Source organism: Paenibacillus sp. 102 (genome assembly GCF_039549175.1).
Classification (GTDB): domain Bacteria; phylum Bacillota; class Bacilli; order Bacillales; family Bacillaceae_G; genus Bacillus_A.
Map to the genome: position 1 here is coordinate 1 of NZ_JBCGHT010000016.1, position 57,671 is coordinate 57,671.

At 36.5% G+C, this 57,671-nt stretch carries 53 protein-coding genes, 2 rRNA genes, 4 pseudogenes and 2 riboswitches (1 of these 61 running past the window's edge); of the genes and pseudogenes, 45 read left to right on the forward strand and 14 right to left on the reverse strand.

Annotation, left to right across the window (positions count from 1 at the left end):
• A 23S ribosomal RNA gene (locus tag AAIE21_RS23295) occupies nt 1–96 on the forward strand; the annotation flags it as partial.
• 50 nt (nt 97–146) lie between these two features.
• Nucleotides 147–262, forward strand: a 5S ribosomal RNA gene (gene rrf / locus AAIE21_RS23300).
• Nucleotides 263–360: 98 nt separating this feature from the next.
• On the opposite strand, the gene AAIE21_RS23305 is transcribed toward rrf, so the two are convergent.
• Nucleotides 361–570, reverse strand: a complete 210-nt coding sequence (locus tag AAIE21_RS23305) for a hypothetical protein (protein ID WP_343268945.1) — start codon at nt 568–570, stop codon at nt 361–363.
• Nucleotides 571–1,375: 805 nt separating this feature from the next.
• Nucleotides 1,376–1,477: riboswitch (purine riboswitch) on the forward strand.
• A gap of 110 nt (nt 1,478–1,587) precedes the next feature.
• Here AAIE21_RS23305 and purE point away from each other — a divergent pair.
• The 12 genes from purE to purD all read left to right on the forward strand — a co-directional run bounded on the left by purE (nt 1,588) and on the right by purD (nt 14,994).
• The gene (gene purE, locus AAIE21_RS23310; RefSeq protein ID WP_207995775.1) at nt 1,588–2,073 is read left to right on the forward strand and encodes a 5-(carboxyamino)imidazole ribonucleotide mutase; all 486 of its coding nucleotides are present in this window, start codon (nt 1,588–1,590) and stop codon (nt 2,071–2,073) included.
• Nucleotides 2,070–3,221 (forward strand): 5-(carboxyamino)imidazole ribonucleotide synthase, encoded by a 1,152-nt coding sequence (purK, locus tag AAIE21_RS23315; RefSeq protein ID WP_343268946.1) that lies wholly within the window; start codon nt 2,070–2,072, stop codon nt 3,219–3,221. Before purE ends, purK begins: the two co-directional genes overlap by 4 nt.
• Nucleotides 3,218–4,519 carry an adenylosuccinate lyase gene (purB, locus tag AAIE21_RS23320; protein WP_343268947.1) on the forward strand — a complete coding sequence of 434 codons (1,302 nt, stop codon included), beginning with the start codon at nt 3,218–3,220 and terminating at the stop codon, nt 4,517–4,519. Before purK ends, purB begins: the two co-directional genes overlap by 4 nt.
• A 94-nt stretch (nt 4,520–4,613) precedes the next feature.
• Nucleotides 4,614–5,333 (forward strand): phosphoribosylaminoimidazolesuccinocarboxamide synthase, encoded by a 720-nt coding sequence (purC, locus tag AAIE21_RS23325; RefSeq protein WP_343268948.1) that lies wholly within the window; start codon nt 4,614–4,616, stop codon nt 5,331–5,333.
• On the forward strand, nt 5,326–5,580 hold the full coding sequence (gene purS / locus AAIE21_RS23330) for a phosphoribosylformylglycinamidine synthase subunit PurS (protein WP_000278826.1): 255 nt from the start codon (nt 5,326–5,328) through the stop codon (nt 5,578–5,580). Before purC ends, purS begins: the two co-directional genes overlap by 8 nt.
• On the forward strand, nt 5,577–6,260 hold the full coding sequence (purQ, locus tag AAIE21_RS23335) for a phosphoribosylformylglycinamidine synthase subunit PurQ (protein WP_343268949.1): 684 nt from the start codon (nt 5,577–5,579) through the stop codon (nt 6,258–6,260). The genes purS and purQ overlap by 4 nt, the downstream gene beginning before the upstream one ends.
• Nucleotides 6,244–8,463 (forward strand): phosphoribosylformylglycinamidine synthase II, encoded by a 2,220-nt coding sequence (gene purL / locus AAIE21_RS23340; protein ID WP_343268950.1) that lies wholly within the window; start codon nt 6,244–6,246, stop codon nt 8,461–8,463. The genes purQ and purL overlap by 17 nt, the downstream gene beginning before the upstream one ends.
• The gene (gene purF, locus AAIE21_RS23345; protein ID WP_343268951.1) at nt 8,448–9,863 is read left to right on the forward strand and encodes an amidophosphoribosyltransferase; all 1,416 of its coding nucleotides are present in this window, start codon (nt 8,448–8,450) and stop codon (nt 9,861–9,863) included. The genes purL and purF overlap by 16 nt, the downstream gene beginning before the upstream one ends.
• Nucleotides 9,864–9,979: 116 nt before the next feature.
• Entirely contained in the window at nt 9,980–11,020 is a 1,041-nt protein-coding gene (purM, locus tag AAIE21_RS23350; RefSeq protein WP_343268952.1) for a phosphoribosylformylglycinamidine cyclo-ligase, read from the forward strand.
• A complete protein-coding gene (gene purN / locus AAIE21_RS23355) occupies nt 11,017–11,604 on the forward strand; it encodes a phosphoribosylglycinamide formyltransferase (protein WP_343268953.1) in 588 nt (195 codons plus the stop codon). Before purM ends, purN begins: the two co-directional genes overlap by 4 nt.
• A 24-nt stretch (nt 11,605–11,628) precedes the next feature.
• On the forward strand, nt 11,629–13,164 hold the full coding sequence (purH, locus tag AAIE21_RS23360; RefSeq protein WP_343268954.1) for a bifunctional phosphoribosylaminoimidazolecarboxamide formyltransferase/IMP cyclohydrolase: 1,536 nt from the start codon (nt 11,629–11,631) through the stop codon (nt 13,162–13,164).
• 564 nt (nt 13,165–13,728) lie between these two features.
• Nucleotides 13,729–14,994, forward strand: coding sequence for a phosphoribosylamine--glycine ligase (purD, locus tag AAIE21_RS23365; protein ID WP_343268955.1), 1,266 nt, complete (start codon nt 13,729–13,731; stop codon nt 14,992–14,994).
• Nucleotides 14,995–15,059: 65 nt separating this feature from the next.
• Here purD and AAIE21_RS23370 read toward each other — a convergent pair whose 3' ends face one another.
• Nucleotides 15,060–16,466 (reverse strand): sigma-54 interaction domain-containing protein, encoded by a 1,407-nt coding sequence (locus tag AAIE21_RS23370; RefSeq protein WP_343268956.1) that lies wholly within the window; start codon nt 16,464–16,466, stop codon nt 15,060–15,062.
• A gap of 187 nt (nt 16,467–16,653) precedes the next feature.
• Between AAIE21_RS23370 and AAIE21_RS23375 the strand changes: the two genes are divergently transcribed.
• The 4 genes and pseudogenes from AAIE21_RS23375 to AAIE21_RS23390 form a co-directional block, all read left to right on the forward strand.
• Entirely contained in the window at nt 16,654–17,430 is a 777-nt protein-coding gene (locus AAIE21_RS23375) for an SDR family NAD(P)-dependent oxidoreductase (RefSeq protein WP_343268957.1), read from the forward strand.
• 30 nt (nt 17,431–17,460) lie between these two features.
• Nucleotides 17,461–18,858, forward strand: a complete 1,398-nt coding sequence (gene gcvPA / locus AAIE21_RS23380; protein ID WP_343268958.1) for an aminomethyl-transferring glycine dehydrogenase subunit GcvPA — start codon at nt 17,461–17,463, stop codon at nt 18,856–18,858.
• Between the two features lie 20 nt (nt 18,859–18,878).
• Nucleotides 18,879–20,450: an aminomethyl-transferring glycine dehydrogenase subunit GcvPB gene (gcvPB, locus tag AAIE21_RS23385; protein ID WP_343268959.1), complete on the forward strand. Its 1,572-nt coding sequence runs from the start codon at nt 18,879–18,881 to the stop codon at nt 20,448–20,450.
• A 56-nt stretch (nt 20,451–20,506) separates the two neighbouring features.
• Nucleotides 20,507–20,641 (forward strand): annotated as a pseudogene (locus AAIE21_RS23390) (amino acid permease); the annotation flags it as partial.
• Nucleotides 20,642–20,716: 75 nt separating this feature from the next.
• On the opposite strand, the gene AAIE21_RS23395 reads toward AAIE21_RS23390, so the two are convergent.
• Nucleotides 20,717–21,916 carry a YbfB/YjiJ family MFS transporter gene (locus AAIE21_RS23395; RefSeq protein WP_343268960.1) on the reverse strand — a complete coding sequence of 400 codons (1,200 nt, stop codon included), beginning with the start codon at nt 21,914–21,916 and terminating at the stop codon, nt 20,717–20,719.
• A gap of 120 nt (nt 21,917–22,036) precedes the next feature.
• Here AAIE21_RS23395 and AAIE21_RS23400 point away from each other — a divergent pair, with 120 nt between their 5' ends.
• The 4 genes and pseudogenes from AAIE21_RS23400 (at nt 22,037) to AAIE21_RS23420 (ending at nt 24,590) form a co-directional block, all read left to right on the forward strand.
• Nucleotides 22,037–22,921 (forward strand): LysR family transcriptional regulator, encoded by an 885-nt coding sequence (locus AAIE21_RS23400; RefSeq protein ID WP_343268961.1) that lies wholly within the window; start codon nt 22,037–22,039, stop codon nt 22,919–22,921.
• 581 nt (nt 22,922–23,502) lie between these two features.
• A complete protein-coding gene (locus AAIE21_RS23410; RefSeq protein ID WP_343268962.1) occupies nt 23,503–23,712 on the forward strand; it encodes a hypothetical protein in 210 nt (69 codons plus the stop codon).
• Nucleotides 23,713–23,761: 49 nt separating this feature from the next.
• A pseudogene (locus AAIE21_RS23415) lies at nt 23,762–23,997 on the forward strand (DUF4176 domain-containing protein).
• A gap of 212 nt (nt 23,998–24,209) precedes the next feature.
• Nucleotides 24,210–24,590, forward strand: a complete 381-nt coding sequence (locus tag AAIE21_RS23420) for a BA_1872 family lipoprotein (protein ID WP_343268963.1) — start codon at nt 24,210–24,212, stop codon at nt 24,588–24,590.
• A gap of 197 nt (nt 24,591–24,787) precedes the next feature.
• On the opposite strand, the gene AAIE21_RS23425 is transcribed toward AAIE21_RS23420, so the two are convergent.
• The 3 genes and pseudogenes from AAIE21_RS23425 to AAIE21_RS23435 form a co-directional block, all read right to left on the reverse strand.
• Complete coding sequence (locus AAIE21_RS23425; RefSeq protein ID WP_343268964.1) at nt 24,788–25,582, reverse strand: ABC transporter ATP-binding protein; 795 nt, start codon at nt 25,580–25,582, stop codon at nt 24,788–24,790.
• Nucleotides 25,583–25,789: 207 nt separating this feature from the next.
• Nucleotides 25,790–26,218 (reverse strand): annotated as a pseudogene (locus tag AAIE21_RS23430) (tyrosine-type recombinase/integrase); the annotation flags it as partial.
• 63 nt (nt 26,219–26,281) lie between these two features.
• Nucleotides 26,282–26,988, reverse strand: a pseudogene (locus tag AAIE21_RS23435) (IS6 family transposase).
• 288 nt (nt 26,989–27,276) lie between these two features.
• Between AAIE21_RS23435 and AAIE21_RS23440 the strand changes: the two are divergent.
• The 6 genes from AAIE21_RS23440 (at nt 27,277) to AAIE21_RS23465 (ending at nt 31,084) form a co-directional block, all read left to right on the forward strand.
• The gene (locus tag AAIE21_RS23440) at nt 27,277–27,573 is read left to right on the forward strand and encodes a WXG100 family type VII secretion target (protein WP_343268965.1); all 297 of its coding nucleotides are present in this window, start codon (nt 27,277–27,279) and stop codon (nt 27,571–27,573) included.
• 186 nt (nt 27,574–27,759) lie between these two features.
• Nucleotides 27,760–28,035 carry a TIGR04197 family type VII secretion effector gene (locus AAIE21_RS23445; RefSeq protein WP_343268966.1) on the forward strand — a complete coding sequence of 92 codons (276 nt, stop codon included), beginning with the start codon at nt 27,760–27,762 and terminating at the stop codon, nt 28,033–28,035.
• 41 nt (nt 28,036–28,076) lie between these two features.
• Nucleotides 28,077–28,439 (forward strand): DUF3958 family protein, encoded by a 363-nt coding sequence (locus AAIE21_RS23450; RefSeq protein ID WP_343268967.1) that lies wholly within the window; start codon nt 28,077–28,079, stop codon nt 28,437–28,439.
• The gene (locus AAIE21_RS23455; protein WP_343268968.1) at nt 28,436–29,818 is read left to right on the forward strand and encodes a T7SS effector LXG polymorphic toxin; all 1,383 of its coding nucleotides are present in this window, start codon (nt 28,436–28,438) and stop codon (nt 29,816–29,818) included. Before AAIE21_RS23450 ends, AAIE21_RS23455 begins: the two co-directional genes overlap by 4 nt.
• A 1-nt stretch (nt 29,819) precedes the next feature.
• Nucleotides 29,820–30,491 (forward strand): hypothetical protein, encoded by a 672-nt coding sequence (locus tag AAIE21_RS23460; protein WP_343268969.1) that lies wholly within the window; start codon nt 29,820–29,822, stop codon nt 30,489–30,491.
• Nucleotides 30,492–30,820: 329 nt separating this feature from the next.
• Nucleotides 30,821–31,084, forward strand: a complete 264-nt coding sequence (locus tag AAIE21_RS23465; RefSeq protein ID WP_097786932.1) for a DUF4176 domain-containing protein — start codon at nt 30,821–30,823, stop codon at nt 31,082–31,084.
• Between the two features lie 336 nt (nt 31,085–31,420).
• On the opposite strand, the gene AAIE21_RS23470 is transcribed toward AAIE21_RS23465, so the two are convergent.
• The 4 genes from AAIE21_RS23470 to AAIE21_RS23485 form a co-directional block, all read right to left on the reverse strand.
• Nucleotides 31,421–31,993 carry a tyrosine-type recombinase/integrase gene (locus AAIE21_RS23470; RefSeq protein ID WP_343268970.1) on the reverse strand — a complete coding sequence of 191 codons (573 nt, stop codon included), beginning with the start codon at nt 31,991–31,993 and terminating at the stop codon, nt 31,421–31,423.
• A 450-nt stretch (nt 31,994–32,443) separates the two neighbouring features.
• On the reverse strand, nt 32,444–32,608 hold the full coding sequence (locus tag AAIE21_RS23475) for a type II toxin-antitoxin system antitoxin (RefSeq protein WP_003194620.1): 165 nt from the start codon (nt 32,606–32,608) through the stop codon (nt 32,444–32,446).
• Nucleotides 32,609–32,622: 14 nt separating this feature from the next.
• A complete protein-coding gene (locus AAIE21_RS23480; protein WP_343268971.1) occupies nt 32,623–33,468 on the reverse strand; it encodes an SPFH domain-containing protein in 846 nt (281 codons plus the stop codon).
• A 229-nt stretch (nt 33,469–33,697) separates the two neighbouring features.
• On the reverse strand, nt 33,698–34,078 hold the full coding sequence (locus AAIE21_RS23485) for a YgaP family membrane protein (protein ID WP_343269028.1): 381 nt from the start codon (nt 34,076–34,078) through the stop codon (nt 33,698–33,700).
• 410 nt (nt 34,079–34,488) lie between these two features.
• Between AAIE21_RS23485 and pcrB the strand changes: the two genes are divergently transcribed.
• The 7 genes from pcrB (at nt 34,489) to AAIE21_RS23520 (ending at nt 44,551) form a co-directional block, all read left to right on the forward strand.
• On the forward strand, nt 34,489–35,178 hold the full coding sequence (pcrB, locus tag AAIE21_RS23490) for a heptaprenylglyceryl phosphate synthase (RefSeq protein ID WP_343268972.1): 690 nt from the start codon (nt 34,489–34,491) through the stop codon (nt 35,176–35,178).
• Nucleotides 35,179–35,190: 12 nt separating this feature from the next.
• Nucleotides 35,191–37,425: a DNA helicase PcrA gene (gene pcrA / locus AAIE21_RS23495; RefSeq protein ID WP_343268973.1), complete on the forward strand. Its 2,235-nt coding sequence runs from the start codon at nt 35,191–35,193 to the stop codon at nt 37,423–37,425.
• A 14-nt stretch (nt 37,426–37,439) separates the two neighbouring features.
• Nucleotides 37,440–39,449 (forward strand): NAD-dependent DNA ligase LigA, encoded by a 2,010-nt coding sequence (ligA, locus tag AAIE21_RS23500; protein ID WP_343268974.1) that lies wholly within the window; start codon nt 37,440–37,442, stop codon nt 39,447–39,449.
• Nucleotides 39,450–39,465: 16 nt separating this feature from the next.
• Nucleotides 39,466–40,653: a CamS family sex pheromone protein gene (locus AAIE21_RS23505; protein ID WP_343268975.1), complete on the forward strand. Its 1,188-nt coding sequence runs from the start codon at nt 39,466–39,468 to the stop codon at nt 40,651–40,653.
• A 95-nt stretch (nt 40,654–40,748) separates the two neighbouring features.
• The gene (locus tag AAIE21_RS23510) at nt 40,749–41,519 is read left to right on the forward strand and encodes a TSUP family transporter (RefSeq protein WP_343268976.1); all 771 of its coding nucleotides are present in this window, start codon (nt 40,749–40,751) and stop codon (nt 41,517–41,519) included.
• Nucleotides 41,520–41,674: 155 nt separating this feature from the next.
• Nucleotides 41,675–43,222: an L-glutamate gamma-semialdehyde dehydrogenase gene (pruA, locus tag AAIE21_RS23515; protein ID WP_343268977.1), complete on the forward strand. Its 1,548-nt coding sequence runs from the start codon at nt 41,675–41,677 to the stop codon at nt 43,220–43,222.
• A 435-nt stretch (nt 43,223–43,657) separates the two neighbouring features.
• Nucleotides 43,658–44,551 carry a DUF4097 family beta strand repeat-containing protein gene (locus AAIE21_RS23520; RefSeq protein ID WP_343268978.1) on the forward strand — a complete coding sequence of 298 codons (894 nt, stop codon included), beginning with the start codon at nt 43,658–43,660 and terminating at the stop codon, nt 44,549–44,551.
• Nucleotides 44,552–44,610: 59 nt separating this feature from the next.
• On the opposite strand, the gene AAIE21_RS23525 is transcribed toward AAIE21_RS23520, so the two are convergent.
• Complete coding sequence (locus AAIE21_RS23525) at nt 44,611–45,168, reverse strand: cysteine hydrolase family protein (RefSeq protein ID WP_343268979.1); 558 nt, start codon at nt 45,166–45,168, stop codon at nt 44,611–44,613.
• A 310-nt stretch (nt 45,169–45,478) separates the two neighbouring features.
• Nucleotides 45,479–45,583: riboswitch (SAM riboswitch) on the forward strand.
• Between the two features lie 121 nt (nt 45,584–45,704).
• Between AAIE21_RS23525 and AAIE21_RS23530 the strand changes: the two genes are divergently transcribed.
• Genes AAIE21_RS23530 through AAIE21_RS23540 form a run of 3 tightly spaced genes read left to right on the forward strand, consistent with a single transcriptional unit; the run spans nt 45,705 to nt 48,239 of the window.
• Nucleotides 45,705–46,724 carry a methionine ABC transporter ATP-binding protein gene (locus tag AAIE21_RS23530; protein WP_343268980.1) on the forward strand — a complete coding sequence of 340 codons (1,020 nt, stop codon included), beginning with the start codon at nt 45,705–45,707 and terminating at the stop codon, nt 46,722–46,724.
• Nucleotides 46,714–47,379, forward strand: a complete 666-nt coding sequence (locus tag AAIE21_RS23535; RefSeq protein ID WP_343268981.1) for a methionine ABC transporter permease — start codon at nt 46,714–46,716, stop codon at nt 47,377–47,379. The genes AAIE21_RS23530 and AAIE21_RS23535 overlap by 11 nt, the downstream gene beginning before the upstream one ends.
• A 20-nt stretch (nt 47,380–47,399) precedes the next feature.
• The gene (locus AAIE21_RS23540; RefSeq protein WP_343268982.1) at nt 47,400–48,239 is read left to right on the forward strand and encodes a MetQ/NlpA family ABC transporter substrate-binding protein; all 840 of its coding nucleotides are present in this window, start codon (nt 47,400–47,402) and stop codon (nt 48,237–48,239) included.
• A gap of 326 nt (nt 48,240–48,565) precedes the next feature.
• Here AAIE21_RS23540 and AAIE21_RS23545 read toward each other — a convergent pair whose 3' ends face one another.
• From AAIE21_RS23545 to AAIE21_RS23555, 3 genes are all read right to left on the reverse strand, one after another.
• Nucleotides 48,566–48,760: a DUF3926 domain-containing protein gene (locus tag AAIE21_RS23545; protein WP_343268983.1), complete on the reverse strand. Its 195-nt coding sequence runs from the start codon at nt 48,758–48,760 to the stop codon at nt 48,566–48,568.
• On the reverse strand, nt 48,753–49,931 hold the full coding sequence (locus AAIE21_RS23550; protein ID WP_343268984.1) for an ArsA family ATPase: 1,179 nt from the start codon (nt 49,929–49,931) through the stop codon (nt 48,753–48,755). Before AAIE21_RS23550 ends, AAIE21_RS23545 begins: the two co-directional genes overlap by 8 nt.
• Before the next feature lie 78 nt (nt 49,932–50,009).
• Nucleotides 50,010–50,492 (reverse strand): MarR family winged helix-turn-helix transcriptional regulator, encoded by a 483-nt coding sequence (locus tag AAIE21_RS23555; RefSeq protein WP_343268985.1) that lies wholly within the window; start codon nt 50,490–50,492, stop codon nt 50,010–50,012.
• Between the two features lie 432 nt (nt 50,493–50,924).
• On the opposite strand from AAIE21_RS23555, the gene AAIE21_RS23560 reads away from it, so the two are divergent.
• From AAIE21_RS23560 to gabT, 7 genes are all read left to right on the forward strand, one after another.
• The gene (locus tag AAIE21_RS23560) at nt 50,925–51,161 is read left to right on the forward strand and encodes a YiaA/YiaB family inner membrane protein (RefSeq protein ID WP_241817398.1); all 237 of its coding nucleotides are present in this window, start codon (nt 50,925–50,927) and stop codon (nt 51,159–51,161) included.
• Between the two features lie 141 nt (nt 51,162–51,302).
• Nucleotides 51,303–51,593: an Asp-tRNA(Asn)/Glu-tRNA(Gln) amidotransferase subunit GatC gene (gatC, locus tag AAIE21_RS23565; RefSeq protein ID WP_000087000.1), complete on the forward strand. Its 291-nt coding sequence runs from the start codon at nt 51,303–51,305 to the stop codon at nt 51,591–51,593.
• Nucleotides 51,594–51,608: 15 nt separating this feature from the next.
• A complete protein-coding gene (gatA, locus tag AAIE21_RS23570) occupies nt 51,609–53,066 on the forward strand; it encodes an Asp-tRNA(Asn)/Glu-tRNA(Gln) amidotransferase subunit GatA (protein ID WP_000051433.1) in 1,458 nt (485 codons plus the stop codon).
• Nucleotides 53,067–53,080: 14 nt separating this feature from the next.
• Nucleotides 53,081–54,508, forward strand: a complete 1,428-nt coding sequence (gene gatB / locus AAIE21_RS23575) for an Asp-tRNA(Asn)/Glu-tRNA(Gln) amidotransferase subunit GatB (protein WP_343268986.1) — start codon at nt 53,081–53,083, stop codon at nt 54,506–54,508.
• A gap of 500 nt (nt 54,509–55,008) precedes the next feature.
• Complete coding sequence (locus AAIE21_RS23580; RefSeq protein WP_343268987.1) at nt 55,009–55,914, forward strand: diacylglycerol kinase; 906 nt, start codon at nt 55,009–55,011, stop codon at nt 55,912–55,914.
• A 489-nt stretch (nt 55,915–56,403) separates the two neighbouring features.
• Complete coding sequence (locus AAIE21_RS23585; protein ID WP_343268988.1) at nt 56,404–57,150, forward strand: HAD family hydrolase; 747 nt, start codon at nt 56,404–56,406, stop codon at nt 57,148–57,150.
• Nucleotides 57,151–57,307: 157 nt separating this feature from the next.
• Nucleotides 57,308–57,671: the beginning of a 4-aminobutyrate--2-oxoglutarate transaminase gene (gene gabT, locus AAIE21_RS23590; protein WP_343268989.1), read on the forward strand. Its footprint extends 998 nt past the window's final position; 364 of the gene's 1,362 nt are visible here — the first part of the coding sequence; the start codon lies at nt 57,308–57,310; its stop codon lies beyond the right edge, outside the window.

Below are 57,671 nucleotides of genomic sequence, written 5' to 3' on the forward strand. Positions count from 1 at the left end.
TAAGATCCCTGAAAGATGATCAGGTTGATAGGTTCGAGGTGGAAGCATGGTGACATGTGGAGCTGACGAATACTAATAGATCGAGGACTTAACCATATAATATGTAGCAAATGTTATCTAGTTTTGAAGGAATATACCTTCATCAGTTTGGTGATGATGGCAGAGAGGTCACACCCGTTCCCATACCGAACACGGAAGTTAAGCTCTCTAGCGCCGATGGTAGTTGGGACCTTGTCCCTGTGAGAGTAGGACGTCGCCAAGCAAAAACCTAAGTCGTTTCGACTTAGGTTTTTTATGGTTTTAAATTCTTTTTTCATACTATTATTCAGGCATAAAGGCATCCTTTAGTTCAAAAACACTTTAATCGGTAGGTTCTTCTATCTCAAAGTGAGAATGCCAGTTTTCAAAATAATCATTTTCCATTTTCTTTTCAAAAACAACTATTGGAAAACTGCAAAAAACTTCGCTTTGAACTACTTCTTGAATTAATTCTCTTGCAGATATTTCTCCATAATCCCTAATAAATACTTTTTTATCTAATGGGAACTCCCACACATTCAACTTTTCCATTTCCTCAGCACTATATCCTGCGGCATCTCTTAACCAAAAGACAGCAATATCTTTACTATTGCTAATAACAACTTCATAAAAATGATCATTACCTATTGCATAGGCTTTTAATTTTTTATACTTTTTTATTGTTATTTCCTCTTCCTAAGCTTCTTATTTTTTATTCTAAACATATAGTGTTACGCAACTACACTCTTCTTTGGTTGAAAAACGAATTCGAAATTAAACGACTTTATTATGATTGAAAGGCAATCTACCCCGTAAAATCCCGGTTGGTGAGGGCAACCATCAGGGGTGGATCAAGAAAACTCTACTGATGGAAGTTTCACTTTATTACTTCATTATCTTCGATACATATCATTGGGAATATTTTATCATTGTTCATTTTTAATTCTCCTGATACGATTGAACCGTTTAAATCCTCTGAAAAGTTCTGTGCTTTTAATTCATCAACTAGCTTATTTCTCGCATAGCAATTCTTTTCGCACACATTAGTACAAGCATAAAGCCAATAAATAAAAAATCTTGATAACTGTAAATTATTCATACGCTTCGGGAAATGCCTTATTCATCTATGTAATCTTTTTAGCTCCATTGATATAGTACTCTAATGAAACCTTGTTGTTAAAGGAAAATCCTTGTATATCTATATTTTGAATTATTATCTTAATTTCCGTTCTTACTTGCATATATTTTCATTTCTTTTTTTGAATATAACTAAAACACGAACGTTATTAATATCTAACAAAAAAACATTCGATTATTTATTGACATTACTTATGAAATATTGTTAATATAGCCATAGAAACAATATTATATTGCACCTCATATAATCGCGGGGATATGGCCTGCAAGTCTCTACCTAACGACCGTTATTCGTTAGACTATGAGGGAAAGTCACTCGGTATTTTTCTATTCACAAGGGATACGTATGCCTGAGTAGAGCGCTTTCTCTCATAGTAAAAGAGAAAATGTTCTATTTCAGGCTTTTTTTATTTGAATCGGGGGGATTCTAATATGAAATCACTAGTTGGAATCATAATGGGAAGCACGTCAGACTGGGAAACAATGAAATATGCTTGTGACATTTTAGATGAATTACACATTCCGTATGAGAAGAAAGTTGTATCCGCTCATCGGACTCCAGATTATATGTTTGAATATGCAGAAACAGCTCGTGAACGTGGATTGAAAGTTATTATTGCAGGAGCTGGAGGAGCCGCTCATTTACCAGGGATGGTTGCAGCGAAGACAAATCTTCCTGTAATCGGTGTTCCTGTTCAATCAAAAGCGTTAAATGGTTTAGATTCGTTACTGTCTATCGTTCAAATGCCAGGAGGAGTACCGGTTGCAACGGTTGCGATTGGTAAGGCTGGTTCAACAAATGCAGGACTACTTGCAGCACAAATACTTGGATCATTTCATGATGACATACATGATGCATTAGAACTGAGACGAGAAGCAATTGAGAAAAATGTGCGTGAAGGTAGTGAGCTGATATGACAAGAATCATTTTACCGGGAAAAACAATTGGAATTATTGGCGGTGGCCAGCTTGGAAGAATGATGGCGCTAGCAGCGAAAGAAATGGGTTATAAAATTGCTGTACTAGATCCAGCAAAACATTCACCATGTGCACAAGTTGCTGACGTTGAAATTGTCGCATCGTATGATGATTTGAAAGCGATTCAGCATTTAGCAGAAATAAGCGATGTTATCACATATGAATTTGAAAATATTGATTATAGATGTTTACAATGGCTTGAAAAATATGCGTATTTGCCACAAGGTAGTCAGTTGTTAAATAAAACGCAAAATCGTTTTACAGAAAAGAATGCAATCGTAAGTGTTGGCTTACCAGTCGCACCATATAGACTCGTGCAGAAGCAAGACGAACTTTTAGAAGCAATTACGGAACTTTCCTTTCCTTGTGTGTTAAAAACAACAACAGGGGGATATGACGGGAAAGGGCAAGTTGTTTTAAGAAGCGAAGCGGATGTTGCAAGAGCAATGGAACTTGTAAATCAAACTGAATGTATTCTCGAAAAATGGGTGCCATTTGAAAAAGAAGTATCAGTTATTGTAACTCGCAGTGTCAGTGGTGAAACGAAGGTATTTCCAGTAGCTGAAAATATTCATGTGAATAACATTTTACATGAATCTATCGTACCAGCTCGCATCACAGAAGCACTTTCAAAAAAAGCAATTGAATATGCACAGATACTTGCGGATGAACTTCAGCTTGTGGGAACACTAGCGGTAGAGATGTTCGCTACGGTAGATGGTGAGATTTATATTAATGAATTAGCACCAAGACCTCACAATTCAGGACATTATACAATTGATGCATGTGAAACAAGTCAATTTGGGCAACATATTCGAGCAATCTGTAATTTACCTCTTGGGGAAACAAATTTATTAAAACCAGTTGTCATGGTAAACATTTTAGGCGAACATATAGAAGGGGTCCTAAAGCAAGTGAATAGATTAACCGGGTGCTATTTACACATGTATGGAAAAGAAGAAGCAAAGGCGCAGCGTAAAATGGGGCATGTAAATATTTTAAATGAAAATATTGAAGATGCTCTAGAAAAAGCGCAAAGTTTGCATATTTGGGACCATCAAGAACAACTGTTGGAGGGAAAAAGATGATTAATCGTTATACACGCCCTGAAATGGGTGCGATTTGGACGGAAGAGAACAAATTTAAAGCGTGGTTAGAAGTTGAGATTTTAGCTTGTGAAGCATGGGCTGAACTTGGTGATATTCCAAAAGAAGATGTAAAGAAAATTCGTGAACATGCATCATTCGATATGGAGCGTATTTATGAGATTGAAAAAGAAACACGCCATGATGTAGTTGCTTTCACTCGTGCTGTATCAGAAACACCAGCATTAGGTGAAGAACGTAAATGGGTTCACTACGGTTTAACATCTACAGACGTAGTTGATACAGCGTTATCTTACATCTTAAAACAAGCAAATGAAATTCTATTAAACGACTTAGAAAATTTCATTACTATTTTAGCTAATAAAGCAAAAGAGCATAAATACACAATTATGATGGGAAGAACACACGGTGTTCATGCAGAACCAACAACATTTGGTTTGAAACTTGGTCTTTGGTATGAAGAAATGAAACGTAACTTAGAGCGTTTCAAACAAGCTGCGGATACAGTTCGCGTAGGTAAATTATCTGGTGCAGTTGGTACATACGCGAACATTAATCCATTCGTAGAAAAATATGTTTGTGAAAACTTAGGATTAGAAGCAGCACCGATTTCAACACAAACGTTGCAACGTGATCGTCATGCACATTACATGTCAACACTTGCATTAATCGCAACATCTATCGAAAAAATGGCAGTCGAAATTCGTGGTTTACAAAAAAGTGAAACACGAGAAGTAGAAGAGGCCTTTGCAAAAGGACAAAAAGGATCTTCTGCAATGCCGCATAAACGTAATCCAATTGGGTCTGAAAATATGACTGGTTTGGCTCGTGTGATCCGTGGTTACATGATGACATCTTATGAGAATGTTCCATTATGGCATGAACGTGACATTTCACATTCATCTGCAGAACGTATTATTTTACCAGACGCAACGATTGCATTAAATTACATGTTAAACCGCTTTGGTAATATCGTGAAAAACTTAACGGTATTCCCAGAAAACATGAAACGCAATATGACACGAACATACGGTTTAATCTACTCTCAACGCGTAATGCTTACGCTAATCGATAAAGGGATGGTACGTGAAGAAGCTTATGATATCGTACAGCCTAAAGCGATGGAAGCATGGGAGACGCAAGTACAATTTAAAGAACTTGTAGAAGCTGATGAGCGTATTACAAGTAAGTTAACACAAGAAGAAATCAATGAATGCTTCAACTACGAACATCACATGCAACACGTTGATACAATCTTCGAACGTCTTGGATTGAACTAAGCTGAGAATTTTATATGGCACAGAATAGAGTCATTCTGTGCCATTCTTTATAAAAATATTATTCATATTTTTCAAACTACAGGGGGCTTGCGAAATGCAAAAGCTAGAATTGCTGTATGAGGGTAAGGCAAAAAGAATTTATCGTACAGAAGCAGCAGATATGGTTTGGGTAGAGTACAAAGATAGTGCTACTGCTTTCAATGGGGAGAAAAAAGCGACGATTACAGGAAAAGGTCGTCTGAACAATGAGATTACAACTCTCTTATTCAGAAAGTTACAAGAAGTGGGAATTAAAACGCACTTTGTTGAGAAGCTATCAGACACAGAACAACTTGTGAAAAAGGTTAGTATTATTCCATTAGAAGTTGTCACAAGGAACGTAATTGCAGGAAGTCTTTCAAAACGATTAGGAATGGAAGAAGGAACTGCACTTGCAGCACCAATCGTAGAACTTTACTACAAAGATGATGAATTAGGGGATCCACTTGTAACGGAAGATCATATTCGCGTGTTAGACGTTGCAACACCAGAACAAGTAAGTACATTAAGAGAAAAAGCTCTACAAATCAATCAAGTATTGATTGAGCACTTCGCAAGCTGTCGTGTAAGATTAGTAGATTTTAAATTAGAGTTTGGATTAACAGAAGAAGGCGAAATCGTATTAGCAGATGAGATTTCACCAGATACTTGTCGTTTATGGGATGAAGAGAGTAATGAGAAATTTGATAAAGATGTATTCCGCCGTGATCTTGGGAATTTAACAGAGGCATATGAAGAAATTTTAAAACGTTTAGGGGGAGCTTCACATGTATAAAGTTAAGGTATATGTAACATTAAGAGAGAGCGTATTAGATCCACAAGGAACAGCGGTGAAAGGTGCTCTGCATAGTCTTTCTTTCACAGAAGTACAAGATGTTCGTATCGGTAAATATATGGAATTAACAATTGATAAATCAGTAACTGACCTGGATAGCAAGGTAAAAGAAATGTGTGAAAAACTATTAGCGAATGTAGTAATGGAAGATTTCCGTTATGAAGTTGAGGAGGTTGTCGCACAGTGAAATTTGCCGTAATCGTTTTTCCAGGTTCGAACTGTGACGTTGATATGTTTCATGCAATTAAAGATGAGCTTGGCGAAGAGGTAGACTACGTTTGGCATGATGCAGAGAATTTAGATGAATATGATGCGATTCTTTTACCAGGAGGATTCTCTTACGGTGATTACCTTCGCTGCGGTGCTATTTCTCGCTTCGCAAATGCAATGAAGGCAGTACAAAAAGCTGCTGAGCAAGGAAAGCCAATTCTAGGTGTATGTAATGGATTCCAGATTTTAGTTGAATCAGGATTGTTACCAGGTGCATTAATGCGAAATGAGAACTTAAAGTTTATGTGCCGTACTGTTCAGCTACGTGTTGAAAATAACGAAACAATGTTTACATCTCAATATGAAAAAGGTGCAGTAATCAACATTCCGATTGCACATGGTGAAGGAAATTACTACTGTGATGAAGTAACTCTTAAAGAATTAGAAGAAAAGAATCAAATTGCATTCCGTTATGTAGATAATCCAAACGGAAGCGTTTCAGATATTGCAGGTATTGTAAATGAAAAAGGAAATGTACTTGGTATGATGCCACATCCAGAGCGTGCTGTTCATGAACTTCTTGGCGGCGCTGAAGGTTTAAAAGTCTTTCAATCTATTTTAAAACATTGGAGGGAAACATATGTCGTTAATGCTTGAACCAAATCCAACACAAATTAAAGAAGAACGTATATATGCGGAAATGGGGCTAACAGACGAAGAGTTTGCCATGGTTGAAAAGATTTTAGGACGTTTGCCGAACTACACAGAAACAGGACTATTCGCTGTTATGTGGTCAGAGCATTGTAGTTATAAAAACTCAAAACCAGTTCTTCGCAAATTCCCAACAACAGGAGAGCGCGTATTGCAAGGACCTGGTGAAGGTGCAGGAATTGTAGATATTGGTGATAATCAAGCGGTTGTATTTAAAATGGAAAGTCATAACCACCCTTCAGCAATTGAGCCATATCAAGGTGCGGCAACGGGTGTTGGTGGTATTATTCGCGACGTATTCTCGATGGGGGCTCGTCCAGTAGCATTATTAAACTCACTTCGCTTCGGTGAACTACAATCACCACGCGTAAAATATTTATTTGAAGAAGTAGTTGCGGGGATTGCAGGATACGGTAACTGCATCGGTATTCCGACAGTGGGCGGAGAAGTACAGTTTGACCCATGTTATGAAGGAAACCCACTTGTAAATGCAATGTGCGTTGGGTTAATTAATCATGAAGATATTAAAAAAGGTCAAGCGCACGGAGCTGGTAATACAGTTATGTACGTAGGTGCTTCAACAGGACGTGACGGTATTCACGGTGCAACTTTCGCATCAGAAGAATTATCTGAGAGTTCAGAAGCAAAACGCCCAGCAGTACAAGTAGGCGATCCGTTTATGGAGAAGCTTCTTATTGAAGCATGCCTAGAGCTTATCCAATCTGATGCTCTTGTTGGAATTCAAGATATGGGAGCTGCAGGTTTAACATCGTCTTCTGCGGAAATGGCAAGTAAAGCAGGGATGGGTATTGAAATGTACTTGGATGATGTACCACAGCGTGAAACAGGTATGACGCCATACGAAATGATGTTATCTGAATCACAAGAACGTATGTTGATTGTTATAAAAAAAGGTAGAGAGCAAGAGATTGTAGATTTATTTGAAAAGTATGGCTTAGCGGCAGTTACGATGGGGAAAGTAACGGAAGATAAAATGCTTCGCTTATTCCATAAAGGTGAAATGGTAGCGGAAGTGCCAGCAGATGCATTAGCAGAAGAAGCACCAATTTATCATAAGCCTTCAAAAGAAGCAGCGTACTTTAAAGAGTTCCAAGAAATGAAAATGGAAACACCGAAAGTAGATAATTATAAAGAAACATTACTAGCTCTATTACAACAACCAACGATTGCAAGTAAAGAGTGGGTATATGATCAGTATGATTATCAAGTGCGCACAAGCACAGTTGTTACACCAGGATCAGACGCGGCAGTTGTACGTGTACGTGGTACAGAAAAAGCATTAGCAATGACAACAGATTGTAACTCTCGCTATATTTACTTAGATCCTGAAATGGGCGGTAAAATTGCAGTAGCAGAAGCTGCACGTAATATCGTATGTTCAGGCGGAGAGCCACTTGCAATTACAGATTGCTTGAACTTTGGTAATCCGGAAAAACCAGAGATTTTCTGGCAAATTGAGAAATCAGTAGATGGTATGAGTGAAGCTTGTCGTACACTACAGACTCCAGTTATCGGCGGAAACGTATCAATGTACAACGAACGTAGCGGTGAAGCTGTATATCCAACACCGACTGTTGGTATGGTAGGTCTTGTTCATGACTTAAAACATGTAACAACACAAGAGTTTAAGGAAGCTGGAGATCTAGTTTATGTAATTGGTGAAACGAAAGCTGAGTTTGGTGGTAGTGAATTGCAGAAGATGGTGTACGGTAAAATCTTTGGTCAATCACCAAGCATCGACTTAGAAGTAGAATTAAAACGCCAAAAACAATTGCTAGAAGCAATTCAAGCAGGACTTGTTCAATCAGCACATGACGTTGCAGAAGGCGGATTAGCAGTTGCGATTGCTGAAAGCGCAATTGGCGCTAAAGGCTTAGGTGCTACTGTGAAATTAGATGGGGAAGCAACAGCGGCATTATTTGCAGAATCACAATCACGATTTGTCGTAACAGTGAAACGTGAAATGCAAGAAGCATTCGAAAAAGCAGTAGAAGCAATTCAAGTTGGGGAAGTCACAAATACAAATGAAGTAACAATTCATAATGAAGAAAATGAAGTATTACTTACAGCAAATGTTGATGAAATGAGAAAGGCTTGGAAAGGGGCAATCCCATGCTTGCTGAAATAAAGGGGTTAAATGAAGAATGTGGCGTTTTTGGAATTTGGGGGCATGAAAATGCAGCACAAGTTACGTACTACGGATTGCACAGCTTACAGCACCGTGGGCAAGAAGGCGCAGGCATTGTTGTTAATAATGGAGAGAAAATCGTCGGCCATAAGGGGTTAGGTTTAGTATCAGAAGTGTTTTCAAGAGGTGAGCTAGAAGGCTTAAATGGAAGATCGGCAATTGGACACGTACGCTATGCAACAGCGGGCGGCAGTGAAGTAGCGAATGTGCAACCACTATTATTCCGTTTCTCTGATCATAGTATGGCATTAGCTCACAACGGAAATTTAATTAATGCAAAAATGCTTCGCCGTGAATTAGAGGCAGAAGGAAGTATTTTTCAAACAAGTTCAGATACAGAAGTACTGCTTCATTTAATTAAGCGTAATACAAAAGGTTCACTAATCGAGAGCGTGAAAGATGCATTGAACAAAGTGAAAGGTGCATTTGCGTATCTTTTACTAACAGGAAACGAAATGATTGTTGCGTTAGATCCGAATGGATTCCGCCCACTTTCAATTGGAAAAATGGGAGATGCGTACGTTGTAGCATCTGAAACATGTGCTTTCGATGTAGTTGGTGCAACATACATTCGTGATGTAGAACCTGGGGAACTACTTATCATTAATGATGAGGGGATTCAAGTAGATCGTTTTACAAACGAAGTAGATCATGCAATTTGTAGTATGGAATACATTTACTTTGCACGTCCAGATTCTAATATTGCAGGCATTAACGTTCATGCAGCACGTAAAAACATGGGGAAAGCTTTAGCAAAGGAAGCTCCTATTGAAGCAGATGTTGTAACGGGTGTACCAGATTCTAGTATTTCAGCAGCGATTGGTTATGCAGAAGCAACTGGTATTCCATACGAATTAGGATTAATTAAAAATCGTTACGTTGGTCGTACCTTTATCCAACCTTCTCAAGAATTGCGTGAGCAAGGGGTAAAAATGAAGCTTTCAGCAGTACGAGGAGTAGTTGAAGGAAAACGCGTTGTAATGATCGATGATTCTATTGTACGAGGAACAACAAGTAAACGAATTGTTCGAATGCTTCGCGAGGCAGGAGCGACAGAAGTGCATGTGAGAATTGCTTCTCCACCACTTAAGTATCCTTGTTTCTATGGCATTGATATTCAAACGAGAAAAGAATTGATTGCAGCAAATCACTCTATAGAAGAAATACGTCAAATCATTGGCGCAGATTCTTTAACATTTTTAAGTGAAGATGGTTTAGTAGATGCAATTGGGCGCCCATATGAAGGGAAATACGGCGGCTTATGTATGGCTTACTTTAATGGGGATTATCCAACAGCTCTGTATGACTATGAGCAAGAACTTTTAGAAAGTATGAAATAAAAAAGCGGAAAGCTTCTACTTTATTTTAAGTAGAAGCTAGCTTTTTCCTAACACATACTCTATAAAAAGAGTGCCCGCTTGGGTGGGAGAAATTAAAAGACGAGGTGTAAAAAACGATGGCGAATGCATATAAGCAAGCAGGAGTAGATATTGAAGCTGGATATGAAGCGGTATCTCGCATGAAAAAACACGTACAAACAACAATGAGAAAAGAAGTACTAGGCGGTCTTGGCGGTTTTGGAGGCATGTTTGATCTATCAAAATTTGCATTAGAAGAACCCGTATTAGTATCTGGAACAGACGGCGTGGGTACAAAATTGATGCTCGCTTTTATGATGGATAAACATGACACAATTGGTATTGATGCAGTAGCGATGTGTGTAAATGATATTGTTGTCCAAGGGGCAGAACCGCTTTTCTTCCTTGATTACATTGCTTGCGGTAAAGCAGAACCTAGTAAAATTGAAAACATCGTCAAAGGTATATCAGAAGGTTGTCGCCAAGCGGGTTGTGCGCTAATTGGCGGAGAGACAGCTGAGATGCCAGGTATGTATTCCACTGAAGAGTACGACTTAGCTGGTTTTACGGTTGGGATTGTTGATAAAAAGAAAATTGTAACAGGTAAGTCTATTGAAGAAGGTCATGTGTTAATTGGTTTAGTATCTAGCGGTATTCATAGTAATGGTTATTCTTTAGTGCGCAAAGTGTTATTAGAAGACGGGCAGCTATCTTTAGATCGTATACATGGTCGCTTAGAACTACCTCTTGGTGAAGAACTATTAAAGCCAACGAAAATTTATGTCAAACCTATTTTAGAACTATTGAAGAAATATGAAGTATATGGCATGGCTCATATTACAGGTGGCGGTTTTATTGAAAATATTCCACGTATGTTGCCAGAAGGAATCGGTGCAGAAATTGAACTAGGTTCTTGGCAAATTCAACCGATTTTTAGCTTACTTCAAGAAGTTGGAAAACTAAAAGAAAAAGAAATGTTCAATATTTTTAACATGGGTATTGGTATGGTAGTGGCAGTAAAAGAAGAAGATGCAAAAGATGTTGTTAAGCTTCTTGCAGAGCAAGGAGAAAAAGCACACATCATTGGACGCACTGTAAAAGGATCAGGTGTCACTTTTAATGGAGGCACAGAACTATGAGTAGATTGGCAGTCTTTGCCTCGGGAAGCGGTTCTAACTTCCAAGCGCTAATTAATGCAGTGGAAGAAAAAAGATTACAAGCTGATATTAGTTTGCTAGTATGTGATCAACCTGAGGCTCGTGTTATCGGACGAGCGCATTACCATCATGTTCCATGCTTTGCTTTTTCAGCGAAAGAATATGAGTCAAAAGAAGCGTTTGAGAATGAGATATTAAAAAAACTGCGAGAATACGAGATTGATTGTGTTATTTTAGCTGGATATATGCGTCTTATCGGGCCAACATTACTAGAAGCATACGGCGGGAAAATCATTAACATTCATCCATCATTATTACCAAGTTTTCCAGGAAAAGATGCTGTTGGTCAAGCGTTAGAGGCAGGAGTGAAAGTAACAGGAGTGACGATTCACTACGTAGATGCTGGGATGGATACAGGACCGATTATTGCACAAGAAGCAGTAAATGTTTCTGACGCGGATACGAGAGAGAGTTTACAAAAGAAAATTCAGCAAGTTGAACATAGATTGTACGTAGATACGGTGAACGAAATCGTTCAATCTATGAAAGAGAAGACTGTTAAATAACATTCAACTAGGGGTGAAGGATAAATGAAAAAGCGTGCATTAGTAAGTGTTTCAAATAAAACAGGTGTTGTAGAATTTGTTAAAGGGTTACTTGAACAAGGGATTGAAGTTATTTCAACAGGTGGAACGAAAAAATTGTTAGAAGAAAATGGCTTACAAGTAATTGGGATTTCTGAAGTAACAGGATTCCCAGAAATTATGGATGGTCGTGTGAAAACATTACATCCAAACATTCATGGTGGTTTACTTGCAGTACGTGATAATGAAACGCATGTAACGCAGATGAATGAATTAGGCATTCAACCAATCGACTTTGTTGTTGTAAACTTATACCCATTTAAAGAAACAATTGCTAAACCTGATGTGACATTTGCTGATGCAATTGAAAATATTGATATCGGTGGTCCAACGATGATCCGTTCAGCTGCGAAAAATCATAAATTTGTATCAGTAATCGTTGATCCAACAGATTATGATGTTGTACTAGCGGAGCTAAAAGAAAACGGTGAAGTTACAGACGAAACAAAACGTAAATTAGCGGCAAAAGTATTCCGTCATACAGCGGCATATGATGCATTAATTTCAAACTATTTAACAGAACAAATGGGAGAAGAAAGCCCAGAAACATTAACAGTAACATTCGAGAAAAAACAAGATTTACGTTACGGAGAAAATCCACATCAAAAAGCAACATTCTATAAAGCGCCATTTGCAGCAACTTCTTCTGTTGCTTATGCAGAGCAGTTACATGGAAAAGAGTTATCTTATAACAACATTAATGACGCAGATGCAGCGCTTAGCATTGTAAAAGAATTTACAGAACCAGCAGTGGTGGCGGTAAAACATATGAACCCATGCGGAGTTGGTGTTGGTACTGATATTCATGAAGCATATACACGCGCTTATGAAGCGGATCCTGTATCTATCTTCGGAGGCATTATTGCATCCAATCGTGAAATTGATAAAGTTACGGCTGAAAAATTACATGAAATTTTCTTAGAGATTGTTATCGCACCTTCTTTCTCACAAGAAGCTTTAGAAGTGTTGCAAAGTAAGAAAAATCTACGTCTGTTAACGGTAAATATTGAAAAGTCGGCAAATGCAAGTAAAAAACTAACTTCTGTACAAGGTGGTCTTTTAGTTCAGGAAGAAGATACGTTAGCACTAGATGAAGATGCAATTACAGTTCCAACAAAACGTGAACCAACAGAACAAGAATGGGCCGATTTAAAACTAGCTTGGAAAGTTGTAAAACACGTAAAATCAAATGCGATTGTTTTAGCAAAAGATAACATGACAATCGGTGTTGGCGCTGGACAAATGAACCGCGTTGGCTCAGCGAAAATTGCCATCTCGCAAGCTGATGACAAAGCGCAAGGTAGTGCTTTAGCATCTGATGCATTTTTCCCAATGCCAGATACAGTAGAAGAGGCTGCTAAAGCAGGTATTACAGCAATCATTCAACCTGGTGGATCGATTCGTGATGAAGATTCTATTAAAAAAGCTGATGAATATGGTATTACTATGGTGTTCACGGGCGTCCGTCATTTCAAACATTAATAGAGGAAGTTTAAAAAGTCCGGTCAAGATAACCTTCGCATTTCGTCGTTGCTTTGCCAGTCCGGTACTCATGTAGTATAAGCTACACTCCGTATCCTCCTGGCTGCAGCGCCTCGAACTGCTCGGTTCTCTTGATCCTCCTTTTTAAACTCGGATTAATAGAGGAAGTTCAAAAAGTTCGGTTAAGATAGCTGTCGCATTTCGTCGTTACGTCGTCAGTCCGGTACTCATGTAGTGTCAGCTACATTTCGTGTTCTCCTGGCTTCCGTGCCTCGAACTGCTCGGTTCTTTTGATCCTCCTTTTTAAACTTGGATTAATAGAGGAAGTTCAAAAAGTCCAGTTAAGATAGCTGTCGCTTTATTAGTACATGAAATTATATCAGCGATTTTCCCGATATATCGATCGTTTCTCAACGTATATCGGCAGAAATTGAAATATATCGGTGATTCGAAAATGGATATCGACCATTCGACAAATAATGATATAAAGAAGCAGTTGTTAGTTTCAACAAAATAGGAGCAATGCTCCTATTTTGTACTTATTTGAATAATGGAGGTTGAAATATGAATGTTTTAGTAATCGGTCGCGGTGGGCGCGAGCATGCTTTAGCTTGGAAGTTTGCCCAGTCTGAGCAAGTGGAAAAAGTGTATGTAGCACCAGGGAATGAAGGCATGAGAGATGTGGCAATGCCAGTTGATATTGATGAAAACGATTTTGACGCACTTGTTCTGTTTGCGAAAGAGAACAATATCGCTTTAACATTCGTTGGTCCTGAAATTCCTCTTATGAATGGAATTGTTGATCGTTTTGAAGCAGAGGGGCTTCGCGTTTTTGGGCCGAATAAAGCAGCCGCTGTAATTGAAGGAAGTAAAGCTTTTACAAAAGAGTTGATGAAAAAATACGATATTCCAACGGCAGCATATGAAACGTTCACAAACTATGAGGAAGCAGTGGCGTATATTCAAAAGGTTGGTGCACCTATTGTGATTAAAGCGGACGGTTTAGCAGCTGGAAAAGGTGTAACAGTAGCAATGACGTTAGAAGAGGCATTGCAAGCTGTAAAAGAAATGCTGCAAGATGTAAAGTTTGGGGAAGCAAGTAAAAAGGTTGTTATTGAAGAGTTTTTAGATGGACAAGAATTTTCTTTAATGGCATTCGTAAATGGAACAACTGTTTACCCAATGGTAATTGCACAAGATCATAAACGCGCTTTTGACGGTGATAAAGGACCGAATACAGGAGGAATGGGTGCATATTCTCCTGTACCACAAATTCCAGAATCAGCGGTTGAAGTAGCGATTGAAACTGTTTTACATCCAACCGCTCAGGCGATGATCAAAGAAGGACGTTCATTTACAGGCATTTTATATGCAGGTCTTATTTTAACAAGTGAAGGGCCAAAAGTAATTGAATTTAATGCGCGCTTTGGGGATCCAGAAACAGAAGTTGTATTACCTCGTTTAGAAAGTGATTTAGTTGACGTATGTAATCGCGTATTAGATGGAGAAGAATTAACGCTTAAATGGTCTAAAGAAGCAGTCATTGGTGTAGTACTTGCTTCAAAAGGATATCCAGAGGCATATAAAAAAGGTGCTGTGATTCGTGGATTAGATACATTGGAAGATGTAATTGTTTTTCACGCAGGTACAGCTATGAAACATGGAGATTTTGTAACAAACGGCGGTCGTGTACTATTTGTTGCTTGTAAAGCAAAAGACTTACAAGGAGCAAAGGATAAAGTATATAAAGAGATAGAAAAAATTGAGAGCGATGGTTTATTTTATCGAAGTGATATCGGATACCGCGCAATTGCAAAGGTAGATTGCTAGAAGCTAACATATTTTATGTTAGCTTCTTTTTTTGTTTAGTAGTTTTTATAAAAAATTAAGTTATATTATCTAGTCGGTTCAGATATCCCGAGTTTCTCCATTTTCCTGTATAACGTTCGCACACTTACTCCTAAAGCAGCAGCGGCTTGTTTTTTTCCTTCGTAATCATAACCATAATCATGAAGTTTTTGAATAATACTTTCTTTTTCAACTTCTTGCAATGCACCATGTTGTTTTGTGGATGAACGTAGTAAATCTGAATTGTTTTGAAGAAATACTGGTAGTGATGAGGCGGTTAATTGACCGTTTTTCTCCATATTCATGCTATATTCTAAAACATTCTCTAGTTCACGAATGTTCCCGGGCCAGTGATATTGTTTTAATCTTGCTAGGAATTCATCGGTATAAGTTTGAATGAATTTTCCTGTTCTTGTTTGTAATTTTTCAATTAAGAAGGGAACAAGTTTTTGTAAGTCTTCTTTCCGTTCGCGGAGTGGTGGTAAATGGATAGGAATCACATTGAGTCTGTAGTAAAGATCTGAACGGAATTGTTTAGATACTATCAATTTTTCTAATGGTTGATTTGATGCAGCGATAATTCGGACATTCACTTTTTTAGGAAGTGTTCCACCAATTCTTTGTACAACACCATCTTGCAGTACTTTCAATAGTTTTGGTTGTAAATGGAGAGGGAGATCGGCAATTTCATCTAAAAATAGTGTTCCTCGATCAGCCATTTCAAAGTAACCCGGTTTTCCTTTTTTTCTTGCTCCCGTAAATGCACCTTCCTCATAGCCGAAGAGTTCACTCTCAAATAAAGATTCAGGAATACTAGCGCAATTTATTTCAATAAAATCTCCCCTTTGGAACATACTTTGTTCATGAATCAGTTTTGCCATTAAGCTTTTCCCTGTCCCTGTTTCTCCTGTAATAACGATAGAGGAAGTACTACTTTTCATGTTTTTTAAGATTTCTTTTATGTTTTGTAATGTATAGCTATTTCCAAGGATGTATTCAGTGTGTTTTAATTTTGTCCCTACTCTGGCAGGAGAATAATTCGTTTCATGGATAATATCGGTAATAATTTCTTTTAATTTTTCCATCCAATAGATAAAATCTTTTTGCTGATCGAGCAATTTCTGTTGCTTATCTTTTGAAAAACTAACGAATGAAAGATAGCCATAGTGAAGTTCATTTTGAATCATATTTTGTATGATTTCTGCAGTTGATGGACAGCTCTTTTGAAAATGACAACCATGACACATATTCATATGCCCTGGTTTATGTACAAAGGTAATGGGATGTTCGTATAGTTTTTGGAAAAAAGGGAGGTATACACGCTCTCCTTTTTTCTTTTTATATTCTTCCGTTGAAGCAATTAATAGCCCTTCTTGGTTAAAATAAGCAATTTCTATTTGTAAGAGTTCAGCAAAGGTATGAATAATTTTTGTAATTGCTGTGATTGTAGACAAGTTAGCCCTCCTTTCTATTATATAATTATTGTATGATAATTCAGAAAAATACAAAAGTGTCAAATGTTTGTCAAAAATGTCAAATGATTGTGCTAAGGTTGCTTGCTACGATAAGAGTTTTCTATGTAATAAGATTGGCATGCTTTTTGCTTAATAAAAAGCAGATGCAAATAAAGGGGGCTTTTTCATGGAAAGAGATTATTTTCAATTAAAGGATAAGGTGGCAGTTGTGACTGGAGCGGCATCAGGAATTGGGTATGCGACCGCAATGATTTTTGCTGAAGTAGGGGCTACGGTTATTCTTTTAGATATTGATGAAGAAAAGGGTATGCAAGCCATGCAGAGTTTACGAGATGAGGGACAGCGAGCAGAGTTTTTGAAGTGCGATGTAACAAGTGATTCAGATTGTAAGAATATCAGTGAACATATTAAGCGGGTATATGGAAGTGTAGATGTGTTGTTTAACAATGCGGGAATTATTAGAAGAAAAACAGTTGTTGAATTAGAGGAAAGGGAATGGGATTCAGTTATTAATGTTTCATTAAAAGGTGTATACCTTTTATCTAAATATATCATTCCAATTATGGCTGAAAAGAAAGGTGGAAGTATTATTAACACTGGTTCCGGATGGGGGCTAAAAGGAGGCGATAAAGCAGCGGCATATTGTGCTGCGAAGGCAGGTGTTGTGAACTTAACGAAGGCGATGGCAATTGATCATGGACCGCAAAATATTCGAGTAAACTGCATATGCCCAGGTGATACAGATACGCAGTTACTACGTGACGAGGCGAAGCAATTGAATGTAGAAGAGGGGGCGTTTTTGAAAGATTCAGCAATAGATCGACCTCTATCAAGAATTGGTACGCCTCGTGATATTGCAAAAGGTGTTTTATTTTTGGCTAGTGATTTATCATCTTGGGTGACAGGAACGGAACTCGTTGTTGATGGCGGAGGCTTAGCGTAATTGAATGAAATTTAATAAGGGGGTATTAAGATGACGAAAAAGGTACATCCTTACATTCCAAATATGGTACCTGAAGTAAAGGAAGAGATGTTAAAAGAAATAGGCGCTGAATCCGTGATGGAATTATACGCTTGTATACCAGATGAATTAAAGTTGAAAGAGGAAATGAATATACCGAAGGCGCTTACAGAATACGAATTGCGTCGCCATATTGAAGGGATATTGTGTAAGAACACGAGTACAAGTGAATATCTAAATTTTCTAGGAGCAGGTTGTTGGCAACATTTTGTACCAGCTGTTTGTGATGAAGTGAATCAAAGATCGGAATTTCTGACGGCATATGCTGGAGAACCATATGAAGATCATGGTAGATTTCAAGCATTATTTGAATATCAAAGTTTAGTCGCTGAACTTGTTGATATGGACGTTGTAAATGTGCCTACATTTGATTGGGGGCAAGCAGCAGCTACAGCGATTCGGATGGCTGCTCGTATAACAAAAAGAACAGAGGTATTAGTAGCACAAACCGTATCACCTGAGAGAATGAAAATTATTCAAAATTATGGGTCTCCAAATCTTGAATTTATTTCTGTTGGTTATGACGATGAGAATGGCCTTCTAGATTTAGAAGATTTAAAGAATAAGATATCTTCTAATGTAGCAGCAATTTATTTTGAAAACCCTTCGTATTTGGGGTTTATTGAATCAAAAGGGATGGAAATTGCGGAAATTGCGAAGCAGTATGATGCATTAGTAGTAGTTGGTGTTGATCCAATTTCACTTGGAGTGTTGGCACCGCCAAGTCACTATCAAGCGGATATTGTTTGTGGTGATTTGCAGCCGCTTGGTATGCATATGAACTATAGCGGAGGACAAGCGGGATTTATTGCTACGAGAGATGAAGAAAAATTTGTGAATGAATATCCTTCACGGTTATTTGGAATTGTACCAACCGTCAAAGAAGGAGAGTACGGATTTGGAGATGTAGCTTATGACCGGACATCTTTTGCGCTTCGTGAAAAAGGAAAAGAATCAGTTGGTACACAAACAGCGCTATGGGGGATTACAGCAGGGGTTTATTTATCATTACTTGGACCAAATGGTATGTATGAATTAGGTCAAACCATTATGCAAAATAGTCAATATGCAGTAAAGCAATTGAATAAAATCCCTGGAGTGAGAGGTTCAAGATTAAGTTCTCCATTTTTTAAAGAATTTCTTGTCGATTTTAATGAGACCGGTTTATCGGTAGAAACCATAAATAAGAGATTGTTAGAAAAACAGATATTTGGAGGAAAGGATATTTCGAAAGAGTTTCCTATATTTGGTCAATGCGCTTTATATTGCGTTACAGAAGTTCATACGAAGGAAGAGTTGGATCAGTTAATTGCCGCTCTTCAAGAAATTGTGACGAATGAAAATGAATGAACAGAAAGGAGAATGTGCTCATGAAGAAAATTAAAAGGGACAGTAAAGTTCGTGACTTTCATCAAGCGAAATGGAATGAACCAATTATTTTTGAACTTCACCAGCGAGGAGAAAGAGGAGTAGAGGTTCCGGCAGCGGATCAAGCGATTGTGCAGGAAGTTGGAGATGGAGTTTCAAAGATTCCTCATTCTATGTATAGAAAAGAAAGGGCGATGCTTCCAGAAATCGGTCAAGCGCGTGTGTTAAGGCATTATGTGAGACTTTCGCAAGAGACGTTAGGATCGGATTTTAATGTTGAAATTGGGCAAGGGACTTGTACGATGAAATATATCCCTAAAATTAATGAATTATTGGTACGAAATCCTAAAATAATGGAATTGCATCCTCTTCAAGATGAAAGTACGGTTCAGGGGATGCTAGAGATTATATATAAATTGGATCTTTGTATGAGAGAAATTTCTGGTATGAATCATTTTTCATTTCAACCAAGTGGTGGTACGCAAGCCTTATTTGCTATGGCATCCATTGTAAGAAAATATCACGAATCTCGAGGAGAAGGGGAAAAACGGAATGAAATTATTACAACCATTTTTTCTCATCCTTCACAAGCGGCTACAGCAGCTGTTAAAGGCTTTAAAATCATTACGCTTCATCCCGATAAAGACGGATTTCCTGATCTTGAAAAGTTAAAAGCTGTTGTTTCGGAAAGAACAGCAGGGTTTGTTGTAGCGAATCCTGAAGATACAGGGATTTTTAATTCAAAGATTAAAGAGTTTACGCGGGTTGTTCATGAAGCTGGTGGGATTTGTTACTACGACCAAGCAAATGCCAACGGTCTTCTTGGGGTTACTCGAGCGAAAGAAGCAGGATTTGATATGTGTTTCTTTAATCTTCACAAAACATTTGCAGCTCCGCATATGTGTGGTGGACCAGCAACAGGTGCACTTGGCGTGAGTAAAGAGTTAAAAGAGTACTTACCAGGACCAATTGTCGAGTGTGATGAGGGGAAATATTATTTAAATCATGAATTGAAACATTCTATTGGGAAAGTACGTGCTTTTCATGGGGTGGCACAAACGATTTTAAGGGCATATGCGTGGATTCGTGCTCTAGGACCAGAAGGGTTAAAAGAAGTGGCGACAACGGCTGTGTTAAACAACAATTATATGTATCATAAAGTACAAAAAATTCGTGGTGCAAGTGCACCTTATGTAAAAGGACAGCGGCTTGAACAAGTTCGGTATAGTTGGGAAGAGATGGAAAATGAAACGGGTATTACTACAGAAGATGTTCAAAGAAGAATGACGGATTTCGGCTTACATTATTGGACGAGTCACCATCCATATATCGTTCCTCAGCCGTTTACGTTAGAACCGACTGAGAGTTATTCTAAGGCTGATTTAGATGAGTATATTGCGGCACTTGAACAAATTTCGCAAGAAGCATATGAAAGTCCTGAAATCATTCAAAATGCTCCGCAAAATAGTACGATTCATAAATTAGATGAACAGGATTTTCTAGATGATCCGAAAAAATGGTGTATTACATGGAGAGCTTATCAGAAAAAGGTACAGTTACCAGAGTTGATTTAGGGTAGAGGGCAATCAAGAGCTTTCTTGATTGCCTTTTCTCTCATGTTGAAGTAAGGATTAATTGGTATGGAATGTTTGTATCATATATTAGTGTGCCAGTGTTTCTTGTTCTTTGGTTAGGCTATAAGTTTATTAAAAAGACGAAGGTTGTCCCGTTAAAAGAGTGTGACTTTAGCCGAGATGATTTATGAAAATACACCCGCAGTCAGCGGGTGTATTTTTTATAGGAGGATTAATAGGATAAAGAACGTTGTATGTTGAATGTTTCAAGGAGTATTTGTATCTATAGAAGTTCGCTTAGCGTGGACATGTTTGCATTTTAGTTCACCTATTAATAATAGTAAAATTGAAATAACTAATGTAAGTGCAGCGCAAAAGAGGGGAAGGGAGAAACTTTGCGTTTGTTTCGCAATAATACCTGTAAAAATTGGCCCGATAATTTGACCAATGCCGTAAATACCTGTTGTATAACCGATAATTTTATTGCTTTCATTTGGTCTGATTCTTTTTGCCTCTGTAGTTGTTAAAATTGTGATACCTACAAAAGTGGCGCCGAGCAGAAAAGCACTTAAAAATGCACCGATTACATTAGGGAGTAAAATGGGAGAAAGAACGCTTATAATTTGTAATAAGTAAGCTGAAATGAGCGCGCGTGTTGTTCCGTATATTTGAGCAATGTTTGACCAAATATAGCTAGATGGAATAACGGCAATACCAACAATAATCCAGCTACAAGATGCATAAAAGGATGAAAGGGTAATCCTTTCTACGATGGTGACAAGAAAAGTGCCAGTAATGATATATCCAAATCCTTCAAATCCATAAGCTAAAATGAGCCAAAATAAATAGTTTTTTCTATGAGTCGTATTTATTGTAGTAACTTTTGAGTTTTGCACAGTATGCCTAGTACCCTCTTTTAACCATTTCCATACAAAAATAGCTAAACTAAAGCTAATAAGACCGAGTCCAATCCAAGATCCTTTCCAATACCAAAGCGAGTTGAACAGAGGGGCGAATAATCCAGCAAAAATAATTCCAATGCCAACACCACTATAAATCATCCCACTTAGTACAATCTTATTCCGATGAAATAAATAATCTAGAACAATACTAGAGGCAAGAACTAATACAATAGCACTCGTAAAACCCCCAATAAACCGAAGAGGAAACCAAAAGAAAATTTGAGAGGTAAAGCCCATACAAAGGGTCGAAAGGACGTTAAAAAATAAACAATGATGTAACACTTTTTTACGATTTTTTAACGTAATAAATCCAATAAAGAAGGCACCAAGCAGATAACCGAGATAGTTACTGGAGGCTAAATATCCAGCGAGGTCTTCCTCTACATGAGCTTGCTTTTCCATAAAAGAAATAATTGGTGTGTAAGCGAAACGACTAATGCCCATTACAGCTACTAAAGCAAAGATACCAGACAGAATCATTTTCCATGTCTTTGTTTCTTTCATGTAATCTCCCTTCTTGAAACAGCTTTAATACATATGATAGGGGAATATGCATAGTGCGTAAAATACTGTTTTTTAATATGTAATATCAAAAATAATGATATGAATGAAAGGGCGAAAAAAATGAATTTACAAGACTTTGTAGCTTTTTATATGGTAGCGCAGGAAAAAAGTATTTCAAAAGCAGCAGTTCGTCTTAATTTTGTCCAATCGAACATAACAGCTAAAATAAAAAGGTTAGAAGCAGATTATGAAACACAGTTATTTTACCGACATCGAAATGGAGTAACGTTAACGCCTACAGGAGAAACATTGTTGAGATACGCTGAAAAAATGATTCACTTATTGGATGAATCGAAAAGAGAGATTAAATATACGACGTTGCCAGGAGGGACGTTAAAAATTGGAGCAATGGAGACGGCAGCAGCTGTTAGATTACCATCTATTCTATCTAACTATCATATAAAATATCCAGAAGTTGAAATTATGCTACAAACGAATAGTACGGAAGAATTAACGAAAAAAATACTTCTCCACGAACTAGAAGGGGCATTTGTAGCGAATAGTATTGATGATCCAGCATTAGAAAAAATAGAAGTATTTCAAGAGGAAATGATGCTACTGTCCAAGGGAAGTTTTTTACTGGATCATAAATATATGGCGGATCAGTCGTTTATCGTTTTTCAATCTGGCTGTTTTTATAGAAAGGTATTGGAGGAATGGTTATTGTCGGAAGGAATTGTTCCGAGGAAGGTAATGGAGGTAAACTCTTTAGATGGTATTATCGGATGTGTAAAAGCTGGTCTTGGAGTATCCATGCTCCCGCGAGAAGTAGCAGAGCAGTTTGATTCTCATAAAGAGCTCGTTCGTACACCGTTATTAAGTAAAAATAGATTTATTCCCACGTACTTTATTTATCGGAAAGATAGTGTGAAAACAGTAGCATTATGTAAGTTTATTACATTGCTTTATAGCATAGAAGAAAAGAGGAATTGTAAATATTCTTAAAACATATCAAATGATTACCTAATACGAAAAGTAATTGGGATTATATTGCTCCTCATTCTTTTATTTATAAAGTTTGGGTAACTTCCTTCGCTGAAGTAGAAAATTAGATAAAATACGTTATCTCGCACTTACGGGGGCAGTAATACTCCCACCTCAAAATTCGGTGGAAGCAAAGAAGTGAGGTGAGAGCTAATAATTAGTGGGGGATGAAGCCCCACTGATTAAGGTTTCACTTTATTAGAAAAAGTCGAACTTTTGATAACACTAATTATATGAACGAAAGTCCCTTCAAATCTTCTAAAGGGACCTTTCTAGATTTCTAGATATATTGAATTCCGATAATGATATTTTATGTTAGTTTCATTTAACAAATGATTAAATGTATTATATATAATTTATTTAATTTTATTTTACAAAGAGTAATTTCCAGTTTTTCACATGGTATAATTTTGAACCAGAAAGAAAGAGGTATATAAAGGCTGGAAAAAGCGGATTCAAATTCCATTTACCATTTGGTCCTGGTGTAGGTTTATGGGATTTGGTTTAGAAGTTGCTGTTAAGGAATAAAGGAGATAATTAGTATGAATAAAAAAGTGAAAAATTTTAAATATCTTATGATTATATTAGCGTGTATTGCAATTTTCGGTACAATTTTACCTAATGCATTAGATCCGAATGAAACATTAGCTGGTAAAATTTCAATTGTAGTTTTTGGTACAATTGGTACTTGTTTATTATTTTCTATTACTTATTTTATTGTAAAAAAAGCTATTTTAAGAAGGGGAAAATAAGAGGGGACAAAATTTAGAGTTAGACTTACTTCCAATAGGTTCTGTTGTAATGTTTAAAGATTGGGATCATCCATTAATGGTTTATGGAAGAAAACAGATGGATTCTGAAACAAAAAAACATGGGATTATGTATGTTGTTATTTTCCTCATGGTAATATTTCTTCGGAGTATAATTTCTTTTTGAATCACGAAGATATTTCTAGTGTTTTACATCTTGGTTTTATTAATGAAAGAGAATTAGAGTTTCAAAAATTATTTAAAAAAGAAGTTGAAGAAAAACAGTGATTTTTTTAAGCTGTTGGTGTTTTTGAAATAGTTGAAGAGTGAATCTTAATACACATATACATAAAGAAAAGCCCTTTTTTAATAAAGAGGTCTTTTCTTTATGTATTTTTATAAGCTTTAATTTTGATGAGTGTGTTAGTTTATCAAAAAATGATAAAATAGTTAACGAAATGGTAAAATTTTATCATGATAAAAAACAAAGGGGAATCTTTATGAAATTGCTACGTTCATTTCTCATTCTCACTCTTGTTGTATTGTTAAGCGCATGCAATACAGCAACAAAAGTCACAAAGGTTCAAAAAAATGGCGAAACGACTTTAAAAATTGGCTCCCTGCAAGGGTATCACGATGTGCAAACGATTAAAGCTGAAAAAGGAAATGTGGAAATTCCTTATGAGGCAGCGGTTGAAGAAGGTACGATTTTATTGCAAGTCACAAAAGACGATAAGGTCATTTATGAAGAAGAAGTCACTTCTCAAAAAGAAGGTTTGCTTTCTTTTGAAGCACCAAAATCCGGATCATATGATTTAATTGTACGTGTGAAGGGTAAAGAAGAGAAAGCGAAAGGAATTCAAATACATACGAAGCTATGAAAAAACGGCAAGCGGGTACACCCCGCTTGCCGTTTCCATTTCCAGTTGGCTCTGGCACAACACATGCTCATTAATTTAAGAAGTAAACGTTAAACTTCAAAATATATAATAAAAGTTGATTTTGGAGTTACTTTCACTTTGGGTGATGTGACCCCTAATAAAACATTCAATAAATTTTATAATATAAATACTTAATTCTAATCATTAAAAATCCTACTTTTTCTTACTTTAATCGTTTCTAAAATATAAAGAAGAATACCTAAACCAAATATCTTTTCAGCATTAGAAATATTATTACCTAATTTAATAATAGGTACATTTAATCCAAATCTTTCACTCCATTCCAAAGGCATATATCCTCTCTTACAGTTTATTAATATACGATCATCTATCGTACGAAAAGACGTTTCGAAAAAATCAAATTCAACTTCTACCTCAGAAAGTTTTATTTCTTTTTCATTCATTAAAGAACCACGTACCATTCCAAATCCCTGTATAGTATTTTCTTTAAACATACCTACACAATTATAATTTGAATCATAAATAGCCCAATCATAATTTTCAACTTCACTATGAAAATATGCAAGAATTTCTCCATTACTTGCTTCCAGTCCAACAACTTGTTTATTTTTTAAAGAAGGTAATGTCGTTATATTAGTTGAAATTAGCTTTGTTCCTGCTACATAAGTTCCATCAGGAGTATATAATCCAAAATGTTTATTACCTTCTGGTAATTCTAATAATACAAAAGTATTAGTATCCCAAAGCGTTATACTATTTTTAACAATATTTTTTTCTAATAAATTCCCTTTTCTTAATTGCAAAAAACCAATTCCTAAAAAAACAAACGAAACTATAACAATAAAAATAACCTGTCCCCAATTAATATGTCCCCACTTTTCATATACAGCACATAGTGCCAAAATAAAAACACCAATTCCAATAAAAAATTTAAACTTTCCTTTCCTTTTATAATACTCAAATAATTCCATACAAACACCTCTATCAGTTGGTCTTAATATTTCAATCATTCTTCAAATAGGGGTCACATTACCGAAAGTGAAAATTGTACGCTAAGGGTGTAAAAACTTATTATAGCAGGTTTTATAGAGCATATAAGTCTATGTTGGTTAATATCAATTTACAAAAAAAGCACTCAAAAAAACGGCATCTATGTAGATGGTGTTTTTTGATAGATTTTAAATATGGAAATTATCAAGTACATTGTCTTTTTCTTCTTTATTAATTCCAATGTAAGTTAATGTAATTTGTGGTGTGCTGTGATTGAGTATGTCTTGCAACATAGCGACATCTTTTGTTTGTTTATAGAACCAATAGCCGAAGGTTTTACGCATAGTGTGGGTTCCAATGGATTCTACACCAGCAAAATCTCCGGCTTTTTGCAATTGTCGATAAGCCTGGATCTTACTAATGGGTTGATCTCCTTTTCGTGAAGGGAATAACCAGGTATTTTCTAAGGTTTGAGCATAGGAATAGATCTCATCAAAAATAGAAGTAAGATTAATCATGCGTTCTTTCTTCGTTTTTCCCTCTTTGATTTTGAATTCTTTTCTCTTTTTTTGTTTTTGTTTTAGGATAGTTTGGGTTTCGATTTGGAGTAGGTCACTGGGTTCTGGTGCAAAAACCATTTGATAGAGACATAGAACCTACATGGACTGTTCAATGACAGTTTATGATGCAATTCCAAACAATTTATGTATGAATCTAACTTCATTTTGGGCAGACTTCACCTGTGGGTGAAGTTGTCCTTTTTCAACATATGCATGAATTCAACACCACTCAATATAGAAATGGCTGTTTCATACGACTTGAATCCTAACATAGAACGCACACGTTTCTTAATGAAACGGTGATCCTGTTCTACTATATTATTGAGATATTTAACTTGCCTTATTTGTATGCCTTCAGGCATACGTTTCTCTTCTTTTAACTCTTGAATCGCTATGGGATAGGCTGGGTTCTTGTCTACTGTTATAACACGAGGTTTACAAATATGAGAAGCAGCCAAGGCTTTCTTAAAAAAGCGCTTGGCTGCTTGTTTATCTCTTGATTCACTTAGATAAAAATCAATGGTATTCCCTTCTGAATTGACTGCGCGATATAAATGCATCCATTGACCTTTTACTTTCACATATGTTTCATCGACTCTCCAGGAATCATTTGTTGTCTTAAGATGACGTCGTATTTTTTCGTCTAATTCAGGTCCATATTGATGCACCCAACGCATAATGGTGGTGTGAGCAATAGACAAACCCCGTTCCTCCATCATTTCCATCAAATCACGAAAACTTAAGTTGTACCGCAGGTACCATCTTACTGTTAATAAGATAATATCAGGCTGATAGTGCTTCCATTTGAACAAATTTTCCTTTTCCATACCGATCACGCACCCTTTCTAGAGTAATAGTATCAGTATGTCCAAGTTTTATAGATTTATTGTAATTATCCTGAAGTTTTTGCACCAGAACCGTTTTTTAATTATACTTTTATTTACATAGAACATTATGGAATTGAAAAAGAAGAGAAAGTAAACAAAAAAAGAGTAGTTTTTTTAACTATTTTTGTTTCTTTATTTTAGTAAAATAAAGTCTTTAAAAGATTCTCACAATAACTTATAATAAGTTAGTAAAATTAACCAATCTATATTTTTAAAGGGGAGATTAAAATGGCTGGACAAATTCGTATGAGCCCTGAAGAACTAAAATCAAAGGCTGCCTTATATGGACAAAGTTCTCAACAAATTGATGATATTCTTCGTAAATTACAAGGATTGCAAAATGAATTACGCGGTGAGTGGGAAGGTCGTGCTTTCGAAGGTTTTGATCGACAATTTAGCGAATTAAGACCAAAAGTAGAAAACTTCTCACAATTACTACATGAGATTAATGTTCAACTTTCCAAAACTGCAGAAGCTGTTGCTTCTCATGATGAAGAATTATCACGTAATTTCGGCTTGAAATAAAAAACGTTTTACTCTACATAACAAGAATTTCAAATGAGCCATGCAACTTATATTGTATGGCTCATTTGATTTCGTGCTCAATTAAGCTGGGCACGCGTTTAAAAAGAGCGATATTGATAGATAAGTTTCATATATTTATTGGGATTTCCTTGGCATGTTCTGAAAATTAGAGAAAGGATTTGAGCGATGGGACAATTTCAAAGTAATTTTCAAACGGCAAAACAAATTGCTACACAGATGAGAGCAGCTTCGGATACCATCCAAGGTGCAACAAATCGTTCTATAAAAAGGGCGACGCGTACAACACTATCTGTTAACTCTAAAGCACAAGAAGCGAACCAACATGCTTTAGAGTTAACGAAACAATTTTGTTCCGCCTTTCAACAAGCGGTGGATAATATTCATTCAGTAGCTCAAGAGTTTGAGAGAATGGATAACGAACTTCACAACACTTTTCGCTAATGTGACAACCTACGTAAAGGTAAAACGGTAGGAGGAATATGATGAGTCAAGATATTGAAAAACAAATCAATCAATTAAATCAAAAGTTACGAAGTGTATTTGAAGAACAAGACCGAAATCAATCTGCGATTCACACTCAGGAGCGAGCGGAAGCAGATTTTCACGAATGGAAAAGTCGAAGTCATGGCTTATTTAACCGTATTTTAGAAACTTGGCACGGCGATAGAGAATTATCTCATTTTTTTATGAATATGCGTCAAGAAGCAGGGCACATTGAGCGAAAACTTACATTCGAATTGGAAAACCAAAAAGAAACGTTGCTTAAAGAAAGACGAGATCTTAGTGATTTAGAACACGACCTTTCCTATCAGCAACAACAATTAGCAAGGGAGGTCAAAGCATGAGTTTAAATATGTATTTGGGAGAAGTACAAAGTCAAACTCAAAGTATGAACGCTGTATGTACCGCTACGATTCAAGGTATGGAACAAGTTATTCAATCGATTGACGCTTTTGCAATTGATACTGTTCTACAAGGACAAACATATAGCAGTGCAAAATCATTTTTTGTACAAACTTTTCGTCCTTTAGCGCAAGGAATCATTTACTTATGTGAAGAACTAATCCGCCAGAATAATGTCTTTCCAAGTCAATTTCAATCACAGGTAGCTTCAACGGATGTTATTGAACAAGAATTACTAGAACAAATTCGAGAAATTGATCGAATGAAGACAAGTATGGAAGCTGTCAATCAAACTATGCCAATCCCGGGTATGGACTCCATGGTAAACCTTTTTACTATCATGAGGCAAAAACTGCAAGAAAAGTTGGATCATTTGTATCAATTCAATCAGACTTCTAGTAATAACTATAGTACAGCAATTCAATTAGCAGCTAGTATTGCTACTGGTCTTGCGGAAGTGCAAAGTGGCAAAGGGTTTAGTCCTGCAAGTGGTACATTTAGTACACAAGGATTGAATATGGATTGGACGGGGCCTATTCAAAAAATTACAGAAGATAAAGCTCGTGAAGTTGAAAGGTTAAATAAGGATTCTGAATCTGGTGAAGTAGACAAAAAAGATTCATTTTTAGGTATGACTGGATTCAATTGGAATGCACCATTGGATGGAGCGGGGAATACATTCGGAACACTTACAGGTGCAGCGGCAGTAATAGAAAGGGCTAATAAAGTAATTAATGGTTATAAGGTAACATACGATTTGGGCAGAAGAGCACAACGCGTCCTTGTAAGAGAATATTCCGGTTTTAAGGGCAATAAAAAAATTAATGGAAAGTATAGGGATTATAAGATTTATTATGTAGATGATGTCGCGGCAAAAATGAAAAATGGAACTGCTAGCAAGACGATAAAAGAAATAGATGCTCTTATAAAAAATGGAAGTGTGCTAAGTGCGTCTAAAATGGCTTTAAAGGATAAGCTTGGATGGTTTAGTGTGGGTATAGACTCATATATGGATACAAGTGAGAATATCAAAAATAATGAATCAAGTGATAAAATCGCAGGAGATATTATTGGTAATGTTGTTGTAGGAGGAGCAGTAACCGTAGGGGCAACGGCTCTTACAGTTATGGCCCTTCCAGCAGCACCAGTTCTGGCTGTTGCCGCAGCTGGATTTGCTGTTTCAGTAGGACTAACATATTTCACAGAAGGTGTGAAATGGGATGTTGATTTAGATGGTGATGGTGAAGATGACAGTATTAAGGATATGGTGAAAACGGGTTCGAAAAAAGCTTGGTCAACAGTAGCGGGGTGGTTTAATTAACATGAAAAAAAGTATAGATTTTAATAAGAAAGCTTTTGCACATTATATGGCTCTTTATCCTGTAAATGAAATAAGAGTCCACGTAATTGGCCTTGTCCTTTTGGGGGCAGACGTGTTTGTTCTTTTGCCTGCTTTTGCGAATCCTTTTCGATTACTCTATGTATATATAGTAACTCCTCCAGTTATTTTTTTAAATTTGTGGGCGATATGGATTGCTATCAATCCTCGGAAACGACAATTACAATACACTCTATTTCGAGGAGTATATGGCACCATATGTTCAGTCGGATTATTGGTTATAACTCAAAAATATGCCTATGAAGTGTTACAATTACAAACTCCTATCTATTTTATTTTTTCAGTTGGTTTTTATGGTTTTGCTTTGTATCATTTTTATAAAAATCATATTGAAAAACTTCAGGAACCAAGAAAAAAATCAAAATCGTCGAAAGGAACTGGTGGTGTAAAAGTAGCAGCTATTGCAGCTGGATTGGGGCAGTTAATTGCTAATATAATTCTTAGCATTGCAACACAACAGATGGGGGCAATTGTATTTATGTGTGCATGCACAGTGTTTTCGTTTGTTTTGTTTTATATGATTATAGAACTCCATAAGTATTATTATTTACGGAAGCATATAGAAGATGGAGGGAAAATACGTATAGGCTTTTAAAGAGAATTTGTTGAATTTCAAGTATATAATCGCATTCTTCTTATAGTTGGTTAAAGGATAGAAAAAATAGGAGGGAGAGTTAATCTCATGAATGTGGAATTACATTTAGATAGCAGAGAGATCTTTTTTCTATTTCGGATGATAGGGATAGAAGAAGTTAAAGGATTTGAAAATCCATACCAGGCTATACCTTAGAGTAAAAAGATCAAGAGTGGATATAGGGATAAATAATATTTAATCGAAAACGATAGGATGGTGCAAGTGAGATTCTGCGCTATTCAAATAATCTTTGAAAAATATATAAGCCGTATAAGAAAGGGCGGAGAATTATGCAATTTTCTAAAGAAAAGCTGTTACCAAATGGCTCTATTGTTCTGTTAAAAGGAGGGACAAAAAAGGTTGTAATTTACGGAAGAAAACAACTACTTATGGTTGAAGAACCTGTTATGTATGACTACATTGGCTGTTTTTATCCAGAAGGATATATTGATCCTGATTATACATTTGTATTTAATCATGATGCTATTGAAGAAATTATATTTGTAGGTTTTGTAGATGAGGAAGAAGAGGCATTTGTAGGATTGCTTAATTGAATATGATCTAGAAATAGGGAAAGGAATCGAAACGATTCATGCCATTTATAAACAAAAATCATTTGAAATTGCATAACATTTATTTGTAAATATCCCATTTTCTATCTGTTAAGAAACTTTGCAACAGAACCATTTTGAGAGAAGTCATAAGAGACACTCGTAAGCCTTATTTGAAGTAAAATTAGTTAAGGATCTATTAATAGAGTAAACCCTATTGATAGATCCTTAATGTTGTAAATCCGTAAAATCTTGATGCTACCCTAGTTTTTTATTAATTTTAATATATTTTAGATTTATGAGTATTTAATGGGGATATTATTAGTAATGTGTATTGAATTAAATACAAAATGTATCTAGTATATTATCTTTTTCTTCCTTGTTGATGCCAATATATTTAAGTGTAATTTGTGGGGTGCTATGATTGAGTATTTCTTGTAACATAGCTATATCTTTTGTTTGTTTATAGAACCAATAGCCGAAGGTTTTTCGCATGGTGTGAGTCCCGATGGATTCTACATTGGCAAAATCTCCGGCTTTTTGTAATTGTCGATATGCTTGGATCTTACTAATGGGCTGATCTCCTTTTCGAGAAGGAAATAACCAGGTGCTTTTTAGTGTTTGGGTATACGAATAGATTGCATCAAAAATAGAAGTAAGGTTAATTATGCGCTCCTTCTTTGTTTTTCCCTCTTTAATTTTGAATTCTTTTCTCTTTTTCCGTTTTAATTTTACTATGGTTTGTGTTTCAATTTGGAGTAAATCGCTGACACGTAATCCTGTATTGATTCCAATTAGAAATAGAATATAGTCTCGTTCGGAACAGTGACGCTTGAGAGCCCATTTCATATCTTCGATCTGTTCTTTGCCTCGAATGGGTTGGACATCAATGAGATGTGGTTTTTTGTTCATGGATTTTCGACCTCTTTATTTACAGTGTTTTGAATGTATACTTTTATTTGGTATTTTGAGGATATCAGGGGATTCGGTTTGAAGTCAATGTTTAAGGAGATTTGAAAGTAAACTAATATTTAAAAGTTTACATTCGAAAAAGGAGAATAATCTCGAATTATTAGATCAATTTTTGATAATTATATAAGTAGAAAGTTTTTCAATCTGTTTCTCGTATCATTTCTGTATTCGTTATTCGTTATAAAACCCGTGTTTCATAATCGGTGTTATATGGATATCACAAAGTTTATCCCGTAAAAGCCCGATTGGTGGGGCTAATAATCAGTGGTGATGAAGAAAGCCACCACTGATTAAAGTTTCACTTTATTAGTGATTTCATTTTCAATAATTAGAAAAAGCAACTAAATCTAGTTGCTTTTTTTGTAGAGAAGAGAACGACTTAACATAAATTTAAGACTCTTTCTCTTTTTTTAGTTTCCCTTTTTGCTTTGCCATTTCTCGAAGTAAATACTCGATGTGAGCGTTAACACTGCGGAATTCATCATTTGCCCATTTTTCGATGACTGCGTGTAATTCAGGATCAATACGTAATGGAAAGCTTTTCTTTTTAGCCATAATACCTACAACCTTTAGTATAGACTTCCTGTATTAATAACTGGTTGTGCACCTTTATCTGAAACGATAGCAACCAATAAGTTGTTAACCATGTTCGCTTTACGCTCGTCATCTAAATCGAGTACGCCGTCTTCATTTAACATGTGAATCGAAGTTTTCGCTATTTTTACAGCGCCTTCGACAATTTCTTTTCGTGCGGCTAATACAGCTTTTGCTTGCTGACGTTGAAGCATTGCATGAGCAATTTCTGTTGCGTAAGCCAAATGTGTTAAGCGTGTTTCTAATACTTCGACACCAGCAATTTCTAAACGTGCTTCCAATTCGCGTTTTAATTCCTCAGAGATTTCTTCAGCATTTCCGCGTAGTGTGATGCAGTTATCATCTTGGAAATTATCATACGGATATTTCGTTGCAACGTGGCGAATTGCTGTTTCACTTTGAATCTCTACGAATTCATCGTAATGTTCCACACCGAAAATTGCTTTTGCTGAATCAACAACTTTATAAACAACAACAGCTGCAATTTCAATTGGGTTCCCATCGACATCATTTACTTTTAATTTTTTACTATTGAAGTTTTCTACACGAAGAGAAACCGTTTGACGAAGTGATAAAGGAACTGTCAAATATAAACCATTTTTACGAATTGTCCCTAAATAGTTACCGAAAAATGTAATAACTTTCGCTTGGTTTGGCTGGACAATCCCAATACCTGTTCCAAGAACTCCCGCTAAAACAAGACATAGGATAGCTACTACAAATACTTCTTGTACGAGGAAAAATACACCGATACCTGCTAAAGCTAAAAGACCGATAATTCCTAGAAAACCATTTACGTAAAACACTTGTTTTTCTCTCATACTAATCGCCTCCTTTGATATAAAAATGATATCACTTTTATATCATGAAGTGCAAGGGAGAGGAGTCTAATTTTCTGAAAAAAATAAAAAAACGATCTTTTTTATAGGAATCTTTAAAAAACAAACAAAGAGGAACATAAGTTCTATTTTGTGGTAAAATAAAGAAGACTTAACCGCCCACTGCAGCAGCTAAGTCCCTTTGAGAGCATCTTGCATCGTGACAAATGATTCAAAGCGGTTTTGCCAGGATTGCTTCTTCAATCGCTGACTCAATCTCTTTGTCAGAAGCATCGTAACTTCCTTTTGACTTCTTGGTGTCAGTACTGGAAGTGTCACTTGCTTCTTCTTGTTTAGCATGTCCTTTTTTATTAAAATCCATGCTAGGTATTTTAAAGGCACTCATGTTCATATATTTTCCCAATTTACATGCTTCAGTAATAGGGCAGAAACGAACAATTCCCTCTGCAACTTTCATTGCACCAAGCCACAGCAAAACCTTTGACCAAGTGCACCATGGTTTACGTGTGAGTTTAGCTGTACTACAACTTAGGACGACCAAACCGAGTGTAATTCGGATTAGAGCATTCATTATGCTGATGTTTTGCTTCATCAAAGAAAACACTCCTTTTTCAGCAGCTTAGAAATAGAAGATACCATTTCAGTTGTTATTATTCCGCGTAAGCTTTACGATATGTAATCCAACATTTGACGGTGAAAAAGATGTTGGATTGGGCGTGTGTATAGGTGTCTTTTTTTGTTATAATGTAAGAATGCATAAAAGGATGTTTAAAAAGTCCGGTCAAGAAAGCTGTCGCATTTCTTTGTTGCTTTGCCAGTCCGGTACTCATGTAGTAAAAGCTACACTGCGTGTCCTCCTGGCTGCAGCGCCTCGACCTGCTCGGTTCTCTAGATCCTCCTTTTTAAACGTGTATTGTAAAAGGATGTTTAAAAAGTCCGGTCAAGATAACCGCTTTTTGAACAAGCACATAAAGGTGATTAGATAAAAGAAAGGGTGTTTTCATGTACGATATTTCACAGTGGAAACATGTATTTAAGCTTGATCCAAATAAAGAATTAAGCGATGAACATTTAGAAATGATTTGTGAATCTGGAACGGATGCAGTAATTGTAGGCGGAAGTGATGGAGTAACGATAGATAATGTATTACATATGCTAGTGAGCATTCGTAGATATGCAGTTCCTTGTGTGTTAGAGGTTTCTGACATTGAAGCACTTACACCAGGATTTGATTTTTATTACATCCCAAGTGTTTTAAATAGCCGCAAAGTAGAATGGGTAACGGGGATTCACCATGAGGCATTGAAAGAATTTGGGGATATTATGAACTGGGATGAGATTTTCATGGAAGGATATTGTGTTTTAAATCCCGAAGCGAAGGTAGCACAAATTACAGAAGCGAAATGTGATTTAACAGAAGATGATGTGATTGCATATGCACGTATGGCAGACAAGCTTCTGAACTTGCCGATTTTCTATTTAGAATATAGTGGTACTTATGGAGATATTGAACTTGTTAAAAATGTAAAGGCAGAATTACAACAATCAAAGCTATATTACGGCGGCGGAATTTCAAGTGCGAAAGAGGCAAAAGAAATGGCGCAGTATGCTGATACAGTTGTTGTAGGTAATGTAATTTATGATGATATAAAAGCAGCATTACAAACAGTAAAAGCTGTAAAAGGAGAGTAGGTGAAGGCACATATGAGTATAACTGATAAATTATTAAATGGTTTAAACCCAGAGCAGCAAAAGGCAGTACAAACGACAAATGGGCCGCTTTTATTAATGGCGGGTGCAGGTAGTGGTAAGACGCGTGTGCTAACACATCGCATCGCATATTTACTTGGTGAAAAAGGTGTAGCGCCGTGGAATGTATTAGCAATTACTTTTACAAATAAGGCAGCTCGTGAAATGCGTGAGCGTATCGATACGCTTGTTGGTCCGGAAGCAGAGGATATTTGGATTTCTACATTCCACTCGATGTGCGTACGTATTTTACGACGTGATATTGATCGTATTGGGATTAATCGAAACTTTACGATTTTAGATGCAAGTGATCAGCTGACTGTTGTGAAGAAAATTATGAAAGAGCGTAATATCGATCCGAAGAAATTTGATCCTCGCTCTATTTTAGGTGGCATTAGTAATGCGAAAAATGAATTGTTGTCAGCTGACAAATATGCAAAGCAAATTTCAATTGCTGATCCATTTGAAAAATTAACAAGTGATGTATATACAGAGTATCAGAAGCGTCTTCTGAAAAATAACTCATTAGACTTTGATGATTTAATTATGACCACGATTCAATTATTTGACCGTATTCCTGAAGTATTAGAATTTTATCAACGTAAATTCCAGTATATTCATGTTGATGAGTATCAAGATACGAACAGAGCACAATACATTCTTGTAAATAAATTAGCTGCCCGCTTTAAAAACCTTTGCGTTGTGGGTGATTCTGACCAGTCGATTTATCGTTGGCGTGGGGCTGATATTTCTAACATTTTGTCATTTGAAAAGGACTATGAAAATGCACAGGTTATCCTGTTAGAACAAAATTACCGTTCATCACAAAATATTTTAAATGCAGCCAACGCTGTCATTGAAAATAATTCAAATCGTAAACCGAAAAAATTATGGACGGATAATCAAATTGGAAGTAAGATTTCATATTACCGTGCTGCAACGGAAAAGGATGAAGCATATTTTGTTGCGAAAAAAATTCGCGATGAAATTCAAATGGGAAATCGAAACTATACAGACTTTGCGGTTCTGTATCGTACGAACGCGCAGTCTCGTATGGTCGAGGAGATTTTCCTAAAGTCTAATATTCCATATAAAATTGTCGGCGGTATTAAGTTCTATGATCGTAAAGAGATTAAGGATATTTTGGCTTACTTACGTTTAATTGCAAATCCGGATGATGAAATTAGTTTCGCGCGTATTATTAACATGCCAAAGCGCGGAATCGGTGCCACTTCTATTGATAAAATTATTAACTACGGCGTACAAAATGGAATTTCATTAACAGCTGTATTAGATGAAATTGAACATGTTGGGGTAAGTGCGAAAATCACAAAAGCAGTAAAAGAATTTGCAAGTCTATTACACAATTGGGTAAACATGCAAGAATATTTATCCGTTACGGAACTAGTAGAAGAAGTAATTGAGAAAACAGGTTACCGCGATATGTTAAAGAATGAACGTTCTTTAGAGGCAGAAGGACGACTTGAAAACTTAGATGAATTCTTATCTGTTACGCAAACATTCGAATCACAAAGTGAAGATAAGAGTCTTGTTGCGTTCTTAACAGATTTAGCGCTTGTTGCGGATATTGATCGTGTGGATGAAGATCCAACTGCAGGTGAAGAAGTTATTTTAATGACGATGCACTCGGCAAAAGGACTAGAGTTCCCGGTTGTCTTTATTATTGGTTTAGAGGAGGGTGTCTTCCCGCATACGCGTTCTCTTATGGAAGAAGATGAAATGCAAGAAGAACGCCGCTTAGCCTATGTAGGGATCACTCGTGCGGAAGAAGAGTTATACTTATCGAATGCTCAAATGCGTACTTTATTTGGTAGAACAAATATGAACGCAGCATCTCGATTTATTTCAGAAATTCCTACAGAGTTAGTAGAACCATTAAATGAAACAGCGCCAAAGCGTGAAACATTTAGTGCGAAAGGAAGAACAACTGGAGCTGGGGCAACGACAACACGTTCTCGCTCTGCATTTGTGCGGCCTGCAGTGAAAACAACAGGAGGAGAGCAAATTGGCTGGGCTGTAGGTGACAAGGCGTCCCATCAAAAATGGGGAGTTGGTACAGTTGTAAGTGTGAAAGGTGAAGGTGATGCAAAAGAGTTAGATATTGCATTCCCAAGCCCGATTGGCATTAAACGTTTATTAGCAAAATTTGCACCTGTAACGAAACAATAGAAAGGAGTAAGGATATGTCAAAAGAGGCGATAAAACAGCGTATAAAAGAACTGCGTGAGATGTTGAATGCATTTAACTATCAATATCACGTATTAGACAATCCTTCTGTTTCTGACGCGGAATATGACCGCGATATGCAGGAGCTTATAAAATTAGAAGCAGAGAACCCAGAATTTTTAATAGAAGACTCTCCCACTGTTCGAGTTGGGGGAGCAGTGCTTGATATATTTGAAAAAGTAACGCATAAATCTCCGATGTTAAGTCTAGGAAATGCCTTTAATGAAGGAGATTTACGTGATTTTGATCGCAGAGTGCGTCAAGGAATTGATGGTTCAAATGTAAGATATATATGTGAACTAAAAATTGACGGTCTTGCTGTTTCCCTTCATTATGAAAAAGGACGCTTCGTTCAAGGTGCAACACGTGGCGACGGCGTAACTGGTGAAGATATTACGCAAAATTTAAAAACAATTAAAGCGATTCCTCTTCGTTTGAAAGAAGAAGTAACGTTAGAAGCGCGCGGTGAGGCATATATGCCAAAGCGTTCATTTGTGAAATTGAATGAAGAGAAAGAACAAAATGGTGAAGCTGTTTTTGCAAATCCGCGTAATGCAGCAGCGGGATCACTTCGTCAGCTAGATCCGAAAGTTGCTGCGAAACGCAATCTGTCTATGTTTGTGTACGGTCTTGCTGATGTAGAAGAAAAGACGATTGCATCACATAGCGAATCACTAGATTTCTTAGGTGAACTTGGATTTAAAACAAATCCAAATCGCCGCATTTGTGAAACAATTGAAGACGTAATCGCTTATGTAGAAGAATGGCAGGAAAAACGTCCGAACCTTGATTATGAGATCGATGGAATTGTAATTAAAGTAGATGATGTCACGCTGCAAGAAAATTTAGGAACAACAGCAAAGAGCCCGCGCTGGGCAATTGCCTATAAATTTCCGGCAGAAGAAGTTGTAACGAGATTAACAGGTATTGAATTGAGCGTAGGACGTACAGGTGTTGTGACACCAACTGCAGAACTAGAGCCAGTTCGAGTAGCAGGAACAATTGTCCGCCGTGCATCTCTACATAACGAGGATTTAATTCGTGAAAAAGATATTCGAATTGGTGACTATGTTGTTGTGAAAAAAGCGGGAGACATTATTCCAGAAGTAGTAAACGTTATTTTCGATAAACGTACGGGTGGGGAAGAAGAGTATCATATGCCAACGCATTGTCCGACTTGTGACAGTGAACTTGTTCGTTTAGAAGAAGAGGTAGCTCTTCGTTGTATTAATCCAGCATGTCCAGCGCAAATTCGTGAAGGACTGATTCATTTCGTCTCAAGAAATGCAATGAATATTGATGGACTCGGAGAGCGTGTTATTACACAGCTTTTTGAAGCAGATTATATTCGGACATTTGCAGATTTGTACCCATTAACGCAGGAGCAATTGTTACAGTTAGAGCGTTTTGGTGAGAAATCAGCTTCTAAATTAGTACAAGCAATTGAAAATTCTAAGGAAAACTCGCTAGAACGTCTATTATTTGGGCTTGGTATTCGCCATGTCGGGGCAAAAGCGGCTCGTACGTTAGCTGAGCATTTTGAAACAATGGACCATCTTGTAAAAGCAACAGAAGAAGAATTAAAAGAGATTAATGAAATTGGCGAGAAAATGGCCCAATCAATCGTAACGTACTTCGATAATGAAGACGTGTTAGAATTATTACAGCAATTTAAAGAGTACGGCGTTAATATGACCTATAAAGGTATAAAACGTGCAGATTTACAAAATGTTGAATCTTTCTTCGCTGGAAAAACAATTGTCCTAACAGGAAAACTAGAAGTGATGGGGCGCACTGAAGCGAAGAAAAAGATTGAAGAGCTAGGCGGCAAAGTAACAGGTAGTGTAAGTAAGAGTACAGATTTAGTCGTTGCTGGTGAAGCGGCAGGGTCAAAATTAGCGCAAGCAGAGAAGCATAATATTGAGGTTTGGAATGAAGAGAGGTTCTTACAAGAGCTGAATAAGTAAGAGGTGCAAACTTACCATGAAAAAAATAGCATTAGCGGTATTAAGTCTTGGGCTACTTGTAAGCGGATGTAGCACAGATACGAAAAAAGAAGAAAAAGTTGTTGAGAAATCGGGCAAATCAAAAGAACAAGCAATTGTTCCGAAGTATTCTATTTCTGAAGAGTATTATAAAACGACAGTCCCGTTTGATCCAGGTTCTGCACGTGGCTTAGTTGTACAAGGGTTGAATAGTCGTCTGGATATTGATGAATTTGAAACAGGATTAATGCGTATTGCAAAGGAATCTTTTAGTACGAAAGATTATCTATTCCAAGGTGGCAAATATTTAGATAAAGACACGGTACAAATGCTTGTAAAGAGAAAGCGTACAGATGCGGAGCAAAAAGAGTTAGAAGAAAAGTTGAAAAAAGACGCAGCGAAATTTCCTAACATTGGATTGAATCCAGCATTAGAAGCAGGATCGGAATCATTAGAGGTTCGAAATAAAAAAACACCAATGTATCTTTCGAATATTTTAGAGCATGATTATTATAAAAGAAATGGTGATCAAGTTGAATTAGGTGGCATTGTGATTGGCCTTGCAATGAACTCTGTTCATTATTTTCTAGAAGAACATGGATATCCGCGTGAAACGGAAATTAGTGAACAAGAGATGTTAGAAAAGGCTAAGCCAATGGCACAAGAAATTTTAAAAGTGTTACACAAAAATGCAGATACGAAAAATGTTCCAGTTACGTTTGCAATTTATCGCCAAGGACCAAAGTCAACACTCGTACCGGGGAAATTTGTCTCTTACGCGCAAGTGGATAAAGGCAGTGAAAGTATAGGGGATTGGAAAGCAATTAATGAAAAATATTACTTGTTCCCTTCTGGATCAGCTAAAACGGATGTGCGTGAAGATTACACAACTGTAGAAAACTTTAAAGCGAAATTGAGTGATTATTTTAAAGGTGATTATACAGCTGTTATTGGTAGAGGATTTTATAAAGATGATCAATTGCAAGAAATGAAGATTGACATTCCAGTTCAGTTTAATGGCAAGGCAGAAGTAATTGGATTTACACAGTATGTTGCGGGACTTGTTATGCAATACTTCCCGAATTATATTAAAGTACAGGTGACAATTAAATCCGTTGAACGACCAGAAGCGATTATTATTCGTGATGCGAAGCAAGATGAACCATTTGTGAAAATTTTAGATTAAGAAAAAAGCGGTTCCTATATGGAACGGCTTTTTTTTTGCTGTAATTTTGTTATAATTTCTAATGTTATGAATTAAAAGGGGTAAGGAGAAAAGACATGGATGAGTTAAGTTTACAGATTATTGTATTACTCGTTGCTTTTGGTTTTTTGGCCGCATTTATTGATTCAGTTGTTGGAGGAGGTGGGCTCATTTCACTTCCAGCACTCATGTTTGTTGGATTACCACCAGCTTCGGCAATCGCGACAAATAAGTTAGCTTCGACGATGGGGTCGTTAACAAGTACAATTTATTTTATTCGTTCAAAAAAAGTTGATTTTCGTATAGTAGGAAAGTTAATCCCGTTAACTATTATTGGGGCGATTGCGGGAGCTTTAGTTGTAAAATTTATTCCACCAGATATTTTACGTCCACTCGTACTGGTTATGTTGGTATTTATTGCAATTTATATTATTGTAAAAAAAGATTGGGGAAGTGTCTCCACCTATAAAAAGATGACAAAAGGAAAAACATTAATGTTTTACTTCGTTATTTTAATTGTAGGATTTTATGATGGATTTTTCGGGCCGGGGACGGGATCATTTTTAATTTTTGCATTTTTATTAATTGGTTTGGATTTTATTCGAGCAGCTGCATCTGGGAAAGTTTTGAATTTCGTTAGTAACATTGTATCTTTAATTACATTTTTATTTTTAGATATTATTCATTTTGAATACGGTATTATTATGGGATTATCTATGATTTTAGGAGCATATTTAGGATCGAAGTTTGCTGTACAAAAAGGTGTTGGATATGTTCGTACTTTATTTTTATTAGTAACAATTCTATTAATTGGAAAAAATATTATGGAATATGCTCATATTATTTAGCTTCATACGTATGTATGAAGCTTTTTTTATTTATTATATTTTAAAAATTAATTAATTTTTAAAATATAAGTCTAGGAATATTTGAATAAATCTAAATTATCGTGTAGAATAATGTTGTAAAATGTAAACGTTTTTCTAAGGGGAGGCTAAAAAGAATGGTAGTAGCATACAAACATGAGCCATTTACAGATTTTTCAGTAGAGGCTAACAAGTTAGCGTTTGAAGAAGGTTTAAAGACAGTAGAATCTTATCTTGGACAAGACTATCCATTAATTATCGGGGGAGAAAAGATCACTACAGACGAGAAAATCGTTTCTGTAAACCCTGCGAATAAAGAAGAAGTTGTGGGCAGTGTTTCAAAAGCAAGCCGTGAATTAGCTGAAAAAGCAATGCAAGTGGCAGATGAAACATTCCAAACTTGGAGAAAGTCAAAACCAGAAATGCGTGCAGACATTTTATTCCGCGCTGCAGCAATCGTTCGTCGTAGAAAACATGAGTTCTCTGCTATTCTTGTAAAAGAAGCAGGTAAACCATGGAATGAGGCAGATGCTGATACAGCAGAAGCAATCGACTTTATGGAATATTATGGTCGTCAAATGTTAAAATTAAAAGACGGTATTCCAGTAGAAAGCCGTCCAATTGAATATAATCGTTTCTCTTACATTCCATTAGGAGTAGGTGTTATCATTTCTCCTTGGAACTTCCCATTCGCAATTATGGCGGGTATGACAACAGCTGCAGTAGTTTCTGGTAACACAGTATTACTAAAACCAGCTAGTACAACTCCTGTAGTAGCAGCGAAATTTATGGAAGTGTTAGAAGAAGCAGGCTTACCAGCAGGCGTAGTAAACTTCGTTCCAGGTAATGGTTCTGAAGTTGGTGACTACTTAGTAGACCACCCTCGTACACGTTTCATTAGCTTCACTGGATCACGCGATGTAGGTATTCGTATTTACGAACGCGCAGCAAAAGTAAATCCAGGCCAAATTTGGTTAAAACGTGTTATCGCTGAAATGGGCGGTAAAGATACAATCGTTGTTGATAAAGAAGCAGATCTTGAATTAGCTGCTAAATCTATCGTTGCATCTGCATTTGGATTCTCAGGACAAAAATGTTCTGCTTGTTCTCGCGCAGTAATCCACGAAGATGTATACGATCATGTATTAAATCGTGCGGTTGAATTAACAAAAGAATTAACAGTTGCTAACCCAGCTGAATTAGGTACAAACATGGGTCCTGTTAATGACCAAGCTGCATTCGATAAAGTAATGAGCTACGTTGCAATTGGAAAAGAAGAAGGTAAAATCGTAGCAGGTGGCGAAGGAGACGACTCTAAAGGCTGGTTCATCCAACCAACAATCGTTGCTGACGTTGCGGAAGATGCTCGCTTAATGAAAGAAGAAATCTTCGGACCAGTAGTAGCATTCTGTAAAGCGAAGGACTTTGATCATGCGCTTGCAATTGCAAACAATACAGAATACGGTTTAACAGGAGCTGTTGTTTCTAATAACCGCGAACATATTGAAAAAGCACGTGAAGACTTCCACGTTGGTAATTTATACTTCAACCGTGGATGTACTGGTGCAATCGTAGGTTACCAACCATTCGGTGGCTTTAACATGTCTGGTACAGACTCTAAAGCTGGTGGACCTGACTATATCGCACTTCACATGCAAGGAAAAACTACTTCTGAAACTTTATAAGAAATAGATGAAAAGGTCTTCCTGTAATGGGGAAGGCCTTTTTCAGGTAAGAAAGATCTTGATTGGAGAACTACTACCTTGCTTAAATAAAATATAAAAGAATGAACAGAAACAAAAGCGCTAAAAAATTCATTCCATTCGTCATATTTTTCTGTATTAATTTTTTGAATTTGCTGTATAATACAATTTGAAAGAAAATCTATGGTTAGACAAGAGAACACTACTTTCGGTTTTGCTCACCGAAAGTAGTGTTTTTTTATAAATCTATCTTGTAACAAATTATGGAAAGTGATAAAATGAACGAGGAATATTCAGAAAAAACAATCAATCATTGAGTGGTACTGAATAATGTATAGTACTAAAAATAATGGTTATATGGATATGGACATTTTGTAGTAAGGCGTAAGAATAATAATTGAGAGGAAGTGTGATTCAATGAAAAAGATTGCTGTTATTGCATTAGTATTATTAGTTATTGGCTGCATTGGTGTCGGTGCAATGACTGTTTTGGGGTTAGCTTTTAATACAACTGAAATTCATAAAAAAGAAACGCTCGCCGGTGAGAAGATTACTGAAATTGAAGTGAAGACTTCTGCAGCAGATGTTGAAATTGTTGCAGTTGATTCAAAAGATATCGAAGTGTTACTGGATGGAGATATAAGCAAAGAGCTAGTAGATAAATATAAATTTGAAGTAAAGGAAGAAAGTAATAGATTGAATGTTAAATTCAGTAAAAATCGGGATTCTATTGGTTGGGGAATTGGGACTACTGCAGAAGTTAAGTTACAAGTTAAAGTTCCAAAGAAGCTATATGAAAATGTAAAAGTAACGACATCATCAGGAGATTTTGTAGTAAAAGGAATTGAAACAAAGACAGCAGATATAGATACTTCTTCTGGGAATGTATCATTGTCGCATTCTAAGATAAATGGAAAGTTAATAGCTAAAACGTCTAGTGGGAAGATTGAGACAGATAAAAGTGAAATCGAAGTAGCAAAATTGGAAACAAGTAGTGGGGAAATTAGAGTAGAAGATTTACATTCTAAAGAATTAGCAGCTAAAACATCATCGGGGGATATTGAATATAATGATCGTAGCTTGCAAGGAGAAGTAGATTGTACTACATCAAGCGGTGATGTTAAGATGCAATTTGATACACTTCCTGAATCATTACGAGTTGAGTTTGATGGAAGTTCGGGTAAAGCGGATGTAAATGTTGCGGGTTTGCTATATGAAGAGAAATCAAAGAATAAGTTAATTGGGGTGAAGGGTGCAGGAGAAAATAAAGTGAAAGTAAAAACAAGTTCGGGAGACTTTAAGTTACAGTAACTTGTGAATAACGTTATGAAAAATCATGTCTCCCCTTGTGAGAGACATGATTTTTTATTTCAGATGGAGTTTCTAAAACTTAAAAACTCCTCTGTGCTCATAACATCTGCATATACGTCATTCAAACTTGCTAAAATTGTATTATGGATATAGACAGCAGGAATTGTAGCATTTTTAAAGAGGAGATCTTTTGTTGCGCATGCATCATGTACAACAGTGCAACGAAAACTAAAATCAAAAGCAGCTCGTACTGTAGCATCAATACACATATGAGTCATCATCCCGCATATAATCACATGTTCAATTCTAAGGTTTTGCAATTGCTCTAATAGGTCCGTTTCCCGAAAACTGTTTGGATAGTGTTTGAGAATAACAGTTTCATTTTTTAAGGGACGAACATGTTCATGGATGTGGACGCCTTCTGTGTTAGGGAGAAAAAAAGTAGCATTTTCTTTCATAGATACATGTTGGATATGAAAAATAGGCTGATTCACTTCTCGAAAATGCTGAAGTAGTTGACTTGCGTACTCGCTAGCTTCAACGGCACCGCGCAGTTCCATTTGGCCATTTGGAAAATAATCATTTTGAATATCAACGAGTAAAAGTGCTGTTTTCATATCAGTTATCGTCCTCCATTTTTCTTTCATATTCATGTAATGTTATTCAATTCGTACAGGATATTTTCCTTTTTGAAAGAGTAGGTGAAGAAGAATTTTACATAAAGTTAAAATTTCGCCCTTTGTAATAAAGTGAAACTTTAATCATCGGGGGGCGTACTGCCCGTTAATGTGGAGTAAAGGAGGAACTGTTATTTTATTTAAAAATTTTAATAGAAAAATAATTAATATATTTTAGAATATTTATGTTGACTCTTACTTTTCGGAGTTTTATAATAAGACTTAATAAAATGACAACTAAATCGATACACTCTTATCCAGAGAGGTGGAGGGACTGGCCCTATGATACCTCAGCAACGGGTTTTTGAATACCGTGCTAATTCCAGCAAGCTCTTAGAGGCTTGGGAGATGAGAAGATGTGAATGAGTATATAAATGCTCTTCTTCTTATTTTTATTACGGATAAGAAGGAGGGCATTTTTTATTTTACCTCAAAGCTCTGCTTCAAGTTATTACAGCATATAGGAGGGGAAAGTAATGATTTCTTTTGAGAATGTAAGTAAAGTATATGAATCAGGCGGGCAATCAGTTCATGCCGTCGAAGATGTAACATTATCGGTTGATAAGGGTGAGATATTTGGTATTATCGGTTTCAGTGGAGCTGGAAAAAGTACACTGTTACGTTTAGTGAATATGTTAGAACGACCAACATCGGGAACGATTTCGATAGATGATAAAGATATTACTTCCTTATCAACGAAGGAGTTACGAAAGCTAAGACAAAGAATAGGAATGATTTTTCAGAGTTTTAATCTATTTAATTCGAGAACCGTGTTTGGGAATATTGCTTATCCATTGAAATTAGCGAAATTGCCAAAGAATGAGATAAAAGAAAGAGTAAATGAGCTGCTAAAGTTTGTCGGACTAGAAGATAAAGCAAACTATTATCCAGAACAACTATCAGGTGGTCAGAAGCAACGCGTAGGAATTGCGAGAGCACTTGCGACATCACCAGATATTCTCATTTGTGATGAAGCAACATCAGCATTAGATCCTGAAACAACAACAGAAATTTTGAATCTACTAAAGAAAGTAAACAAGGAATACAATTTAACAATTCTCCTTATTACACACGAAATGCAGGTTGTGAAAGAAATTTGTCACCGTGTAGCCGTGATGGAAAAAGGAAAAGTAATTGAGGAAGGCACATTATTTGATGTTTTCACGAAACCAAAAACAAAGACGACACAAAACTTCGTTCGATCTGTTATTAACAATCATTTACCGGAAAGTGTCCTTACGAAAATCCAAAATGGTGGACAGATTTATCGCTTAACATTTACTGGTGAAGAGACAGGACAGCCGTTATTATCGTACATTGCTAAAAATTATAATGTAGATGTAAATGTGCTCTATGGAAATATTATTGAACTGCAAGGTATTTTATTTGGAAATCTTCTTGTAGAACTACAAGGTGAGCAGAAAGAAATTCAAAAAGCATTGCAACATCTAAGACTGCAAGTAGGACTGAAGGAGGTTGAATGTCATGCGAGTTGATTGGAGTATATTTTGGCCTCGCATTTTAGATGCGACAGGGGATACCCTCTTAATGGTAATTGTAACCCTTATATTTGCTACAATACTTGGTATACCTCTAGGTTTACTTTTATATGTAACAAGAAAAGGAAATTTTTTAGAAAACAAACTGGTCTTTTTTATTCTTAATATTGTTATTAATACGATTCGTCCGGTTCCATTTATCATCTTTCTAGTGGCTTTAAGTCCGTTAACACGTACTGTTATTGGAACAACAATTGGAACGGCAGCAGCGATTTTTCCAATGACACTGGTTGCTTCAATTGGGATTGCAAGAATGGTTGAAACAAACCTTGTTTCGGTACCAAAGGGAGTTATTGAAGCAGCACAAGCAATGGGTGCATCACCACTCAGAATTGTGTTTGAAATTCTTGTTCCAGAAGCGTTAGCACCATTAGTTTTAGGCGTTACGTTTATGACGGTTGGTTTAATTGAATTCTCAGCAGTTGCTGGCCTTGTTGGCGGTGGTGGTCTAGGTGACCTAGCAATGACATATGGTTATCAACGCTTTGATACATCGGTTATGTTCGTGACGGTTGTATTGCTTATTATTCTTGTACAAATTGCACAAAACTTAGGAAACTATTTTGCAAAAGTATTCTTACGTAGATCATAAAGAGAAAAGAGGGAAAGAAAATGAAAAAGATATTAGCATTTGCATTATCAGCGTTGGTTAGTGTATCGGTATTAAGCGGTTGCGGGGCTGGTGCAAAAGAAAAGGTAGTTCGCGTCGGTGTAACAGGAACGGATGGAGACGCTTGGACTATTCTTCAGAAGAAAGCTGAAAAAGAAGGAATTAAGGTTAAAATTGTGGAGTTCTCGGATTATACAACACCAAATAAAGCGTTAGCTGATGGTGATATCGAATTGAATTCATTCCAACATATTGCCTTTTTAGAGCAATTTAAAAAGGAACATAAGTTAGATATCACAGCCGTTGGTACAACTCAAATTGCACCAATGGGATTATTCTCTGAAAAATATAAAAAACCAAATGAAATTCCAGATGGTTCAGAAATTGCAATTCCCAATGATCCAACGAACCAAGCGCGTGCATTAAAACTTCTTGATGCAGCTGGATTATTGAAATTGAAAAAAGACTTTGGTCTATTTGGTGATCCAAGTGGTATTGCTGAAAATCCAAAGAAATTAAAAATTACACCAGTTATTGCGCAGCAAACACCACGTGTATTAAAAGACGTAGCAGCTTCCGTTATTAATAATGGTGTTGCGGGTCAAGCTGGTTTAAACCCAGTGAAAGATCCTATTTTCTTAGAAAATCCAAAAAACGAGAATGCGAAACCATATATTAATATTTTCGCAGCTCGTACGAAAGACAAAAATGATCCAACGATTAAAAAAGTGATTGAATTGTACCATTCAAAAGAAGTAAAAGAAGCAGTTAAGAAAGAAACAAAAGATGGTGCAATTTCAGTAGACCTTTCACTTGAAGAGTTAGAGAAAATTGTAAAATAACATCGGGTTTAACGAACTAACAGTAGGAACCCCTCCGCTGTTAGCTCGTTCAACATATACCATGCCTAACAGACGATACCCTAATTTTGTACCTTCCAATTCTGTATCATATAAAATCCAATGTCTGTTAGGTAGAGTAAAAGGACCAGGAGTTTTCCTGGTCCTTTTTATTTATTCCGCATTAACGGGCGGTAAGACTCCTCACCTCAAGATTCAGAGAGAAACGAGGAAGATAGGTGGGGGATCAACTGCCCGTAAAAGCCCGATTGGTGAGGGCTGATAATCAGTGAGGGATGAAGAAAAACCCCACTGATTAAAGTTTCACTTTATTCAATCGTAATGTTCTTTAAGTTACTCGTTGTAGGTTTCGCTGTTTCTTGCATACAAGAAGAAAGCTCTTCTTGTAAAATACTTAGCGCTTTTTTTGCAGATCGCTGAATTGGAGTAGGTAATTCATTTATGATATACATGCCAACTTCCACTTTTGTACGAATCAATTTTCTTAGTAAATCTTCACGCATGAACAACACCTCCAAAGCGAATGTTTAATACATCTCCTTCAAATTTTGCACCTTGAACGGATAAATGCGTTAATGTTTTTGGTAACGTAATGTTCCGTTTGACAGAACCAGCGTGAATGATAAGTTCATCACCTTTTTGATTTAAAGAGAGGTCACTTTTATCTGAGAATGGAATAGAGAGAACAAAAATATAGTCATCTCCATCTTTTATTACATATTGTGTACGACCGTTGAATTTTACGGCGGTTGGTTCTGCATCATCTTTGAATAAAGCAGCTCCTACACGTTCTAGCATAGGTAATCCAACTACTTCTTGTTCAAACATGGGAGCTTCATAAATAGGAAGTGGTTGAAAGCTATCTTGGATAAGTGCTTTATATTTCTTTTGGGCATCTTTCCATGCTTGAAAATAAGAATCTGTGACGGTATCAGGTATGACACGGTTAATCATGATGGCATCGACGTTATAATCATATAAATTTAAATAGGTGAAACTACGCTGTGCTTCTTTAATAACCATTTTTTCTGGATTGACAACAACGCGAATACTTGTCACTTCTCGGTTAGATAAAATATCTCGCATTTCTCCTAGTTGTTCAAGTGTATTCGTTAATTCGTCCATAATATCATCAGTAGGGAGTGGAACGCCGAGAAGTGGTTGTGCAACAGGACGGACAACTTTTAAAACTTTTCTTTTAATCGGAAAGAGTTTTTCCATCCACCAACCGAGCATATCAGGAAAGCTTAACATAGCTAACGTTTCTCCCGTTGGTGCGCAGTCAATAATGATGACATCATATGTTTTTTGTTTATAGTAATCGAGTACACGAAGTAAACTAATTAAGTCTTCCATGCCTGGAAACATCGTTAACTCCTCTGTTGTAATATCGTCAGCAGCTTTTGAGGTAAAGAGTAATGTAATATACTTTTGTAATTTTCCCCAGCCTTTTTCCATTTCATAAATGGTATTGATTTCTTGTGCCCATAAATTTTCACGAAGTTCTTTTGGTTCAGAAGATAATTTTATCCCAAATGAATCTCCTAAACTATGAGCTGGATCTGTGCTCATCACTAATGTTTTTAATCCTTGTTTTGCGCTTTGAAGCGCTGTTGCTGCTGAAATGCTAGTTTTTCCTACGCCGCCTTTACCTGTATACAAAATAATTCTCATATTTATATCCCCTTTGTTTCGGTTGTCGAATATTACGAGTATCGAAATATATATTTGAATAAAAACCCATAAAGGGCATTATTCAATCGGGATGTTCTTCATCTTAGGTGTAGGAAGCTTTTCGACTTGTTTTTGTTGTGACGTAGCGATGTGGTTCATAATCTTTTGGAAGATTTGTAGTAAGAATGCTTTCTCTTCTTCTGATAATGCTTCCGTCACAAGGTTAAAGTAATGAGCAGCATTTTGTTTCACTTCTTGAACGAGTTGTACGCCAGTTTCGGTTAAACGAATGAGTACAATGCGGCGATCATTTTCATTCCGATAGCGCTCAATATATCCTTTTTTCACAAGTCGATTCACGACACCTGTCGTCGTGCTCATTGGAATATCAAGAAGTTCGGTGATCTTTGTCATCGTAATATCTGTATTTCGCTCCATCCATAACAGGCAGAATACTTCTGTTTTAGAAAGTGATAAATCAAGGCTTACCCATTCTTCTGGATAGAAAAGCTTCTTGGCGTTGTCTAGCAGTAAGTCTAAAAAATGTTCGTATTGCAACAATTATTTCCACTCCCGTATATTTCGAGGTTCGTAATATTTGTTTTTATTCTATGCTTATTGCAAATAAATGTCAAATGATTATTACCTGTTTTTTCAGACTAAATGAAAAAGAAACCTCATAATAGTAATATACTTATCTATCGTAGACATAAGGCTAACAAGGAAATATCCAAGCTATATAAATCCATTTTGATTTTTCTACATATGAACTGCGGCTATGAAAGTAAAAACAATTCTCCACTTATTTCCCCTTTTTGTTTTCATACGGCATGGGGCGAAAAAAGGCACTGACCGCTTCTATGCATGGCCGGATACTCTCTCCCATCTGAAAAGAATGATTTGATGTTCGTTTTTTAATTTGGATTTACATAAAAATCCATAATAGTAATATACTTATCTATAATGGATAGATCGCTAGCAAGGGGGAGAACAATGAGAAGGAGAAATACGCAAGCGTTCACATTTTTAGCATGGACTTCGTTTGTATGCGCACTTTCAGGTATGTTAATAGGCATTTATACGTTAGATGAACCACTTAGTGTGAAAGGATATTATTTAATAGGTACTTTGTTTTTAACAATGTCATGTTTTGTACTGCAAAAAACAATTCGTGATAATGAGGAAGATAATGAACATATTCCTAAAAAAGAACCAGTTGATAAATCGTAATTTGTAAAGAAAGGAAAAAGCCTTTCTTTTTTTATGTAAAAATGCTGTAAGTGCCGTGTGTTGACTTGCTTGAAGTACTGAAAATTTGGTATCATCAATAGTATTGTAGATTGAACGATATATTATGGAGGTGGCCTAGCCGTGTCAAGAATTTCCGTTGAGAATGTAAAGCATGTAGCGCATTTAGCACGTCTTGCAATTACAGATCAAGAAGCAGAAAAATTTCAAAAACAACTCGATGCAATTGTTACATTTGCAGAGCAGTTAAATGAATTAGATACAACAAATGTAAAACCAACAACTCACGTATTAACTATGAAAAATGTTATGCGTGAAGATGTACCAGAAAAAGGTTTACCAGTAGAAGAAGTATTAAAAAATGCACCGGATCACAAAGATAATCAAATCCGTGTTCCAGCAGTATTAGAATAGAGGAGGGGAATTTCGATGTCATTATTTGATCATTCTGTATCAGAGTTACATAAGAAGTTAAACAACAAAGAAATTTCCGTTACGGATTTAGTAGAAGAATCTTACAAACGTATTGCGGATGTTGAAGATAACGTAAAAGCTTTTCTTACATTAGATGAAGAAAATGCACGCGCGAAAGCGAAAGAATTAGATGCAAAGATTGGTGCTGAAGATAATGGTTTATTATTCGGTATGCCTATCGGTGTAAAAGATAACATTGTAACTAACGGACTTCGTACAACTTGTGCGAGTAAAATATTAGCAAACTTCGATCCAATTTATGATGCGACAGTTGTGCAAAAGCTAAAAGCTGCTGACACAATTACAATTGGTAAGTTAAATATGGACGAGTTCGCAATGGGTTCTTCAAATGAAAACTCAGGTTTCTATGCTACGAAAAACCCATGGAACTTAGATTACGTTCCAGGTGGATCTAGTGGTGGTTCTGCAGCGGCAGTAGCGGCAGGAGAAGTATTATTCTCTCTAGGTTCTGATACGGGTGGTTCTATCCGTCAGCCAGCTGCATATTGCGGTGTTGTAGGTTTAAAACCAACTTACGGACGCGTATCTCGTTATGGTTTAGTTGCATTCGCATCTTCACTTGACCAAATTGGGCCGATTACACGTACAGTAGAAGACAATGCATACTTATTACAAGCTATTTCAGGTATTGACCGCATGGATGCAACTTCTGCAAATGTTGAAGTTGGAAACTATTTAGCTGGTTTAACAGGCGACGTTAAAGGTTTACGCATTGCTGTACCGAAAGAATACTTAGGCGAAGGTGTTGGCGAAGAAGCTCGTGAGTCAGTACTAGCTGCGTTAAAAGTATTAGAAGGTATGGGCGCAACTTGGGAGGAAGTATCTCTTCCACACTCTAAATACGCTCTAGCAACGTATTACTTATTATCTTCTTCTGAAGCATCTGCTAACCTTTCACGCTTCGATGGCGTACGTTACGGTGTTCGTTCTGATAATGTCAATAATTTATTAGATCTTTACAAAAACACGCGTAGCGAAGGTTTCGGTGATGAAGTAAAACGTCGTATTATGCTTGGTACATTTGCACTTAGCTCTGGTTACTATGATGCATATTACAAAAAAGCACAGCAAGTACGTACATTAATTAAAAACGACTTTGAAAATGTATTTGCTAACTACGATGTTATTATTGGACCAACAACGCCAACTCCGGCATTTAAAGTAGGCGAAAAAGTTGATGATCCAATGACAATGTATGCAAACGACATTTTAACAATCCCAGTAAACTTAGCAGGTGTTCCAGCGATTTCTGTTCCATGTGGATTCGGTGCTAACAACATGCCACTTGGTCTACAAATCATTGGTAAACACTTCGATGAAGCGACAATTTACCGCGTTGCACATGCGTTTGAGCAAGCAACAGACTATCATACAAAAAAAGCAAGTCTGTAAGGAGGCGAGCATAGATGAATTTAGAAACAATTATTGGTTTAGAGGTTCACGTTGAGTTAAAAACAAATTCGAAAATTTTCTCTGCGAGTCCAACAGAATTCGGAGCGGAGCCAAATACACAAACAAGTGTAATTGATTTAGGATACCCAGGGGTACTTCCTACTTTAAATAAAGAAGCAGTTAACTTTGCGATGAAAGCTGCAATGGCATTAAACTGTGAAATCGCAACGGAAACGAAGTTCGACCGTAAAAACTATTTCTACCCAGATAATCCGAAAGCTTACCAAATCTCTCAATTTGATAAGCCAATTGGTGAAAATGGTTGGATTGAAATCGAAGTAGATGGCAAAAAGAAACGTATCGGTATTACACGTCTTCACCTAGAAGAAGATGCTGGTAAATCAACGCATACAAGTGAAGGCTCATTAGTGGATTATAACCGTCAAGGTATGCCATTAATCGAAATCGTATCTGAGCCGGATATGCGTACGCCAGAAGAAGCATATGCATATTTAGAAAAATTAAAATCTATCATTCAATATACAGGTGTATCTGATTGTAAGATGGAAGAGGGGTCTCTACGCTGTGATGCAAACATTTCCCTTCGTCCAGTAGGACAAGAGAAGTTTGGTACAAAAGCAGAGCTGAAAAACTTAAACTCATTTACTTATGTACAAAAAGGGCTTGAGCATGAACAAGTACGTCAAGAAAAAGAACTATTATCTGGTGGCATCATCCAACAAGAAACACGTCGTTACGATGAAGCAACAAAGAAAACAATCTTAATGCGTGTAAAAGAAGGATCTGACGATTACCGTTACTTCCCAGAGCCAGATTTAGTTGAACTTTACATCGACGATGAGTGGAAAGAACGCGTTCGCGCTTCTATTCCAGAACTTCCAGATGCTCGTAAAGTACGTTATGTTGCAGAACTTGGTTTACCAGCTTATGATGCGCACGTATTAACATTAACAAAAGAGATGTCTGATTTCTTTGAAGCGACAATCGCAGATGGTGCAGACGCGAAATTAACATCAAACTGGTTAATGGGTGAAGTACTTGCATACTTAAACAAACAACAAAAAGAATTAAAAGACGTAGCATTAACGCCAGCTGGGCTATCTAAAATGGTTCAATTAATTGAAAAAGGTACAATTTCGTCTAAAATCGCGAAAAAAGTATTTAACGAATTAATTGAAAAAGGTGGAGACCCAGAAGAAATCGTTAAGGCGAAAGGTCTTGTTCAAATTTCTGACGAAGGTACACTTCGTAAGGTCGTAACAGAAATTCTTGATAATAACGAACAATCTATTGAAGACTTCAAAAACGGTAAAGACCGTGCAATTGGCTTCTTAGTTGGTCAAATTATGAAGGCAACGAAAGGACAAGCGAATCCACCGCTTGTTAACAAGATCTTACTTGAAGAGATTAACAAACGTTAATAAAAAGAACTAGACCGTTATCAAACAGCAAAGATTAAACAGAGAAAGCACCCATATTTGGGTGTTTTTTCTGAGTTAATCAAACGTTTGTTTAAATTACGAAAGTTATTTAAACAAACGTTTGATTAACTGATAAAAGTGGGAAAATGTTTGTATAGCAACTATGGTATGATAGTTGCAAAAAGGTGGGAATAATGATAAATCTAGACATAGAGAGTTTTTCATCTCGTGAAATAATAGATACTTATTATTCGTTATATTTATTTTTTATGAAACAATGAGAAGTAATAAAGAATGGGAAGATATATTTCTTGGTCAAATAAAGCAAAACTTTCATTAGTGAACATTTACTAATGGAGGGCTACACGAATCGGGTTCTTACTGCCTATTTGAGCGGGATAAAAGAAGGATAGGAAGATGAGAGGAGGTAGGCATAGGAACGCTGAATAAGAGTTCGGTATATTCTTTTTCTATGAATAAGAAAATTCCTGTGCTAATGAATGATGAAGCGAGCAAGAATAATTTATAATCCTACTTCTGGTCGTGAGTTATTTAAAAAGAGCTTACCAGAAGTATTACAAAAATTAGAACAAGCTGGATATGAAACATCTTGTCATGCAACAACGGGTCCTGGAGATGCAACTGTGGCAGCGAGGCAAGCAGCAGATCGTAAGTTTGATGTTGTTATTGCAGCAGGCGGTGACGGTACATTAAATGAGGTTGTAAATGGTTTAGTTGGGCATGAACATCGTCCGAAATTCGGTATTATTCCAGTTGGAACGACAAATGATTTTGCGCGTGCAATTGGTGTACCGCGTTCTATTGAAGAAGCGGCGGACATTATTTGCGAAGGTAAGACTGTTCCGTTAGACCTAGGTAGAGCGAACGATACATATTTTATTAACATTGCTGGTGGCGGACGCATTACAGAATTAACATATGAAGTACCAAGTAAGTTGAAAACAGTTTTAGGGCAGCTTGCCTATTACTTAAAAGGTATCGAAATGCTGCCATCATTACACCCAACATATGTTGAAATTGAGTATGATGGAAAGCTATTACAAGAAGAAATTACGATGTTTTTAATTACGAATACGCGCTCTGTCGGTGGCTTTGAAAAGGTTGCACCATATGCATCTATTAATGATGGTTTATTTGATTTATTAGTGCTGAAGAAGGGCTCTATTGCTGATTTAATTAAAGCAGCAACCCAAGCACAACGCGGTGAACATATTAATAATCCAAAGGTTTTATATACGCAGGCAAATCGAATTAAAGTTCATTCGCCGGATAAATTAATGATTAATTTAGATGGTGAATATGGCGGAGATGCGCCAATGGAATTTGAAAATATATACCATTGTCTTGAACTATTTGTTCCTGAACATAAAGAGGATACCTTATAAAGGTATCCTTTTTTGAGGTTATCGAAAAAGAAATCTTAGCTAGTGATAACGTGAGGATGGAGAAATAGTAAATGAAATTATATCAGCGATTTTTTGAATATATCGACCGTTTCTTCAAATATATCGGCGTTTCTACAAAGGATATCGACGATCTGACACATAATGACAAAAAACAGGAGTCTGCTAGCTCCTGTTTCCCAACATTCTGTAAAGAGGATATATCCTCTTTTATTTATATGTAGGAAGGTGTCCATGGGATGTTGCTGAATATAAATTGATGTAAATCGATATTACCTGTATAGAACGAAGCGGCGCATGCATTTAAATATAAGTGCCACGATGGATGTAACTCTACGCCTTTCAAATGATTAGATTTGAATTGTAAATTGGGAGTTGGTTTGATTTTTATGGTATTTTTACAATACGTTCATCTTACATCCACATTTACTTGCTACACTGAATGTGAAAAGGGCAGAAAGGTAGGGTGTTATGGAGAAGATAAAGGCAATACTCTTTGATAAAGATGGAACGTTAATGGATTTTCATTCAATTTGGATAAAAGTAGCAGAAGAACTTGTATCTGAATTTGTGCAATCATACAAATTACCTGAATCACTACAAGGAAGTCTTTTAAAAGAAATTGGTGTTGAAGGAGCATATGTTAATCCGCATAGTGCATTAGCAGCTGGAACAAGTTTTGATATAGCTCAAATCTTTTGCAAACATATATCTTCTGTTACAGAGTATGATATGCATCACTGGATAAGTGAAAAACTATTTACTCTCATGTACGAACATCGTTCACATATGAGAATGACAGCAGACTTACCAAAACTTTTACAAGTATTGAAAGAAAAAGGGTTCATTTTAGGCATTGTGACTGCGGATGATTTTGCACCAACAGAACTCTTTTTAAAGCAGTGTCAATTAGAGTCGTTTTTTGATTATATTGTAGCTTCAGATACATTTCCAGCCCAAAAACCAGATAAGCAAATTGTAGAATCATTTTGTGAAGAGTTTGGGTTAGACCCAAGGGAGGTAGTAGTTGTTGGGGATACGCCAACGGATTTACATTTAGCAAAAAATAGCGGTGCTTGTTATGCGATTGGAGTCCTTTCTGGGACGGGTGATCTTCAAACATTAGCACCACTTGCAGATATTGTATTAGATTCTGTGGGGCATTTCATTTCTGATTCTGGAGAATTGATTTGGGAACGAGAAAAGTCTAATCTATAAATAAAATAAGTCTATATCGACTCGTATTAAGTCGATATAGACTTATTTTTTATGTCGAAATACTGAGAAGATTAGAAAGGTGGCACATTTATAAGTTGGCATACATCTTGCAATATAGAAAAGGAAAATCATAGCATAGAAAAGGATGGGAGAAACGATGAATACAAAATTCGCTAAAGTAAATGAACAAATTCCAGGACCGAAAGCAGCTTCTTTATTAGAACGCCGTCAAAATATCGTACCAAGGGGCGTGAGTAATGGGATTTCAACATTCGTACAGTCAGCTGATGGTGCGCTTGTAACAGATGTAGATGGAAATCAATTTATCGATTTTGCAGGAGCGATTGGAACAATTAACGTAGGACATTGTCACCCTGCTGTGAAAGAGGCGCTTCATAAACAAGTAGACCAATATATTCATACCGGCTTTAATGTAATGATGTATGAGCCGTATATTGAATTAGCAGAGAAGCTTGCTGCATTAGCTCCTGGAAGCTTTGAGAAACAAGTACTATTTTTAA

Coding starts and splice junctions, on each gene's coding strand:
- AAIE21_RS23305 (WP_343268945.1), bottom strand. CDS start 570: ATGGAAAAGTTGAATGTGTGGGAGTTCCCATTAGATAAAAAAGTATTT.
- purE (WP_207995775.1), top strand. CDS start 1,588: ATGAAATCACTAGTTGGAATCATAATGGGAAGCACGTCAGACTGGGAA.
- purK (WP_343268946.1), top strand. CDS start 2,070: ATGACAAGAATCATTTTACCGGGAAAAACAATTGGAATTATTGGCGGT.
- purB (WP_343268947.1), top strand. CDS start 3,218: ATGATTAATCGTTATACACGCCCTGAAATGGGTGCGATTTGGACGGAA.
- purC (WP_343268948.1), top strand. CDS start 4,614: ATGCAAAAGCTAGAATTGCTGTATGAGGGTAAGGCAAAAAGAATTTAT.
- purS (WP_000278826.1), top strand. CDS start 5,326: ATGTATAAAGTTAAGGTATATGTAACATTAAGAGAGAGCGTATTAGAT.
- purL (WP_343268950.1), top strand. CDS start 6,244: ATGTCGTTAATGCTTGAACCAAATCCAACACAAATTAAAGAAGAACGT.
- purF (WP_343268951.1), top strand. CDS start 8,448: ATGCTTGCTGAAATAAAGGGGTTAAATGAAGAATGTGGCGTTTTTGGA.
- purM (WP_343268952.1), top strand. CDS start 9,980: ATGGCGAATGCATATAAGCAAGCAGGAGTAGATATTGAAGCTGGATAT.
- purN (WP_343268953.1), top strand. CDS start 11,017: ATGAGTAGATTGGCAGTCTTTGCCTCGGGAAGCGGTTCTAACTTCCAA.
- purH (WP_343268954.1), top strand. CDS start 11,629: ATGAAAAAGCGTGCATTAGTAAGTGTTTCAAATAAAACAGGTGTTGTA.
- purD (WP_343268955.1), top strand. CDS start 13,729: ATGAATGTTTTAGTAATCGGTCGCGGTGGGCGCGAGCATGCTTTAGCT.
- AAIE21_RS23375 (WP_343268957.1), top strand. CDS start 16,654: ATGGAAAGAGATTATTTTCAATTAAAGGATAAGGTGGCAGTTGTGACT.
- gcvPA (WP_343268958.1), top strand. CDS start 17,461: ATGACGAAAAAGGTACATCCTTACATTCCAAATATGGTACCTGAAGTA.
- gcvPB (WP_343268959.1), top strand. CDS start 18,879: ATGAAGAAAATTAAAAGGGACAGTAAAGTTCGTGACTTTCATCAAGCG.
- AAIE21_RS23395 (WP_343268960.1), bottom strand. CDS start 21,916: ATGAAAGAAACAAAGACATGGAAAATGATTCTGTCTGGTATCTTTGCT.
- AAIE21_RS23400 (WP_343268961.1), top strand. CDS start 22,037: ATGAATTTACAAGACTTTGTAGCTTTTTATATGGTAGCGCAGGAAAAA.
- AAIE21_RS23410 (WP_343268962.1), top strand. CDS start 23,503: ATGAATAAAAAAGTGAAAAATTTTAAATATCTTATGATTATATTAGCG.
- AAIE21_RS23420 (WP_343268963.1), top strand. CDS start 24,210: ATGAAATTGCTACGTTCATTTCTCATTCTCACTCTTGTTGTATTGTTA.
- AAIE21_RS23425 (WP_343268964.1), bottom strand. CDS start 25,582: ATGGAATTATTTGAGTATTATAAAAGGAAAGGAAAGTTTAAATTTTTT.
- AAIE21_RS23440 (WP_343268965.1), top strand. CDS start 27,277: ATGGCTGGACAAATTCGTATGAGCCCTGAAGAACTAAAATCAAAGGCT.
- AAIE21_RS23445 (WP_343268966.1), top strand. CDS start 27,760: ATGGGACAATTTCAAAGTAATTTTCAAACGGCAAAACAAATTGCTACA.
- AAIE21_RS23450 (WP_343268967.1), top strand. CDS start 28,077: ATGAGTCAAGATATTGAAAAACAAATCAATCAATTAAATCAAAAGTTA.
- AAIE21_RS23455 (WP_343268968.1), top strand. CDS start 28,436: ATGAGTTTAAATATGTATTTGGGAGAAGTACAAAGTCAAACTCAAAGT.
- AAIE21_RS23460 (WP_343268969.1), top strand. CDS start 29,820: ATGAAAAAAAGTATAGATTTTAATAAGAAAGCTTTTGCACATTATATG.
- AAIE21_RS23465 (WP_097786932.1), top strand. CDS start 30,821: ATGCAATTTTCTAAAGAAAAGCTGTTACCAAATGGCTCTATTGTTCTG.
- AAIE21_RS23470 (WP_343268970.1), bottom strand. CDS start 31,993: ATGAACAAAAAACCACATCTCATTGATGTCCAACCCATTCGAGGCAAA.
- AAIE21_RS23475 (WP_003194620.1), bottom strand. CDS start 32,608: ATGGCTAAAAAGAAAAGCTTTCCATTACGTATTGATCCTGAATTACAC.
- AAIE21_RS23480 (WP_343268971.1), bottom strand. CDS start 33,468: ATGAGAGAAAAACAAGTGTTTTACGTAAATGGTTTTCTAGGAATTATC.
- AAIE21_RS23485 (WP_343269028.1), bottom strand. CDS start 34,078: ATGAAGCAAAACATCAGCATAATGAATGCTCTAATCCGAATTACACTC.
- pcrB (WP_343268972.1), top strand. CDS start 34,489: ATGTACGATATTTCACAGTGGAAACATGTATTTAAGCTTGATCCAAAT.
- pcrA (WP_343268973.1), top strand. CDS start 35,191: ATGAGTATAACTGATAAATTATTAAATGGTTTAAACCCAGAGCAGCAA.
- ligA (WP_343268974.1), top strand. CDS start 37,440: ATGTCAAAAGAGGCGATAAAACAGCGTATAAAAGAACTGCGTGAGATG.
- AAIE21_RS23505 (WP_343268975.1), top strand. CDS start 39,466: ATGAAAAAAATAGCATTAGCGGTATTAAGTCTTGGGCTACTTGTAAGC.
- AAIE21_RS23510 (WP_343268976.1), top strand. CDS start 40,749: ATGGATGAGTTAAGTTTACAGATTATTGTATTACTCGTTGCTTTTGGT.
- pruA (WP_343268977.1), top strand. CDS start 41,675: ATGGTAGTAGCATACAAACATGAGCCATTTACAGATTTTTCAGTAGAG.
- AAIE21_RS23520 (WP_343268978.1), top strand. CDS start 43,658: ATGAAAAAGATTGCTGTTATTGCATTAGTATTATTAGTTATTGGCTGC.
- AAIE21_RS23525 (WP_343268979.1), bottom strand. CDS start 45,168: ATGAAAACAGCACTTTTACTCGTTGATATTCAAAATGATTATTTTCCA.
- AAIE21_RS23530 (WP_343268980.1), top strand. CDS start 45,705: ATGATTTCTTTTGAGAATGTAAGTAAAGTATATGAATCAGGCGGGCAA.
- AAIE21_RS23535 (WP_343268981.1), top strand. CDS start 46,714: ATGCGAGTTGATTGGAGTATATTTTGGCCTCGCATTTTAGATGCGACA.
- AAIE21_RS23540 (WP_343268982.1), top strand. CDS start 47,400: ATGAAAAAGATATTAGCATTTGCATTATCAGCGTTGGTTAGTGTATCG.
- AAIE21_RS23545 (WP_343268983.1), bottom strand. CDS start 48,760: ATGCGTGAAGATTTACTAAGAAAATTGATTCGTACAAAAGTGGAAGTT.
- AAIE21_RS23550 (WP_343268984.1), bottom strand. CDS start 49,931: ATGAGAATTATTTTGTATACAGGTAAAGGCGGCGTAGGAAAAACTAGC.
- AAIE21_RS23560 (WP_241817398.1), top strand. CDS start 50,925: ATGAGAAGGAGAAATACGCAAGCGTTCACATTTTTAGCATGGACTTCG.
- gatA (WP_000051433.1), top strand. CDS start 51,609: ATGTCATTATTTGATCATTCTGTATCAGAGTTACATAAGAAGTTAAAC.
- gatB (WP_343268986.1), top strand. CDS start 53,081: ATGAATTTAGAAACAATTATTGGTTTAGAGGTTCACGTTGAGTTAAAA.
- AAIE21_RS23580 (WP_343268987.1), top strand. CDS start 55,009: ATGATGAAGCGAGCAAGAATAATTTATAATCCTACTTCTGGTCGTGAG.
- AAIE21_RS23585 (WP_343268988.1), top strand. CDS start 56,404: ATGGAGAAGATAAAGGCAATACTCTTTGATAAAGATGGAACGTTAATG.